Annotated in this window: 54 protein-coding genes and 1 tRNA gene (1 of these 55 cut by a window edge); 35 read left to right on the forward strand and 20 right to left on the reverse strand. The window is 68.8% G+C overall.

All coding sequences use genetic code 11. The annotated features are described in order from the left end of the window. Both ACQGNW_RS13155 and aqpZ read right to left on the reverse strand, forming a co-directional pair. Positions 1-301 (reverse strand): hypothetical protein (locus ACQGNW_RS13155; protein ID WP_426664795.1); only part of this gene is annotated, 301 nt, incomplete at its 3' end. Beyond that, positions 253-984, reverse strand: coding sequence for an aquaporin Z (aqpZ, locus tag ACQGNW_RS13160; protein WP_426663661.1), 732 nt, complete (start codon positions 982-984; stop codon positions 253-255). The genes ACQGNW_RS13155 and aqpZ, both read right to left, overlap by 49 nt. 282 nt (positions 985-1,266) lie before the next feature. Here aqpZ and ACQGNW_RS13165 point away from each other — a divergent pair, with 282 nt between their 5' ends. Continuing rightward, complete coding sequence (locus ACQGNW_RS13165; protein ID WP_426663662.1) at positions 1,267-2,580, forward strand: MFS transporter; 1,314 nt, start codon at positions 1,267-1,269, stop codon at positions 2,578-2,580. On the opposite strand, the gene ACQGNW_RS13170 is transcribed toward ACQGNW_RS13165, so the two are convergent. Together ACQGNW_RS13170 and sbcB are read right to left on the reverse strand one after the other, a co-directional pair. Next, entirely contained in the window at positions 2,577-3,263 is a 687-nt protein-coding gene (locus ACQGNW_RS13170; RefSeq protein ID WP_426663663.1) for a DUF2461 domain-containing protein, read from the reverse strand. The two genes, ACQGNW_RS13165 and ACQGNW_RS13170, sit on opposite strands and share 4 nt — an antisense overlap. 9 nt (positions 3,264-3,272) lie before the next feature. Then, positions 3,273-4,706, reverse strand: coding sequence for an exodeoxyribonuclease I (gene sbcB / locus ACQGNW_RS13175; protein ID WP_426663664.1), 1,434 nt, complete (start codon positions 4,704-4,706; stop codon positions 3,273-3,275). Positions 4,707-5,038: 332 nt separating this feature from the next. On the opposite strand from sbcB, the gene orn reads away from it, so the two are divergent. The 4 genes from orn to ACQGNW_RS13195 all read left to right on the forward strand — a co-directional run bounded on the left by orn (position 5,039) and on the right by ACQGNW_RS13195 (position 8,993). Beyond that, the gene (gene orn / locus ACQGNW_RS13180) at positions 5,039-5,605 is read left to right on the forward strand and encodes an oligoribonuclease (protein WP_426663665.1); all 567 of its coding nucleotides are present in this window, start codon (positions 5,039-5,041) and stop codon (positions 5,603-5,605) included. Beyond that, the gene (folP, locus tag ACQGNW_RS13185; RefSeq protein ID WP_426663666.1) at positions 5,602-6,516 is read left to right on the forward strand and encodes a dihydropteroate synthase; all 915 of its coding nucleotides are present in this window, start codon (positions 5,602-5,604) and stop codon (positions 6,514-6,516) included. Before orn ends, folP begins: the two co-directional genes overlap by 4 nt. Before the next feature lie 70 nt (positions 6,517-6,586). Next, on the forward strand, positions 6,587-7,933 hold the full coding sequence (gene glmM / locus ACQGNW_RS13190; RefSeq protein WP_426663667.1) for a phosphoglucosamine mutase: 1,347 nt from the start codon (positions 6,587-6,589) through the stop codon (positions 7,931-7,933). Between the two features lie 124 nt (positions 7,934-8,057). Continuing rightward, a complete protein-coding gene (locus ACQGNW_RS13195) occupies positions 8,058-8,993 on the forward strand; it encodes an isopenicillin N synthase family dioxygenase (protein ID WP_426663668.1) in 936 nt (311 codons plus the stop codon). 192 nt (positions 8,994-9,185) lie between these two features. Here the strand turns inward: ACQGNW_RS13195 and ACQGNW_RS13200 are convergent, their stop codons facing one another. After that, positions 9,186-9,995 (reverse strand): SDR family NAD(P)-dependent oxidoreductase, encoded by an 810-nt coding sequence (locus ACQGNW_RS13200; RefSeq protein WP_426663669.1) that lies wholly within the window; start codon positions 9,993-9,995, stop codon positions 9,186-9,188. Between the two features lie 110 nt (positions 9,996-10,105). Here ACQGNW_RS13200 and tpiA point away from each other — a divergent pair, with 110 nt between their 5' ends. The 5 genes from tpiA (at position 10,106) to ACQGNW_RS13225 (ending at position 12,741) form a co-directional block, all read left to right on the forward strand. After that, on the forward strand, positions 10,106-10,855 hold the full coding sequence (gene tpiA / locus ACQGNW_RS13205) for a triose-phosphate isomerase (RefSeq protein WP_426663670.1): 750 nt from the start codon (positions 10,106-10,108) through the stop codon (positions 10,853-10,855). An 18-nt stretch (positions 10,856-10,873) separates the two neighbouring features. Next, positions 10,874-11,329, forward strand: a complete 456-nt coding sequence (gene secG / locus ACQGNW_RS13210) for a preprotein translocase subunit SecG (RefSeq protein WP_426663671.1) — start codon at positions 10,874-10,876, stop codon at positions 11,327-11,329. 11 nt (positions 11,330-11,340) lie between these two features. Next, positions 11,341-11,425 (forward strand) — tRNA-Leu (locus ACQGNW_RS13215). 264 nt (positions 11,426-11,689) lie between these two features. Continuing rightward, positions 11,690-11,947: a hypothetical protein gene (locus tag ACQGNW_RS13220; RefSeq protein ID WP_426663672.1), complete on the forward strand. Its 258-nt coding sequence runs from the start codon at positions 11,690-11,692 to the stop codon at positions 11,945-11,947. Positions 11,948-12,087: 140 nt separating this feature from the next. Beyond that, a complete protein-coding gene (locus ACQGNW_RS13225; protein WP_426663673.1) occupies positions 12,088-12,741 on the forward strand; it encodes a response regulator in 654 nt (217 codons plus the stop codon). 75 nt (positions 12,742-12,816) lie between these two features. Here ACQGNW_RS13225 and ACQGNW_RS13230 read toward each other — a convergent pair whose 3' ends face one another. Next, positions 12,817-15,828 carry an Rne/Rng family ribonuclease gene (locus ACQGNW_RS13230; RefSeq protein WP_426663674.1) on the reverse strand — a complete coding sequence of 1,004 codons (3,012 nt, stop codon included), beginning with the start codon at positions 15,826-15,828 and terminating at the stop codon, positions 12,817-12,819. Positions 15,829-16,172: 344 nt separating this feature from the next. Here ACQGNW_RS13230 and ACQGNW_RS13235 point away from each other — a divergent pair, with 344 nt between their 5' ends. Then, on the forward strand, positions 16,173-17,177 hold the full coding sequence (locus tag ACQGNW_RS13235) for an RluA family pseudouridine synthase (protein WP_426663675.1): 1,005 nt from the start codon (positions 16,173-16,175) through the stop codon (positions 17,175-17,177). 40 nt (positions 17,178-17,217) lie between these two features. On the opposite strand, the gene ACQGNW_RS13240 is transcribed toward ACQGNW_RS13235, so the two are convergent. Then, entirely contained in the window at positions 17,218-18,729 is a 1,512-nt protein-coding gene (locus ACQGNW_RS13240; protein WP_426663676.1) for a CPBP family glutamic-type intramembrane protease, read from the reverse strand. Between the two features lie 2 nt (positions 18,730-18,731). Then, complete coding sequence (locus ACQGNW_RS13245; protein WP_426663677.1) at positions 18,732-19,073, reverse strand: 4a-hydroxytetrahydrobiopterin dehydratase; 342 nt, start codon at positions 19,071-19,073, stop codon at positions 18,732-18,734. Between the two features lie 154 nt (positions 19,074-19,227). Between ACQGNW_RS13245 and ACQGNW_RS13250 the strand changes: the two genes are divergently transcribed. Further along, positions 19,228-19,836 (forward strand): NfuA family Fe-S biogenesis protein, encoded by a 609-nt coding sequence (locus tag ACQGNW_RS13250; RefSeq protein WP_426663678.1) that lies wholly within the window; start codon positions 19,228-19,230, stop codon positions 19,834-19,836. 121 nt (positions 19,837-19,957) lie between these two features. Here ACQGNW_RS13250 and ACQGNW_RS13255 read toward each other — a convergent pair whose 3' ends face one another. The 8 genes from ACQGNW_RS13255 to ACQGNW_RS13290 all read right to left on the reverse strand — a co-directional run bounded on the left by ACQGNW_RS13255 (position 19,958) and on the right by ACQGNW_RS13290 (position 26,245). Continuing rightward, complete coding sequence (locus ACQGNW_RS13255) at positions 19,958-20,308, reverse strand: c-type cytochrome (RefSeq protein ID WP_426663679.1); 351 nt, start codon at positions 20,306-20,308, stop codon at positions 19,958-19,960. An 8-nt stretch (positions 20,309-20,316) separates the two neighbouring features. Further along, complete coding sequence (locus ACQGNW_RS13260; protein ID WP_426663680.1) at positions 20,317-20,646, reverse strand: c-type cytochrome; 330 nt, start codon at positions 20,644-20,646, stop codon at positions 20,317-20,319. A 125-nt stretch (positions 20,647-20,771) separates the two neighbouring features. Continuing rightward, complete coding sequence (locus ACQGNW_RS13265) at positions 20,772-22,004, reverse strand: TraB/GumN family protein (RefSeq protein WP_426663681.1); 1,233 nt, start codon at positions 22,002-22,004, stop codon at positions 20,772-20,774. Positions 22,005-22,326: 322 nt separating this feature from the next. Then, positions 22,327-23,217, reverse strand: coding sequence for a carbon-nitrogen hydrolase (locus ACQGNW_RS13270; protein ID WP_426663682.1), 891 nt, complete (start codon positions 23,215-23,217; stop codon positions 22,327-22,329). Between the two features lie 70 nt (positions 23,218-23,287). Next, positions 23,288-23,812, reverse strand: coding sequence for a YbhB/YbcL family Raf kinase inhibitor-like protein (locus ACQGNW_RS13275; protein ID WP_426663683.1), 525 nt, complete (start codon positions 23,810-23,812; stop codon positions 23,288-23,290). A gap of 90 nt (positions 23,813-23,902) precedes the next feature. After that, positions 23,903-24,652: a helix-turn-helix transcriptional regulator gene (locus ACQGNW_RS13280; RefSeq protein WP_426663684.1), complete on the reverse strand. Its 750-nt coding sequence runs from the start codon at positions 24,650-24,652 to the stop codon at positions 23,903-23,905. Between the two features lie 9 nt (positions 24,653-24,661). Next, positions 24,662-25,699: an agmatine deiminase family protein gene (locus ACQGNW_RS13285; RefSeq protein WP_426663685.1), complete on the reverse strand. Its 1,038-nt coding sequence runs from the start codon at positions 25,697-25,699 to the stop codon at positions 24,662-24,664. 192 nt (positions 25,700-25,891) lie between these two features. Beyond that, positions 25,892-26,245, reverse strand: a complete 354-nt coding sequence (locus ACQGNW_RS13290) for a hypothetical protein (protein WP_426663686.1) — start codon at positions 26,243-26,245, stop codon at positions 25,892-25,894. Between the two features lie 135 nt (positions 26,246-26,380). On the opposite strand from ACQGNW_RS13290, the gene abc-f reads away from it, so the two are divergent. The 9 genes from abc-f to ACQGNW_RS13335 all read left to right on the forward strand — a co-directional run bounded on the left by abc-f (position 26,381) and on the right by ACQGNW_RS13335 (position 37,793). Next, the gene (gene abc-f / locus ACQGNW_RS13295) at positions 26,381-28,366 is read left to right on the forward strand and encodes a ribosomal protection-like ABC-F family protein (RefSeq protein WP_426663687.1); all 1,986 of its coding nucleotides are present in this window, start codon (positions 26,381-26,383) and stop codon (positions 28,364-28,366) included. A 12-nt stretch (positions 28,367-28,378) separates the two neighbouring features. Next, positions 28,379-29,293: a phosphoglycerate mutase gene (locus ACQGNW_RS13300; RefSeq protein ID WP_426663688.1), complete on the forward strand. Its 915-nt coding sequence runs from the start codon at positions 28,379-28,381 to the stop codon at positions 29,291-29,293. Continuing rightward, entirely contained in the window at positions 29,290-31,110 is a 1,821-nt protein-coding gene (gene recJ, locus ACQGNW_RS13305) for a single-stranded-DNA-specific exonuclease RecJ (protein ID WP_426663689.1), read from the forward strand. Before ACQGNW_RS13300 ends, recJ begins: the two co-directional genes overlap by 4 nt. A 61-nt stretch (positions 31,111-31,171) precedes the next feature. Beyond that, positions 31,172-31,546 carry a SpoIIAA family protein gene (locus ACQGNW_RS13310; protein WP_426663690.1) on the forward strand — a complete coding sequence of 125 codons (375 nt, stop codon included), beginning with the start codon at positions 31,172-31,174 and terminating at the stop codon, positions 31,544-31,546. A gap of 360 nt (positions 31,547-31,906) precedes the next feature. Beyond that, positions 31,907-33,574, forward strand: coding sequence for an asparagine synthase B (asnB, locus tag ACQGNW_RS13315; protein WP_426663691.1), 1,668 nt, complete (start codon positions 31,907-31,909; stop codon positions 33,572-33,574). Positions 33,575-33,664: 90 nt separating this feature from the next. Next, a protein-coding gene (gene prfB / locus ACQGNW_RS13320; protein ID WP_426663692.1) for a peptide chain release factor 2 occupies positions 33,665-34,790 on the forward strand; the annotation gives its coding sequence in 2 pieces (ribosomal slippage) (positions 33,665-33,739 and positions 33,741-34,790; 1,125 coding nt in all). A gap of 250 nt (positions 34,791-35,040) precedes the next feature. Further along, entirely contained in the window at positions 35,041-35,421 is a 381-nt protein-coding gene (locus ACQGNW_RS13325) for a hypothetical protein (RefSeq protein WP_426663693.1), read from the forward strand. 81 nt (positions 35,422-35,502) lie between these two features. Then, on the forward strand, positions 35,503-37,023 hold the full coding sequence (lysS, locus tag ACQGNW_RS13330; protein WP_426663694.1) for a lysine--tRNA ligase: 1,521 nt from the start codon (positions 35,503-35,505) through the stop codon (positions 37,021-37,023). A gap of 53 nt (positions 37,024-37,076) precedes the next feature. Continuing rightward, positions 37,077-37,793 (forward strand): hypothetical protein, encoded by a 717-nt coding sequence (locus tag ACQGNW_RS13335; RefSeq protein WP_426663695.1) that lies wholly within the window; start codon positions 37,077-37,079, stop codon positions 37,791-37,793. Positions 37,794-37,826: 33 nt separating this feature from the next. On the opposite strand, the gene yidC is transcribed toward ACQGNW_RS13335, so the two are convergent. Continuing rightward, entirely contained in the window at positions 37,827-38,462 is a 636-nt protein-coding gene (yidC, locus tag ACQGNW_RS13340) for a membrane protein insertase YidC (protein ID WP_426663696.1), read from the reverse strand. Positions 38,463-38,579: 117 nt separating this feature from the next. On the opposite strand from yidC, the gene ACQGNW_RS13345 reads away from it, so the two are divergent. From ACQGNW_RS13345 to ACQGNW_RS13370, 6 genes are all read left to right on the forward strand, one after another. Beyond that, positions 38,580-38,879: a YciI family protein gene (locus tag ACQGNW_RS13345; protein WP_426663697.1), complete on the forward strand. Its 300-nt coding sequence runs from the start codon at positions 38,580-38,582 to the stop codon at positions 38,877-38,879. An 8-nt stretch (positions 38,880-38,887) separates the two neighbouring features. Then, positions 38,888-39,127, forward strand: coding sequence for a BolA family protein (locus ACQGNW_RS13350; protein ID WP_426664767.1), 240 nt, complete (start codon positions 38,888-38,890; stop codon positions 39,125-39,127). A gap of 143 nt (positions 39,128-39,270) precedes the next feature. After that, positions 39,271-42,780 carry a chromosome segregation protein SMC gene (smc, locus tag ACQGNW_RS13355; RefSeq protein WP_426663698.1) on the forward strand — a complete coding sequence of 1,170 codons (3,510 nt, stop codon included), beginning with the start codon at positions 39,271-39,273 and terminating at the stop codon, positions 42,778-42,780. A gap of 112 nt (positions 42,781-42,892) precedes the next feature. Then, on the forward strand, positions 42,893-43,861 hold the full coding sequence (zipA, locus tag ACQGNW_RS13360) for a cell division protein ZipA (protein ID WP_426663699.1): 969 nt from the start codon (positions 42,893-42,895) through the stop codon (positions 43,859-43,861). A gap of 51 nt (positions 43,862-43,912) precedes the next feature. Beyond that, a complete protein-coding gene (locus ACQGNW_RS13365) occupies positions 43,913-44,779 on the forward strand; it encodes a PP2C family protein-serine/threonine phosphatase (protein ID WP_426663700.1) in 867 nt (288 codons plus the stop codon). A 5-nt stretch (positions 44,780-44,784) separates the two neighbouring features. After that, on the forward strand, positions 44,785-45,699 hold the full coding sequence (locus ACQGNW_RS13370) for a LysM peptidoglycan-binding domain-containing protein (protein ID WP_426663701.1): 915 nt from the start codon (positions 44,785-44,787) through the stop codon (positions 45,697-45,699). 9 nt (positions 45,700-45,708) lie between these two features. Here ACQGNW_RS13370 and ACQGNW_RS13375 read toward each other — a convergent pair whose 3' ends face one another. Together ACQGNW_RS13375 and ACQGNW_RS13380 are read right to left on the reverse strand one after the other, a co-directional pair. Next, complete coding sequence (locus tag ACQGNW_RS13375) at positions 45,709-47,409, reverse strand: protein kinase domain-containing protein (protein WP_426663702.1); 1,701 nt, start codon at positions 47,407-47,409, stop codon at positions 45,709-45,711. Positions 47,410-47,419: 10 nt separating this feature from the next. Next, a complete protein-coding gene (locus ACQGNW_RS13380) occupies positions 47,420-47,920 on the reverse strand; it encodes an FHA domain-containing protein (RefSeq protein WP_426663704.1) in 501 nt (166 codons plus the stop codon). 242 nt (positions 47,921-48,162) lie between these two features. Here ACQGNW_RS13380 and ACQGNW_RS13385 point away from each other — a divergent pair, with 242 nt between their 5' ends. The 8 genes from ACQGNW_RS13385 to ACQGNW_RS13420 all read left to right on the forward strand — a co-directional run bounded on the left by ACQGNW_RS13385 (position 48,163) and on the right by ACQGNW_RS13420 (position 55,384). Further along, a complete protein-coding gene (locus ACQGNW_RS13385; RefSeq protein WP_426663705.1) occupies positions 48,163-48,297 on the forward strand; it encodes a hypothetical protein in 135 nt (44 codons plus the stop codon). Between the two features lie 9 nt (positions 48,298-48,306). After that, entirely contained in the window at positions 48,307-49,437 is a 1,131-nt protein-coding gene (locus ACQGNW_RS13390; RefSeq protein WP_426663706.1) for a PilT/PilU family type 4a pilus ATPase, read from the forward strand. A 42-nt stretch (positions 49,438-49,479) separates the two neighbouring features. Then, on the forward strand, positions 49,480-49,938 hold the full coding sequence (locus ACQGNW_RS13395) for a c-type cytochrome (RefSeq protein ID WP_426663707.1): 459 nt from the start codon (positions 49,480-49,482) through the stop codon (positions 49,936-49,938). A 215-nt stretch (positions 49,939-50,153) separates the two neighbouring features. Next, entirely contained in the window at positions 50,154-51,986 is a 1,833-nt protein-coding gene (acsA, locus tag ACQGNW_RS13400) for an acetate--CoA ligase (protein WP_426663708.1), read from the forward strand. Continuing rightward, the gene (gene pdhA / locus ACQGNW_RS13405; protein ID WP_426663709.1) at positions 51,983-52,987 is read left to right on the forward strand and encodes a pyruvate dehydrogenase (acetyl-transferring) E1 component subunit alpha; all 1,005 of its coding nucleotides are present in this window, start codon (positions 51,983-51,985) and stop codon (positions 52,985-52,987) included. Before acsA ends, pdhA begins: the two co-directional genes overlap by 4 nt. Then, positions 52,984-53,973 (forward strand): alpha-ketoacid dehydrogenase subunit beta, encoded by a 990-nt coding sequence (locus ACQGNW_RS13410; RefSeq protein ID WP_426663710.1) that lies wholly within the window; start codon positions 52,984-52,986, stop codon positions 53,971-53,973. Before pdhA ends, ACQGNW_RS13410 begins: the two co-directional genes overlap by 4 nt. Beyond that, a complete protein-coding gene (locus ACQGNW_RS13415) occupies positions 53,970-55,130 on the forward strand; it encodes a dihydrolipoamide acetyltransferase family protein (RefSeq protein WP_426663711.1) in 1,161 nt (386 codons plus the stop codon). The genes ACQGNW_RS13410 and ACQGNW_RS13415 overlap by 4 nt, the downstream gene beginning before the upstream one ends. Continuing rightward, positions 55,127-55,384 carry an acyl carrier protein gene (locus ACQGNW_RS13420; RefSeq protein WP_426663712.1) on the forward strand — a complete coding sequence of 86 codons (258 nt, stop codon included), beginning with the start codon at positions 55,127-55,129 and terminating at the stop codon, positions 55,382-55,384. The genes ACQGNW_RS13415 and ACQGNW_RS13420 overlap by 4 nt, the downstream gene beginning before the upstream one ends. A gap of 96 nt (positions 55,385-55,480) precedes the next feature. Here ACQGNW_RS13420 and ACQGNW_RS13425 read toward each other — a convergent pair whose 3' ends face one another. Then, positions 55,481-55,741, reverse strand: partial view of a cytochrome-c peroxidase gene (locus tag ACQGNW_RS13425; protein ID WP_426663713.1) — the end only. Its footprint extends 759 nt past the window's final position; the window shows 261 of its 1,020 coding nt (coding positions 760-1,020); the start codon falls outside the window, past its right edge — the gene reads right to left on this strand; it ends in the stop codon at positions 55,481-55,483.

Raw genomic sequence — 55,741 nt, forward strand, 5'->3', positions numbered from 1 at the left:
CCCCCCCCCCCCCCCCCCCCCCCCCCCCCCCCCCCCCCCCCCCCCCCCCCCCCCCCCCCCCCCCCCCCCCCCCCCCCCCCCCCCCCCCCCCCCCCCCCCCCCCCCCCCCCCCCCCCCCCCCCCCCCCGCCCCCCCCCCCCCCCCCCCCCCCCCCCCCCCCCCCCCCCCCCCCCCCCCCCCCCCCCCCCCCCCCCCCCCCCCCGCCCCGCGGGGGGCGGCCCCCCGCGGCCGGGGCGCGCGGCCCCCCGACGCTCAGGCCCGGTCGCCCCGGATCTCCGGCTGCGCGGGCCGGTCGCTCCACAGGTAGCGGTAGATCAGGCCGCCGGCGATGCCGCCGACGATCGGCATCACCCAGAAGAACCACAGCTGCCCCAACGCCCAGCCGCCCTGGAACAGGGCCACCCCGGTCGAGCGCGCCGGGTTCACCGAGGTGTTGGTGACCGGGATGCTGATCAGGTGGATCAGGGTGAGCGCGAGGCCGATCGCGATGCCGGCGAAACCGACCGGCGCGCTCTTGTGGGTGGCACCCATGATGATGAAGATGAAGAAGCCGGTCATCACGATCTCGCACACCGCGGCCGCGCCCATCGAATAGCCGCCCGGCGAATGCGCGCCGTAGCCGTTCGAGGCGAAGCCGCCGCCGACGGGGTCGAAGCCCGCCTTGCCCGAGGCGATCACGTACAGCACCGCGCCGGCCACCAGGCCGCCGATCACCTGGGCGACGATGTAGGGGATCACTTCCTTCAGCGGAAAGCGTCCGCCGGCGGCGAGGCCGCAGGTCACCGCCGGGTTGATGTGGCAGCCGGAGATGTGGCCGATGGCGTAGCACATCGTCAGCAGGGTCAGGCCGAAGGCCAGCGCCACGCCGGCGAAGCCGATGCCCAGCTCGGGGAATCCCGCGGCCAGCACGGCGCTGCCGCAGCCCCCCAGCACCAGCCAGAACGTGCCGAAGAATTCGGCGGTCATGCGTTTGCCCAGGTTCATCGAAGACTCCTTCCCGATTGCGTGAATGGACACGTGCGCCGCGGCGTGCGGCGGCTGCCGGATCGCTGGCCGGAGGCCAGGGTCGAACGACGTTTCCTCTCCCCCTGAAAACGACGCCGGGCGGGTCGCGTGCTGTCGAGGCGCCTGGGTGGCCCGCCCGTGTGGCCCGGCATCCCGCCGGACGGCGGCAGCATAGGGGATGCGGGCGGCATCGCGAAGTGTCGCGCGGGGAACAGTCTCTGCGTTATGTTGCCGAACCCTTCACTCGCCCGCGGTTCCCTCATGAACGAAGCCACGACATGGTCGACACTGGATGTGACCGGCGCGGCGGCGCGCCGGCTGGATCGCCGCGACGCGCGCACCCTGCTGCTGTCCGCGCTGGGCGGTGCGCTGGAGTTCTACGACTTCGTGGTGTTCGTGTTCCTCGCGCGGCAGCTGGGCGAGCTGTTCTTCCCGCAGGGCACTGCGCCGTGGCTGGCGCAGGTCAAGGTCTACGGCATCTTCGCGGCGGGCTACCTGGCGCGGCCGCTGGGCGGCATCGTGATGGCGCATTTCGGCGACCGTTCGGGACGCAAGCGCATGTTCGCGCTCAGCGTGTTCCTGATGGCGCTGCCCACGCTGGCGATCGGCATGCTGCCTACCCATGCGCAGATCGGCATGCTGGCGCCGCTGCTGCTCTTGCTGCTGCGCATCGTGCAGGGCATCGCGGTGGGCGGCGAGGTGCCGGGCGCCTGGGTGTTCGTGGCCGAACACGTGCCGGCCGGGCGCGTGGGTTTCGCCTGCGGCAGCCTCACCGCGGGACTGACCGCGGGCATCCTGATCGGCTCGCTGCTGGCGGCCTGGCTGAACGCCCGTCTGGACGTGGCGCAACTGCTCGGCTGGGGCTGGCGGCTGCCGTTCCTGCTTGGTGGCGTGTTCGGCTTCGTGGCGGTGTGGCTGCGCCGCTGGCTCAGCGAGACGCCGGTGTTCGCGGAAATGCGCGAGCGCGAGCAGCTCAGCCGCGAGCTGCCGCTGCGCGTGGTGCTGGCGGCGCACCGGCGCGGCGTCGCGGTGTCGATGCTGGTGACCTGGATGCTCACCGCCGCCGTGGTGGTGCTGATCCTGCTGCTGCCGTCGCTGGCGCCGAACAGCTTCGGCGTGCCGACGCGGCTGGCTTTCCTCGGCAACGCGCTGGCCGCGGGCGGACTCACCGCGGGCTGCGTGTTCTACGGCTGGCTGGCCGATCGCTTCGGTGCGCTGCAGACCCTGCTGGCGGGTTCGCTGGCGCTGATTGCAGGCACCTGGGCGCTGTTCGCCGACCTCGCCGCGGGCGGCGCGCATTTCCTGTCGCTGTACGCGCTGGCCGGGGTGCTGGTGGGCGTGGTCGGCGTGGTGCCGGTGCTGATGGTGCAGGCATTCCCGCCGCCGGTGCGCTTCTCCGGCCTGTCGTTCTCGTACAACGTGGCCTATGCCGTGTTCGGCGCCGGCACCGCCGCGATGATCGGCTGGCTCGCCATGCACGCCGGACGCATGGCGCCGGCGTATTACGTGGCGATCACCGCGCTGGTGAGCGCGGGCGTGAGCGCGTGGTTGCTGCTGCGCCGCAGGGCGGGCTAGAACTCCAGATCCTGCGTGGCGCAGAGGTAGTCCACCATCGGCGCCACGCGCCTGAAGCAGGCGACCGTCCACGGCAGCAGGTCCGTGGAACAGGCCAGCGCCTCGTCGAAGCCCTCGCCGCAGGCGAAGTCCTTGCGCTTGAGGTCCTCGATCAGCTCGTGGTTGGGGTCGTAGCCGTGCGGCGGGCGCTTCAGCGATTCGCCCCAGAAGCTCATGTGCTGGCGGAAGGCGGGACTTTGCGTGGCCTTCTTCCAGGCGGCGGGGTTGTCGGCGAGGAAGGCGCGGATCTTCTTCAGCGCATCGGGCTCGGGGTGCCACAGGCCGCCGCCGCCGAAGCAGTCGCCGGGCTGGATGTGCAGATAGAACGAGGGCGCGGGGATCTCGTGGCGACGCTCGTGGAAGAAGCGCGCACCCTGCCACGGCTTGTACGGCAGCTTGTTGTTCGAGTAGCGGGTGTCGCGGTAGATGCGGAACAGCGAGCCGCCGTTCTTGCGCGGGTCGGCGCGGTAGTGCGGGCTGATCTTCGCCAGCGGCGCCTGCAGGTCGGTGATGAGCTGCAGGAACGGTTCGCGCACGTGGCGCTCGTAGTCGTTCTTGTGCGCGGTGAACCACTCGCGGCTGTTGTTGCGGTCGAGCGCGCGCAGGAACTTGAAGGTGGCGGGGCTGAAATAGGCGTGGGGCATGGGGTTCCGTCAGAGACTGGCGGCGAGTTCCTCGCCCCAGGCTTGCAGTTGGTCGATGAGAGCCAGTTTCTCCTGCCGCGCGGGGTCGGCGCGCAGCGTGGCCAGCATGGCGAAGTAATCCTCCAGTGTCAGCGTGGTCAGTGCCGTGACGCGGGTCAGGCGGGCGCGGCGGAAGGCTTCCCAGCGCGCGCGCTCTTCCGCGTCCAGCGTTTCCGGCCAGTTGCGGGCGCGGTAGCGGAACAGCAGCTCGGGGTAGCGCGGGTCGCGGAACGGGAAGGCGCGCGTGGCCAGCTGCTCCGGCGGCGTGGCGCGCACTTCGCGCAGCAGGCGCTTGTCCGCGTCGGGGAGGAAGCCGTCGTACAGCGCCAGCTCGGGGTCTTCCGGCGGCGGCAGTTCGGCGGCGCGGGCGAACACGCGCGAAACCTTGGCGGCGAGGCCGTCGGCGGCGGCCAGCGCGTCGCGATGCGCTAGGCAGCGTTCGGGGTCGAGCTGCAGGCGCGCCAAGTCCACGCCCTTGAGGGCGGAGAGCGGCGCCAGCGCCGGCGCGCGGTTCGCGCGCACGGTGCGCAGCGGAATGCGCTCGACCTCCTCGGGCAGGTCGGCGCGCGCTGTGAACACGCGATCGGCGATCTCGTCCTCGTCCAGCGCCAGCAGTTCGGCGGGATCGGTGGCGAGATCGTAGACAATGATCTCGCCGGGGCGTGAAGGGTGCATCGCCAGCGGCGCGATCAGCGCGAGGCAGTGGCGGCTGGACGGATAGCGCGAGGACACGTGCACCAGCGGGGTCATCGCCGCCACGTCGAGCAGCTCGAACACGCGCTGCTTGCGGCGCAGCGCGTAGTGCCAGTCCCACAGCCGCGGCTGGCGCACGCGGATCAGGCGGGCGAGGTCGATCAGCGCGTACACGTCGGACAGTGCGTCGTGCGCGCGTTCCTGGTGCAGGTGATTGGCGGTGGCGAGGTGTTCGAGCCTGAAGCTGGGCGTGCCGTCCTCGCGGGTGGGCCACACGATACCTTCGGGCCGCAGCGCCTCGCACATGCGCGCGAGGTCGATCAGGTCCCAGCGCGAGTTGCCGTTCTCCCACTCGCGGCCGTAGGGCTCGTAGAAGTTGCGGTAGAGCAGTTGCCGCGTCACCTCGTCGTCGAAGCGCAGCGAGTTGTAGCCCACGCCGCAGGTGCCCGGCGCGGCAAGCTGCTCGTGCACGCGGGCTGCGAACTCCGCTTCGTTCACGCCTTCGCGCTCGGCCTGCTGCGGCGTGATGCCGGTGATCAGGCAGGCCTCGGGCTGGGGCAGGCTGTCGCGCGGCGGCCGGCCGAAGAACATCACCGGCTCCCCGACGATCTCCAGCTCCAGCGTGGTGCGGATGCCGGCGAACTGCACGGGGCGGTCGCGCCGGGTGTCGGCGCCGAAGGTCTCGTAGTCGTGCCAGAAGAAGGTCTGCATGGACCGATGATCGCATGCGGATGCCCCGATCGACCCCAGCGCAAGCCGCATCGGCCTGTCTGTCCGCGGACCGCGGGCGCGTCGTCGCATGCCGGGAAAGCCCATGGATGGTCGCGGCGTTGGGGGGCAGGGAAGCGACGCGCGCAGACGGACCGGCCCCACTTCCTGAATCCAGATGAGGGGGCGATGCCTGGAAGGCGCGCATGTCGTCGCGCGCATCCCTCCCATGCAGGCCGCCACGCACCCAAGCTGCGCGCCTCCGCGCACCATGCCGCCCGTGTGCCGGGGCCAACCGGCTCATCCCTTGATAGACTGCGCGGCCAGGAGGGCCCATGAGCCAAGCCAACGACGACAACCTGATCTGGATCGATCTTGAGATGACCGGCCTCGACACGGACGCCGATTCCATCCTCGAGATCGCCACCATCGTCACCGACAGGGACCTCAACGTGCTGGCCGAAGGGCCGGTGTTCGCGATCCGCCACGAGCTGGACCGGCTGGAAGCGATGGACGCCTGGAATCGCAACCAGCACGGCAGGTCCGGCCTGTGGCAGCAGGTGCTCGATTCCACCGCGGACCATGCCGCCGCGGAGCAGGCCACGCTGGACTTCCTGCGCGACTGGGTACCGGCGGGCAAGTCGCCGATGTGCGGCAACTCGATCTGCCAGGACCGCCGTTTCCTGCACCGGCAGATGCCGCGGCTGGAGCGCTACTTCCATTACCGCAATCTCGACGTGTCCACGCTGAAGGAACTGGTGCGGCGCTGGGCTCCAGCGATCGGCAGGGGTTTCGGCAAGGAGTCCGCGCACACCGCGCTGTCGGACATCCGCGATTCCATCGAGGAGCTGCGCTACTACCGCCGCCACATGGGCGCGCTGGGCGGACAGGACGAGGCATGAACGCGCTCGACGCGATGTTCGCGACGGTACTCGACTGCGCCGGTCGGCGGCTGGTGCTCGATCGCCCGAGGGTGGCCGGCATCATCAACGTCACGCCCGACTCGTTCTCCGACGGCGGCGAGCACGCCACCACGGAAGCGGCCGTGGCGCACGGGCTGGCGCTGGCGGACCAGGGCGCCGACATGCTCGACGTGGGCGGCGAATCCACCCGGCCCGGCGCGGCCGAGGTGCCGGTGGAGGAAGAGCTGCGCCGGGTGGTCCCGGTGATCGGGCAGCTGGCCGCGCGTACCGCGCTGCCGATCGCCGTCGACACCTCGAAGCCCGAGGTGATGCGCGCGGCGGTGGCTGCGGGCGCCGGCATGATCAACGACGTGTATGCGCTGCGCCGCGAAGGCGCGTTGGACACGGCTGCCGCACTCGGCATGCCGGTGTGCCTGATGCACATGCAGGGCGAGCCGCGCGGCATGCAGGACGCGCCGCATTACGGCGACGTGGTGGGTGAAGTGCACCGGTTCCTTGCCGACCGCCTGTTCGCCTGCGAATTGGCGGGCATCGACAAGCGCAAGGTGATGGTCGACCCGGGCTTCGGCTTCGGCAAGAACCTCGAACACAACCTGGCCCTGCTGCGCGCGCTGGAGCGTTTTGCCGACCTGGGCAGCGGCGTCTACGTCGGTTTGTCACGCAAGTCGATGATCGGCACGCTGACCGGCCGCAAGACACCGGCCGAGCGCGCGGCAGGCTCTGTCGCCGCCGCGTTGATCGCGGTGCAGCGCGGCGCGCGCCTGGTGCGTGTGCACGACGTGGCCGCCACGGTGGATGCGCTGGCGGTGTGGCAGGGCGTGCACGCGGGCGACGAGGCGCCGCGCCGCGATCCCGGGCCGCCGGCGCCGCGCTGGCCGGACGACGACTGACAAGAACCGACAGGACGACGGCCCACGAAGCGCCGCCGGCGGAACAGGGAACCCTTTCGGGAAGACACCTATGAGTCAATGCAAGTACTTCGGCACCGACGGCATCCGCGGCCGCGTGGGCGAGTGGCCGATCAACGCCGAATTCATGCTGCGCCTCGGTCGTGCGCTGGGCGCGGTGCTCAGGCAGCAGGGCGGGGCGCGCCGCGGCGTGCTGATCGGCAAGGACACGCGCGTTTCCGGTTACATGTTCGAGGCCGCGCTGGAAGCCGGCCTGGTCTCCGCCGGTGTGGACGTGCGCATGCTGGGGCCGATGCCGACGCCGGCGGTGGCCTTCCTCACCCGGTCGCTGCGCGCCGAGGCCGGCATCGTGATCAGCGCTTCGCACAACCCGCATCACGACAACGGCATCAAGTTCTTCTCCGCGCAGGGCGAGAAGCTCAGCGACGCGATGGAAGCGGCGATCGAGGCGGAGGTCGACGCGCCGTTCGTCACCGTGCCTTCCGAGCAGCTGGGCAAGGCGCGCCGCATCGACGACGCGGTGACCCGCTACGCCGAGTTCTGCAAGAGCACCGTGGCCGAGGACTTCAACCTCAACGGCCTGAAGATCGTGCTGGACTGCGCGAACGGCGCCACCTACCAGGTCGCGCCCAAGGTCTTCGTCGAGCTGGGCGCCGAGGTGACGGCGATCGGCGACAGGCCGGATGGCTTCAACATCAACCGCGAGGTGGGTTCCACCCACCCGCAGGCGCTGCAGCGCGCGGTGCTGGAGCAGGGAGCTGACCTCGGCATCGCCTTCGACGGCGACGGCGACCGCGTGCAGATGGTGGATCGCCGCGGCGAGCTGGCCGACGGCGACGACCTGCTCTACGTGATCGCCCGCGCCTGGCAGGCGCGCGGACTGCTGCGCGGGCCGGTGGTCGGCACGCTGATGAGCAACTACGGCCTGCAGCTGGCGCTGGAAGACCTCGGCATCGACCTGGTGCGCGCCAAGGTGGGTGACCGCTACGTGCTGCAGCAGCTCAAGGACCGCGGCGGCGTGCTGGGCGGCGAAACCTCGGGCCACATCCTGTGCCTGGACCGTGCCACCACCGGCGATGGCATCGTCTCCGCGCTGGCCGTGCTGGAGGCGCTGGCGGGCGAGGATCTCGCCACGGCAAGGCAGGGGCTCGCCAAGCTGCCCCAGGTGATGATCAACGTGCGTGCCGACGGTGCGCGCGAGGCGCTCGACAGCGAGGCGGTGCGGCAGGCGCTGGCCGTCACGGAACGGACCCTGCGCGGCCGTGGCCGCGTCGTGCTGCGCGCCTCCGGTACCGAACCGCTGGTGCGCGTCACGGTGGAGGGTGCCGATGCAGCCGAGGTGCAGCAATTGGCGCAAAGCCTGGCCGACGTCGTAAAATCCTCCGCAGAACGCTCGTGAACCAGCAGGCGCGTCGCGCCTGCCTCAGGTCAGTCCGGATCCGGTCGCCAAGGAATGGCCCGACGTGAACCGTCCCTGCGGTGGCGGTACACCCATCGACCGCATGCCTGAAGGATCCGAGCCCATGAACGACGTTCCCACCCTCGACATCCGCCGCTACGACACCGACCGCGAGGCCTTCGTTGCCGAGCTGGGCGCGGCCTACCGCGAATTCGGCTTCTGCTGCATCAGCGGGCACGGCATTTCGCGCGACCTGATCGACGGTGCCTACGACGTTTTCCGGCGTTTCTTCGCGCTGCCCACCGAAGTCAAGATGAAGTACCACGTGCCGGGCAGCGGCGGCGCGCGCGGCTACACGCCGTTCAAGGTGGAAACCGCAAAGGACAGCCGGTTCGCCGACCTCAAGGAGTTCTGGCACGTCGGCCGCGAGATCCCGCGCGATTCGAAATTCGCCGAGCTGATGCCGCCGAACCTGTGGCCGACCGAGGTGCCTGAGTTCCGCCGGTACGGCTACGGCCTGTACGAGGCGCTGGACCATCTCGGCACGCGCGTGTTGCGCGCGCTGGCCCTGCACATCGGCCTGCCCGAAAACTATTTCGAGGACAAGACCGACCAGGGCAACTCCATCCTGCGGCCGATCCACTATCCGCCGATCGTCGACGACAGCGTGCCCAACGTGCGCGCCGGCGCGCACGAGGACATCAACTTCATCACCCTGCTGGTGGGCGCCAGCGCGGAGGGCCTGGAAGTGCTCACCCGCGAGGGCGAGTGGCTGCCGATCACCACCGAGGGTGACGCCATCGTGGTCAACATTGGCGACATGCTGCAGCGCCTGAGCAACCACGTGTACCCGTCCACCACCCATCGTGTGGTGAACCCGCAGAACGCGAACGCGCGCAAGCCGCGCTACTCGGTGCCGTTCTTCCTGCACCCGAACCCCGACGTGGTGCTCGACCCGCTGCCGCAGTGCGTGACGCCGGACAACCCGAAGCGCTACGACGCGCCGATCACCTCGCACGAGTACCTGCAGCAGCGCCTGCGTGAGATCAAGCTGATCTGAGCCGATGCGCGAGAGGGGGCTTTCCGGCGTCTTTCCCGTCCGTTCGAGTTGCCCGATGCCCCAAGCCAGGTCCGCTCCCGAACATTCCCGGCGCGGCGTGCGCCCGGGGCCGGCTTCAGGACGAATCGTGTGCGGGAAGCCTGACCAGGTGTGCGCCTTTTCGTGGGGCGACGGACTCCAACGGCTGGTCCGCTATTCGTCGAACTGGCGATAGCGCCGCCCCTGCCGTGCCGACAGGCGCAGAGCCAGCCGGTCCGGCATCACCTTGAATGCGCTCTTGATGAAGCGGTTCACGCGACCGGTGACGCGCACCACTTCGCCGCGCTCCACGGCGTCGATGCCTTCGGCCACCACCGCCTCGGCGCCTTGCCACATGAAGCCGGGCAGCTTGTTCATCAGTGCACGGGTGCCGGTAACGTCGTGGAATTCGGACCAGGTGAAGCCAGGGCACAGCGCGCACACATGTACGCCGCGTTCGCGACTTTCCAGCGCCAACCCCTGCGAGAACTTGATAAGGAACGCCTTGGCGGGAGCGTACAGCGTGTGCCCCGCGGTGCCCGGCACGTGGCCGGCCAGGGAGGCCACGTTGACGACGCGGCCGTAGCCGCGTTCGCGCATGCCGGGCAGCAGGCACCACGCCAGCTCGATGGGGGCATTCAGCAGCACCTGCAAAAAGTCCGCATGCGTGCGCCAGTCGTTCGCCACAAAAGAGCCGGGCACGCCGTAGCCGGCGTTGTTGATCAGCCAGTCCACCATGAGGCCGCGCCGTGCCAGCTCCTCGCACAATGTCCTTGGCGCGACAGGGTCGGCGAGATCGGCTGCCTGCACGGTTATCGTGCAACCATGCCGCTCGTGCAGCTCCGCGGCCAGCGATTCGAGTCGGTCGACGCGTCGCGCAGTGAGCACCAGGTCGTGGCCACGCGCCGCTAGCGCGCGGGCGAAAGCGGCGCCGATGCCGGCAGACGCTCCGGTGACGAGGCTGAGGGGGCGGGCTGCTGTCATGCGTTTCTCCTGGAAGGCGCCGCTGCATCTTGGGCGTTGCGCTGCAGCAATACCAGTCCTGCTATCGTCCTGTAAAATCTCGCGTTTGTCCGAACGGAATGATGCCGAAGATGCGCAAGAAGCTCGTCGCCGCCAACTGGAAGATGCACGGCAGCCGCTCGATGACCGCTACCCTGTGCGGCGAGATCGCCTCGGCCGGCCCGGGCGACATCGACGTGGTGGTCTGCCCGCCGTTCCCCTACCTGGATGCCGTGGCTGCGGCCTGCGCAGAGGCTGGCATCGGTGTCGGCGCGCAGGACCTCAGCGAGCACGAAGGGCAGGGGGCGTACACCGGCGAGGTGTCCGCCGCGATGCTGGCCGATTGCGGTGCGCAGTGGGTGCTGGTGGGACACTCCGAACGCCGCCAATACCATGGCGAGAGCGACGCGCTGGTGGCGCGCAAGTTCGCCGCGGCGCGTGCCGGCGGCCTCACCCCCATTCTTTGCGTGGGCGAGACCCTGGCGCAGCGCGAAGCCGACGAAACCGAGGTGGTGATCGCACGCCAGCTGCAGGCCGTCCTCTCCCACAGCGGCATCGCCGCATTCGACACCGCGGTGGTCGCCTACGAGCCGGTGTGGGCGATCGGCACCGGACGTACTGCCACGCCGGAGCAGGCGCAGCAGGTGCATGCGTTCATCCGTAGCCAACTCCAAAAGGAAGATGCTATGATTGCCCGTCTGACCCGGCTGCTTTATGGCGGCAGCGTCAAGGCGGCCAATGCCGCCGAATTGTTCGCGCAGTCGGATGTGGACGGGGGGCTGATCGGTGGAGCCTCGCTGACCGCCTCCGACTTCCTTGGAATCTGCGCAGCGGCGCATTAGTCGCCACGGGCTCGATTGATGTTCGTCATTTTCAGCGTGTTTTACATCCTGATCGCCGCGGCCATGACCGTGTTGATCCTGCTGCAGAACGGCGAGGGCGCCAGCGCTGGCTCCGGCTTCGGCGGTGGTGCTTCGGCCACGGTGTTTGGTGCGCGTGGATCCGCCAACTTCCTTACCCGCGCCACGGCCGTGCTCGCCGCGCTGTTCTTCGCACTGAGTCTCGGCATGGGCGTGTATCTGCACAGCCATGGCGCGCAGCAGAACAGTGGCGCCGACCTCGGCGTGATGGCCGGCATGGGCAAGCAGCCGGCGCCGGCCAAGCAGGCTCCCGCTGCAGCCACGCCGGCGAATCCGGAAGTGCCGATGGCCACTCCGCCGGCCGCTGCGAACTCGGCGGTGCTTGGCGTACCGGCTGCGGGCAAGCAGCAGCAAAGCGAAGTGCCGGCCGCGCCGGTCCCGCAAAAACAGCACTGAGCAACACACCTGCCCAGGTGGCGGAATTGGTAGACGCACTACCTTGAGGTGGTAGCGCCGCAAGGCGTAGGGGTTCGAGTCCCCTCTTGGGCACCAATCGTGAATTTCCGGGGAAGCGGAAATCCAGAAAACCCGCCGCTTGGCGGGTTTTTCTTGTATGACTTGTCAGTAAAACTCACGGCAAATCCGACGAGCCGTCGCCATGGGCGATCGTAGTTCGCCCGCGAATCGGACACGATGCGTAGGCATGCGCCGACAGAGCATGCGGGCCAGGCGTGACACAGTGCGCGGAATCGATGGCGGGATTTGGTCCACCGACCGCCCCGCCGCAGCCGTCGCCCTCGCACCGGGATCGCCCACATGACGCTTGTCTCGCTTACCCCGACCGCAGCAGACCGGTGGAGTATCCGTCGTGGCAACACCACACTGTTCCGCGAGCTGCCACTGGGCCCCGCCATCAAGCTGGCGCGCGAGATTGCACGCGACGAACATCTGCGCCGTGGCCATGACACATGCGTGGAGATGCCTGGCGTCGGCGGCCCCATCAGCCTGGCGCAGTACGTGAAGTCTCCGCTCGATGCGACGAATGTCGCATCCGGCGAATCCGTGGCGATCTGAGCCCGTGCCGGCGTCGGCGTTTCGCTTGCATCCTTTGGCAAAGCCGCCTAGTTTCCAGCGTTGGGGAGGTTGTGGCGGAGGGGCGTTATCGTCTCCGCAGCACCGTGGCATTCAGGAGCATTCATCATGGAGGGCAAGGCATGATCCAGATCGTTCTGATCGACGACCACGAACTCGTGCGCACGGGTTTCAGGATGATCCTGCAGCAGCAGCCGGACATGGCCATCTGTGGCGAGGCGGCGAGCGCGGAAGATGGTCTGCGCCTGATTCGCAGCCTAAAGCCGGAGATCGCTTTGGTGGACGTGCATATGCCGGGCATGAGCGGGATCGAGCTCACCGAGCGGGTGAGCCGGGCCGAGTTGGCCACGCGCGTCGTGGTAGTCACCGTGGTCGACGACGGTCGCTTTCCGAAGCGCCTGCTCGACGCCGGCGCCTCGGGTTACCTGACCAAGGGCTGCAGTGCCGAGGAACTGGTGACGGCCGTGCGGCAGGTGGCCGGTGGCCGACGCTATCTGGCGCCGGCAGTGGCGCAGCAGCTGGCACTGGCCACGCTTGATGGCAGCAGTTCACCGTTCGACGCCCTGTCCAGCCGCGAGCTGGAGGTGGCGATGATGCTGGTGCGTGGCAAGCCGTTGACGATGATAGGCGAGCAGCTCAACCTCAGCCCGAAGACGGTATCGACCTACAAGCAACGGCTGATGGAGAAGTTGCGTGTGGAACACGTGCTCGGGTTGGCACACCTGATGACGGCACATGGCCTGATCGATGTGCCGAACCACCAGGTGGGTGCCTGAATCCGTTGGCTTGAATCCCGCCCACAAAAAAGCCGGACCGAGGTCCGGCTTTTTTGTGGGCGGATGATGCGGCCTTCAGGGGGCCGCGTCTTGCCTGGGTTCCCCAGCCGAGCCGGTCGGCGCATCGGCCGGCTTTTCCGCGGATTCGTTCGCCGCGGAGGCACCAGTGGGATTGGCGTGGGCGAGCAGATCGCCCTGCCGCGGCTGCGGCTCAACCGGCTCGGCGTGGTCGTTGGCGGCGGCATGCGGAGTCTCCGGATGCGGATGAGCCGGAGCAGGGGCTGACTGTGCGGACGCCGGAGCCGCAGTCTCCGTGGCACCCGTGGTCTCGGTGACGGCTGGCGCCGCGGGTTCGCGTACCAAGGGTGCCTCGCCGGCGGAGACGATGGACGTCTCGACCGGATGTGCCGCGTCCGTCGCCGCCGCCGAGTCTGGCGTCGAGGGTTTCTCCGGAATCGGCGGCAGGGGCGGCAGGCTGAAGGCGGTGGCGACGGCGGCAGCCAACGGTGCTTCGGTCAACACCACGCGCGTTGGCTCGGCTCGCTCGGTCGGCGCCAGCGCATTGCGCGGCGAGGGAGCGGCGCGTGGCGGGACGGGAGCGGGTGGCATCACGGAAGGCGCGGCACCGGCTTCGGCCGTGGCCTGACGGGTGACGGCCGGCGAAACCGTGTCGGCGGGTGCGGAGGCGGCCGTGGGCGTGGCAGCAACAGCGCTGGCCTCGGCCTCGTCGCGATCCTCGTCGTCCAGCTCGCCGATCTGTTCGGCGTTTTGCGTCCCGCCGGCGGCGGCCTCGTCGTGGCGACGGCGACGGCGGCCACCGCGGCGGCCGCGACGACGACGCGACGGCCCCTCGGCTTCGCCGGCAGCGGCGTCGGCCGCTTCCTGGACAGCAGCGGCCGGCAAGCCGGCCAGCTTGGCCTCGTCGTCGACCGCTTCGACCGGTGCGGTCGCGGCGGCGGGGCGCTGGGACGGCGCTTCCGGCTTCGGCGCCGCAGCCGCGGACCTGCGCTCGGCGCGCTCGGGCTGGGCGACCTTGGCACCCTCCGTCACAGCGGGCTTGGGCTGCTGCTGGCGTTCCTGCTTCGGCGCCTGGGCATTGGCCTGCGCCGGCTGGCGCTGCGCACCCTCGCTGCCTTGCTGGCGGTTGCTGCGGTTCTGCTGCTGCGTGTTCTGCTGGCTCGGCTTGGCCGACGGCGCGCTGCCGTCGCGGCGCTGGCGGCCGCCACCCTGTGCGCTGCGGTTGCGCTCCTCACGGCGCGGTTGCTGCTGGCGATTGCCTCGCGCATTGGCCTTGTCGCTTTCGCCCGACGGCGTGGCAGCCGGCGCGGTGGCCGCCACCGTCGTGGAGGCGGCGCGGAACCATCCGAACAGGCGGGAGATGATGCCACCGCCAGGCGCGGCGGCGGCCGGTGCGGGCGCTGCCGCCGGGCGGCGCGCCGGCAGCGGCTGTTGCGGCACGGCGGCGGGTGTTTCCTCACGCACCGGGGCCGGGGTGGCCGGCACGACACCGCTGACGGCGGGCTGCTCGCTGCTGCCCAGCGCCTGGCCCATCTTCGGGACCGGGGTGGCTTCCACCGGGGTGAGGCGTTCGTAGCTGGGCTTGCTGTGCTCGCCCATGTCCGCTTCCTTGATCCGCTGGATCTGGATGTGCGGCGTTTCCAGCTTGTCGTCGGCCACGATCACCACATGCGCCTTGTGGCGCAGCTCGATCTCGACCACGCTGGCGCGCTTCTCGTTGAGCAGGAAGTTGGCCACCGTCGGCGGGGCCTGCACCAGCACCTGGCCGGTGTTGTCCTTCATCGCGTGCTCTTCGATCAGGCGCAGGGTGGACAGTGCCAGCGATTCCACGCTGCGGATGTGGCCGTGGCCCTCGCAGCGCGGGCAGACGATCTGGGTGGCTTCGCCAAGGCTCGGACGCAGGCGCTGGCGCGACAGTTCCAGCAGGCCGAAGCGCGAGATGCGGCCTACCTGCACGCGCGCGCGGTCGAGCTTCAGGGCGTCCTTGAGCTTTTCCTCGACCTCGCGCTGGTGGCGCGGGCTGTCCATGTCGATGAAGTCGATCACGATCAGGCCGCCGGCGTCGCGGATGCGGCACTGGCGGGCGATCTCCACCGCGGCCTCGAGGTTGGTGTTGAACGCCGTTTCCTCGATGTCCGAGCCCTTGGTGGCCTTGGCCGAGTTGATGTCGATCGCGGTGAGCGCCTCGGTCTGGTCGATCACGATCGAGCCGCCGGAGGGCAGGCGCACCTGGCGGTCGAACGCGCTCTCGATCTGCGTCTCGATCTGATAGCGGCTGAACAGCGGGGTGTCGTCCTTGTACAGCTTGAGCTTGCGCAGCGAGGTGGGCATCACCTGCTGCATGAACTCGCGGGCGTCCTCGTACAGCGACTCCTCGTCGATCAGGATCTCGCCGATGTCGCTGCGCAGGTAGTCGCGCAGGGCGCGGATGAACAGCTTGGACTCCTGGTAGATCAGGAACGGCGCCTTGCGCTTGCTGGCGGCGTCGGAGATCGAGCGCCACAGGGTCAGCAGGTAGTCCAGGTCCCACTGCAGCTCTTCGGCGTCGCGGCCCAGGCCGGCCGTGCGCACGATCAGGCCCACGTCGTCGGGCACGGTGACGTGCTCCAGGGCTTCCTTCAGCGCCTGCCGGTCCTCGCCCTCGATCCGGCGCGAGACGCCGCCGGCCTTCGGGTTGTTCGGCATCAGCACCATGTAGCGGCCGGCCAGCGAGATGAAGGTGGTCAGCGCGGCGCCCTTGTTGCCGCGCTCTTCCTTCTCGACCTGGACGACGACTTCCTGGCCTTCCTTCAGCAGTTCGCGGATACCCGCCTTGTGCGGGTTCAGGCCGGGGGTGAAGTACTGCTCGGCGATTTCCTTCAGCGGCAGGAAGCCGTGGCGCTCGGCGCCGTAGTCGACGAAGCAGGCTTCCAGGGATTGCTCGACGCGGGTGATGCGGCCCTTGTAGATGTTGGCCTTTTTCTGTTCGCGGGAAGGGATCTCGATGTCGAGGTCGTACAGGGTCTGGCCATCGACGATGGCCACGCGCAACTCTTCACGCTGAGTTGCGTTGATCAACATGCGCTTCATTGTAGTTTTCCTCGGCCCGCCCGCGCGTCGCGTGCCGCGGTGGCGCCGAGGTGGCGGCCTGCCGGGGATCGCGCCGCAACGGGGGAGCGGCTCATGTGACGGCGCCGTTCCCGGCGCCCGGATGTTCGGTCAGCTGCGTCTGCCGCGCCGTGGCCGCAAGGCTTCGGGCAAACGGCAGCCCGAACCGTTACGATGAAAGGGAGTCGCGACCGCTGCCTGGGAATCAACCCTGGGGCATGCGGCGCAATCCTCGCCGGCGTGACGGGCGGGGCCCCGGCCCGGACCGGTCTCGGCGGGCTGGGATTGACGCTCGCCGAGTATCCTATTTCGACAGGTTTTTTTCAATGCAGACGGCAACTTCCCGCGACGTACCTCACGGTGTGCGTCAAGTCGCGATCGGCCCCGAGCGGGACGGCCAGCGGATCGACAACGCGCTGGCGACCCTGCTCAAGGGCGTGCCGAAAAGCATGATCTACCGCTTGCTGCGCACCGGCCAGGTACGGGTGAACGGCAAGCGGGCAAAGCCGGACACCCGCCTAAGTGATGGCGACCTGCTGCGAATTCCGCCGATCCGGGTGGCTGAACGCCCTGAAGGGCGGGAGGCGCCCGGTGCATTGGTCTCGTCGCTGGCTGAGACGGTTATCTTCGAGGACAAGCATTTTCTGGTGATCGACAAGCCTTCCGGCATCGCCAGCCACGGCGGCAGCGGGGTCAGTCACGGTGCCATCGAACTGCTGCGCGCGGCACGCCCGCACGAGTCGCTGGAACTGGTGCACCGGCTGGACCGCGACACCAGCGGCGTGCTGGTGCTGGCGAAGTCGCGGGCAGGGCTGACCGGCCTGCAGGCGGCAATCCGCGCCGGCGAGGTCACCAAGCAGTACCTGTGCCTGATGGTCGGCCACCCGCCCAAGGCGAAGTTCGACGTCAACGCGCCGCTGCGCAAGTCCATCCTGCAGGGCGGCGAGCGCATGGTGCGGGTCAGCGAGGACGGCAAGCCAGCGCTCACCTTCTTCCGCGAGATGGAGCAGTACCCCGGCGCCCGCCTGATGCAGGCCACGCTGGGCACCGGTCGCACCCACCAGATCCGCGTGCACGCTGCCCACATCGGCCACCCGCTGGCGGGCGACCCGAAATACGGCGACCGCGAGATGAACAGGCGCTTCCGCGAGATGGGGCTGCAGCGGCTGTTCCTGCACGCCTCGCACCTCAGCTTCGAGCTGGACGGACGCCTGTACAGCTTTTCCGCGCCGCTGCCGGACGACCTGAAGGCCTTCCTCGACGTGCTGGCGGTGAAGGGCAAGCATCTCCCGTACATCCAGGCACTGAAGCCACGGGGCGATCGTCCCTGATCGCCTGAATCACACGGGCCGCCATCCCTGGCTGCACTTTTCATAGGAAGAAGCGGGCGCTGACCTCCAGCGAACGCAACAGGCCGCCTGCCAGCCCGGCCTCCACCAGCAAGGCGCAGGCGGCATGCGCCGCGGCGACCGGCAGCAGCGCGCGGGAGCGCCGGAAGCACCACGCCCACCACAGCTCGGCCAGCAGGCAGAGCTGCATCAGGGTGCCGTTCGGCGTGTGCATCAAGGCGAACGCGAGGGCGGTGAGCAGCACCGCGAGGGCCGGCTGGAGTCGCGTGCCTTCGAGGCGGCGCAACACCACGGCCAGCATCAGCCATTGCTGCAGGATGGCCCACAGCGGGTAGGTCAGCAGATGACCGGTCGCCGGTGCCCTGAAGTGCCCGCCGCCGTTGGCGACCAGCAGCAGCGCCAGCGGCAGCAAGGCGAACGGCATCGACCAGGCGCGCCAGTCGCCGAGCCAGCGCCAGCCGCCCGGCCGTTGACGCCATTCGGCCTGCGCCGCGAACAGCAGCGCACCGGCGAAGACCAGCAGACCGGGTACGGACAGCCGCAGACCCAGTTGCAGGCCGATGACCAGCCACAGAGGCCCGGCGAGGCAGGCAGCAGGTTCCAGCCAGCGGCGCTGCGGCGGCGGCGGCCACAAGGCCAATCCCGCCAGCACCAGCAGATAGCCGATGGTGCCGACCCAGGCCATTTGGTCATGGCCATCGAGTGTGCCTTTGACTGTCGGCGCCTTGCCATGCGGCAGGATTAGTGCCCCCGGCCGCTGCCGCCAGACCAGTTGGCGCAGCGCCAGTTGCGTCTCGGCCGAAGCGCGGGCCGGCAGGGCGATCCACGGTGCGGCCGGCAAGGCGGGATCGGCGAGTTGTCGCTTGGCGGTCGCCGGGTCGGGCGACAGCTGCAGGGAGGGGTGCACAGGCGTCGGCAAGGGCGCATCGCGGCGCAATGCCACTTCGTCCAGGCCCAGCGACGCGCGGGCGGGCAGCAGCAGTTTCAGCCGCAGCATCTCGATCCGCTGCGGCGGGGGACAGGGGTTGCCGTCGGCAGCCTGCCAGTGCAAGCGGCGCAGATCGACCACGACATGGAGCGGGCCAGCCGCGACCGGCGTGTCCTGCCAGCCGAAGCAGCCTGGCTGCCCCAATCGCGGCTGCCAGGCCAGGCCCAGCCGGAACGACGCATCGGCTTCGCCGTGCAGCGCCAGCAGCGGCCAGTGGCCCGGATCGAGCATGCCGCGCACCGGCAGGCCGATCTCGAACGACGTGCCGTCGAGGCTGGTGACGCGCAGCCCGCCGTCGTCGCGCCTCACCATGGCGGCGCCGAAGGCGCGGCCCGCGACGAGGTCATGCGGCTGGCGCAGGCGCCATTGCCACAGCGGCTGGCCACCTTCGACCAGGGCAAGTTGCCGATCCGCCGCATTTTGCAGATGGCCTGCGACGATGCGTGCGGCGAGCACGCGCAGTCCCGCCAACAGCAGCGCCACCAGCAGCACGAAGCCTGCACCGGCCAGCCACCGCTGCACATTCGAGGGCTGGCGTAGCCGCATGCTCAACGCGCCAGCAGCGCCTCGACCTTGGCCGCGCAGATGATGTCGTTGAGCGAGAGCCCGCCCACGTCATGGGTGGACCACAGCAACCGGCAATGGCCGTAACCCGCCTCGATGTCGGGGTGGTGATCCTCGTGGTTGGCCATGTAGCCCACCGCGTTGATGAAACCCAGCGTGCGATGAAAGTCGGGGAAGCGGAAATCCTTGACGATCGCGCGGCCATCCGCAGTCAGTGTCCAGTCGGGCAGCAGCTGCAACAGCTGGGTGACCTTGTCCGCGCCGAGCGCGTGTTCCTTGCCCTTGCGCGGCTGGCAATGCTGGTTGGCGAAATCGTGGATGTTCATGGCGGCTCCGGGGAAGGCGAAGGCAGGGCTGCGCAGGGTCGAAGCTTGGCGCGCAAAAGTCAAAGCCCGCTGGCGGGCCTAAACCGTACTAAAATGGTGCTGATTCGGCGGGCCGCACTGGCGTGTCCGCCGCGACCTCCGCAACAGGTGAAGCATGATCGAGATTTCCGAACGCGCGCAGCAGCATTTTCGCCGCCTGCTAGCGCAGCAGGGCAGCGAAGGACTGGGCATCCGCCTGCACGTGACCGAGCCCGGTACGCCGGCGGCCAGCTGCGAGCTCGAGTTCTGCGAGCCGGCCGAGCTGGTCGGCAACGAATGGACGATCGAATGCGCCGGTTTCGACTTCCACGTCGAGGGCGACAGCGCTCCGTGGCTGGACGGCGCCAGCATCGACTTCGAGCCGAACGCCACTGGCGGCCTGCTGAACATCCGCGCGCCGAAGATCAAGGGCGACGTGCCGGGGCTGGAAGCCGGCGTGATCGAGCGGGTGCGCTACGTGCTCGATGCCGAGATCAATCCGCGGCTGGCCTCGCACGGCGGCCGCGTCACCCTGCTGGAGGTCGATGCCGAGGGTGTGGTGAAGCTGCAGTTCGGCGGCGGCTGCCACGGTTGCGGCATGGTCGACGTCACCCTGAAGCAGGGGGTGGAGAAGACCCTGCGCGAGCGCGTGCCCGAGGTGACCGCGGTGCGCGACGCCACCGACCACAGCGGCGGCAAGCAGCCGTACTACAGCAAGCACGAGGGCAAGTCGGCGCTGGGTTGACGGGCGTGGTTCGCCACAACGGGAAAACCCGCTTCGCAGCGGGTTCTTGTTTGAAAGTGCGGCCATGGATGGCCGCCCGTTTGATTTTCGCGATCAGGGATGATCGCAAAGCCAAGGCGGATCAATCGCCCTGCACGTGTCCCTTCAGCGTGTCGAGCTTGGTCGGCAGGCTGGAGAAGTAGGCGGCGACATCCTCGATGTCCTGGTCGGACAGCGTGGCCACCATGCCCTTCATGATCGGGTTGTTGCGCTGGCCGTCCTTGTACTCGTGCAGCACCTGCTGCAAGTACTCGTTGTACTGGCCGGCGAGGCGGGGGTACTGCGGATCGACAGCGTTGCCGTCGGCACCGTGGCAGGCAAAGCAGGCGGCGGCCTTGGTCTTGCCGTTCGCGGCATTGCCGCTGGCCAGCAGCGGGGCGGAAGCGAACGCCAGGGCGGCGCCGCACGAAAGCAGGGCGAGTGCGCGTTGCATGCGGAGTCCTATTTGATCGGCGTGAGGCTGGACAGGTAGGCAGCGATGTCCTTGATGTTCTGCTCGGACAGGCTTTGCGCCTGCGCCACCATCGTCGGATACGTGCGCTCGCCGTTCTTGTAGCCGTTCAGCGCGTTGATGAGGTACTGCTCGTTCTGCCCGGCGATCTTCGGCACGGGATAGTCCGGGTAGGCATTGGCGGAACCCGGTACGCCGTGGCAGCCGGCGCAGGTGTAGACCAGCGTGCGTCCCGCCGCCTTGTCGCCCTCGGCGTGCGCGCTGGCGGTGGCCAGCAAGGCGGCAGCGGCTGCCAGACCAAGCAATTGCAGTCGAATCATCGAGATCGTTCCCCAGGTGCGGCCACAGATGCAAATGAATGCAACAACCTTCGCAGTATAGACAGCAGTTCCGGGCACGGACAACCTGTCGCACGGGTTTGATCTGCGACAAGTGTCGCCGTGGCTCAGACCAGGCTGCGGAAGATGTGGATGCCCGCGCTGTACTCGCCCACGATGGTGCCGAGGCTGACCAGGAAGAAGTTCAGCAGCGTGCGCGCCACGCGATTCTTCCACCAGCCGCTCCAGTGCACGATGTCGTCGCGCAGGGCGTCGAAGTCGGCCACGCGCGGACGGCGTACCCAGGCCTCGGCCGCCGCGCTGATGCCACCGGCGGGGATGCCGGGGCGAAACGGCTTGATCGGCGCGGCGACGAAGGCGGCGAGGATGCTGAGCGGATGCGCGGCGGCGGCCAGCGCACCCAGGGCCGCGAAGCAGCCGGTGAACAGCACCCACGCGGTGAGCGCTTGCGTGCCGAGTGCCGTGTTGCGGTGGAAGGCGAAGGCGATCGCGGCGAATACCGCCAGCACCAGGCCTGCAGCCAGCCACTTCGGCCAGCGCGCCTTCGGTGGCGCCTGCGCCAGGTCGGCAGCGATCGCCACCGGATCGCCATGCTGCTCCCGCAGCAGGCGGCACAGGCCTTTCAGGTGCCCCGCGCCGATCACCACCAGCACACGGCGCGGTGCGGCGGTGGCGGAGCGCGCGGCTTCCTCGCGCAGGCGCGCGGCCATGTAGGCGTCGCGCTCGCCGATCAGGCTCTGGTACAGCGGCTTCGATTCGCTGGCGAACTCGCTGAACGCGCTCTCCAGCATGTCGCCCTGCTTGAGCCTCTCGATCTCGCTGGCGTCGATCTCCTCGCGCTCGAACACGCTGGCGAGCAGGCCGCCGAGCAGGCCGAAGCGCTGCCAGAAACCCACGCTGCGCCAGGCGCGCTTGAGCGTGGTGCCGACCTCGCGGTCGACCAGCCACAACGGCAGGCCGCGCGCCTCGGCGCCGTCCATCGCCGCCTTCATCTCCGCACCGGGCTGGATGCCGGACTGCTCGGCGAGGCGCTTCTGGAACGTGGAGAGCACCAGGCTGGCCGCCACCATGCCGGCCTTGCCCTGGCGGATCACCTGGAACAGGTCCATGCGCTTGAATGCATCGGGATCGCGCATGCCCTGCGCGCGGCTCTCGCACAGCTCTACCGCGACGGCGTCGAAGCGCTCGTGCTCCAGCAAGGCCTCCACCGCCTCCATGCTGGTGCGCGAGACGTGGGCGGTGCCCAGCACCACATACTCCACGCCATCGCGCTCGACGCGCTCGATCGGCTGGTCGTGCAGCACGGCCGGCAGGGGCAGGGCGGATTCGGTGTCACTCATGCGCGGGGCGTACTGGTCACGGAGGTGGTTCAAGCATGGGGACGCGTCCCGCGTGAAGCAAGTTCAGAAACGCGGCCAAGGACGGCTGCCCGTTTGATTTTCGCGATCGGGGACGATCGCAAAGTTTTGAGCAGTGCGGCCAAGGACGGCTGCCCGTGTGATCTTCGCGATCGGGGATGATCGCAAAGTTTTGAGCAGTGCGGCCAAGGACGGCTGCCCGTGTGATCCCCGCGATCGGGGATGATCGCAAAGTTTTGAGCAGTGTGGCCAAGGATGGCCGCCCGTGTGATCTTCGCGATCAGGGACGATCGCAAAGGTAACGTCAATCCCGGAAGCGCTTGAGCAGATCGCCGTAGGCGTCGATGCGGCGGTCGCGCAGGAACGGCCAGATGCGGCGTACGTGCTCGCTGCGCTGCATGTCGACCTCGGCGAGCAGCAGTTCGCGCCGGTCGGTGCCAGCCTGAGCGAGGAATTCGCCCTGCGGGCCGGCCACGAAGCTGGTGCCCCAGAACCGGATGCCCGCGCCGACGCCGCTGGGATCGGCTTCGTGGCCGGTGCGGTTGCAGGCCAGCAGCGGCAAGCCGTTGGCCACCGCGTGGCCGCGCTGCACGGTCACCCACGCCTCGCGCTGGCGATCCTTCTCGTCCTGCGCGTCGTTCGGGTCCCAGCCGATCGCGGTGGGGTAGAGCAGCAGTTCCGCGCCGGCCAGTGCCATCAGGCGCGCCGCCTCGGGGTACCACTGGTCCCAGCACACCAGCACGCCCAGCCTGCCCACCGAAGTCTGGATCGGCTCGAAGCCGAGGTCGCCCGGCGTGAAGTAGAACTTCTCGTAGAACGCCGGATCGTCGGGAATGTGCATCTTGCGGTACCTGCCCGCGATCGCCGCCGAGCGGTCGAACACCACCGCGGTGTTGTGGTACAGCCCGGCCGCGCGCTTCTCGAACAACGAGGCCACCACGACCAACTTCAGCTCCTCGGCCAGTTTGCCGAGGCGCTCGGTGCTGGGGCCGGGGATGCTTTCGGCGAGGTCGAACAGGTCCACCGCTTCGTGCTGGCAGAAGTACGGGCCGTTGTGCAGCTCCTGCAACAGCACCAGCTCGGCGCCGGCCCTGGCCGCCTCGCGCAGGCCGGCTTCGATGGCGTCGAGATTGGCGTCGCGGCTGCCGCGGTCGGTTTCCTGCAGCAGGGCGACTTTGAGTGTCTTGCGGGTCATGGATGCGGCCTCGCCGGTGGCGCGAAAACGCATAGTGTAGCGAGCCCGGCGCGCAGCCTCCCGCCGACCTTCAGCGGCCGTAGGTCAGCGTGGCCTGCGCCTTGCCAAGCGTATGGCCGTGGATCATGAAGCCGGCCAGCGCCGGCGAGGCGCCATCCGGGAGTTCCAGCGCGGGCACGTCCAGCGCGTACACGGTGAAGACGTAGCGATGCGGTGCATCACCCTCCGGTGGGCAGGGGCCACCCCAGGCCGCCTGGCCGTAGTCGTTGCGCACCGCCAGCGCGCCGGCCGGCAGGCGGCCCCCCGCCGGCAATGCCGTGCTCGAGACCGGCAGGTTGACCACGACCCAGTGCCACCAGCCGCTGCCGGTGGGCGCATCCGGGTCGTAAACGGTGAGTGCGTAGCTGCGCGTGCCGGCAGGGGCCTGCGACCAGCGCACGGCGGGCGCGCGGTTGGCGCCGGTGCAGCCAAAACCATGGAAGCTGCTGCTCTGGGGAAGACGGCCATGCCCGCCGTCGACCCGCACCCGGAAGTCGGCAGCGTGGACGCCCAACGCGAAGGCGGACGCAAGCAACGTGGCAATCAGGCGGCGCATGGGAACCTCGCGGCGGGGGAGTGCCGCGCATGATGTGCGGCGTCGCATGGCCGCGGTGGCCTCGAACGCGCAGACGCTCGCCCGATTCGCTCAATCGCGAAGCTCGGAGGGCAGGGTGCCGAAGCGCTGGCGGAAACGTGCCGTGAAGCGCGAAGGCGAGGCATAGCCGCACTCGGCGGCCACCTGCTTCAGCGGCTTGTGCGAGCCCTGGACCAGGGCGAGCCCGTGGGTCAGCCGCACTTCTTCGAGGACCGCGCTGAAGCTGGTCGCTTCCCCGGCCAATCGCCGGCGCAGCGTGGCGGTGCTGAGTGCGAGGCGTGCGGCCACTTCCTCCGCGCGCCACTCGCGTGCGGGTTGCGTGTTGAGCAGCAGGCGGATGCGTTCGCGCAGCCCGCGGTTGCGTTCCATCGGCGGTCGGTAGCCGGCCAGTGCCACGGCGGCCACCAGTTCGGCGACGCGATGGCGCAGCAGGCTTTCCGGGAGGTGTTCGGAGACGCCCTGCTCGACGTGGGCAAAGGCTTGTTCCAGGGCGCGCGTGGCGGGCAACGCGGCCCATGCCGGCGCGTCGACGGGCACAGGGTCGGCAGGCGCCAGCATCGTGTGCGGCAAGCACAGGCATACCGCGCGGTACGCGCCATCCTGCGGCGGCAGGTTCTCCACGTTGAGCAGCTGTCCGGGCGCCACGGCGGCGAAGCCGCCGGCGGGGATTTCGTCCCGGCGTTGCCCATCGCCCATGCGCTTGCGGCCGGCACGGACCTGGAAGATCGAGAACTCGGCGAACGGCGCGGCGGCGATGCGTTGCCGTCGCCGCGCGAATATCTCCAGGCGGGCGACAGCCACGGTGGACTCTCAATCGACCAGCCCGGCCGGCAGCTGCATGGTGATGCAGTGCAGGCTGCCGTTCTGCCAGATCAGCGGGCGGCAGGGCACCTGCACCACTTCGCGGCCGGGATGCGCGCTGCCGATGATGCGGGCAGCCGCGTCGTCGGCCGCGTCGCCATAGGCGGGCACCAGCACGGCGCCGTTGACGATAAGGTAATTCGCATACGAGGCGGCGAGGCGGCGGCCTTCGTCGATGATGGGCCGCGCCCACGGCAGCGGATGCAACTGGTACGGGCGGCCATCGGCAGTGTGCAGCGCGGCGAGCTCCTCGCCCATGCGCGCGAGTTCGCCATGGTGCTTGTCGCCGGCGTCGTCGCAGGCCTGGTACACGATGCGGCCGCCGGGCGCGAAGCGGGCGAGGGTGTCGATGTGCGCGTCGGTGTCGTCGCCTTCCAGATAGCCGTGATCCAGCCACAGGATGCGGTTGGCGTGCAGGCTGTCCATCAGGATCGCGTCCATCGCCGCGCGGCTTTGCTCCGGGTGGCGCTGGTGCAGGCACTTCCAGGTGGTGAGTACGGTGCCGGCACCGTCGCTCTCGATGCCACCACCCTCCAGCGCCCAGTCAATGCGGCGGTGGTCGGCGCGGCCGAACACGCCGGCATCGACCAGACCTGCGATCAGCGCGTCGTCCCGTTCGGCGCCGAACTTGCCGCCCCAACCGGTGAAGCGGAAGTCGGCGAGCTGGAAACGGCCGTCGTCGCTCTTCAGCGTGATCGGGCCGGAGTCGCGCAGCCAGGTGTCGTCGTAGGGCAGTTCGACGAAGTGGATGCGCGCGAGATCGACGCCCGCCTCGCGCAGCAGGTTTTCGGCATGCATGCGCACGCCGGCATCGGCCGCCACCACGACCAGGCGCTGGAAACGCGTCACGGCGGCGGCCAGGGCCACATAGGTGGTTTCCACCGCGGCCAGTCGTTCGGCCCAGTCGGTGCCGGCGTGCGGCCAGGCGATCAGCACCGCGGCTTGCGGCTCCCATTCGGCAGGCAGGCGCCAGCGGGGTTCGGTCATGACGGAATCTCGTGGGGGACGGTCGGCCATGCAACATGGCTTTGGGGCGCGAAGTTTAAGCGATACGCGCAGCACAAACCGCAGGACGGCCGTCTTGCACGCCCGAAGGGCGCCCGAAAGGGTGGCGCACAAGGATGTGCGGCATGAAAAACGCGCCCCGCGGCAACGCGGGGCGCGTCATGGCGTGGGCGCTCAGTTCGCGGTGGCGGGGCTGGTGTTGTTGCCGGCCGGCGTGTTGAGCACGGAATGGATCACGTGGTCGTGCTCGAAATAGACGATGAAGTTCGCGTACTCCCAGCGGTTGATCACCGGGTGCTTCTTCGTGTCGCCGCCGCGTGGCGAGAGCTTGCGCTGCGGCGCGCCGTATTTCCGCTCGACCTGGGCCATGGTCATGCCGCGCGCGGGCAGATGCATGCCCTTTTCCTGCTGCACGCGGTGGATCAGCAGGTTGTCGGCATGGACCGGCTGCGGCATGGCGTAGCCGGCGGCGCCGAAAACGATGGCGAGTGCTGCCAGCAAGGGCAGGTTGTGGCGATGCTTGAACATGGTCCCCTCTCCGCGCAAGGCGTTGCCGCGCCGTTGTAGCAGAACTGTTTGCGACTATCCACGGGCAGTCGCGGCGGGTGTGACCGGCATAGCCGTTATCATGTGCGGCCGAGTCGCCCGATTGAAGTGCCCCGAATGATCGCGTTCCGCCATTTTGCCCTGCGCCGCGGCAGCCGCCTGCTGCTGTCCGACATCGACCTGGTGATCCAGGGCGGCTGGCGGCTGGGCGTGATCGGCCGCAACGGTTGCGGCAAGTCCAGCCTGTTCGCCGCGCTGCAGGGCCAGGTCGAGGCCGACGCCGGCGACATCGACCTGCCGGCGAAGCTGCGCCTGGCCTCGGTGGCGCAGGAGACGCCCGCGCTGCCCGACCCGGCGATCGAGTACGTGTTGGGCGGCGACGTGGAACTGCACGCCGCGCTGCGCGACGAGGCCGACGCGCAGGCGCGCGGCGACAGCGATGCGATGGCGCGTGCCCACCACCGCATCGAGGAACTGCACGGCTACGACGCCCGCGCCCGCGCCGGCCGCCTGCTGCATGGCCTGGGCTTCGCGCCGGAGACGCACGAGCGTGCGGTGAAGGAGTTCTCCGGCGGCTGGCGCGTGCGCCTGAACCTGGCGCGCGCGCTGATGGCGCCGTCCGAACTGCTGCTGCTGGACGAACCCACCAACCACCTCGACCTCGATGCCGTGCTGTGGCTGGAGGAATGGTTGCGCCGTTACCAGGGCACCCTGCTCATCATTTCGCACGACCGCGAATTCCTCGACGGCGTGATTGACCACACCCTGCACCTGGTTGACGGCGGCGCCCGGCTGTACACCGGCAACTACAGCGCGTTCGAGCGCCTGCGCGCCGAGCAGCTGCGCCAGCAGCAGATCGCGCACGAGCGCGAGCAGGCCGAGCGCGCGCACCTGCAGAGCTTCATCGACCGCTTCAAGGCCAAGGCCAGCAAGGCCAAGCAGGCACAGTCGCGCATGAAGCGACTGGAGAAGATGGCCGGCACCGAGGCGGTGCGTGCCGAGCGTGCGTTCCACTTCCAGTTCGCCAAGCCCGAGCGCGTGCCCGATTCCATGCTGCAGCTGGAAGAGGTGATCGCCGGCTATCCGGCCGGTTCGCGCGAGGAAGGCGACGACCACTTGCCCGGCCACGACGTGGCCAGCCGCGAGGCCACGATCATCCTGCGCGACGTGCGTTTCCGTCTCGAAGCGGGCGAGCGCATCGGCCTGCTCGGCCCGAACGGAGCGGGCAAGTCCACCCTGGTGAAGACGCTGGTGGGCGAACTGGCGCCGATGGGCGGCGAGCGCAAGGCACACAAGGATCTCAGGATCGGCTACTTCGCCCAGCACACAGTCGAGAGCCTGCGCGAGGGCGCCAGTCCGTTCGACCACCTGCAGGACAAGGCGCCCGGCGTCGCCGCGCAGGCGCTGCGCGATTTCCTCGGCACCTGGAACTTCGCCGGCGACCGCGCGTTTGAGTCGGTGGACGGCTTCTCCGGCGGCGAACGGGCGCGCCTCGCGCTGGCGCTGATCGCCTGGGACAAGCCGAACCTGCTGCTGCTGGACGAGCCCACCAACCACCTCGACCTCGACATGCGCGAGGCGCTGGCCGATGCGCTGGCCGATTTCGACGGCGCGCTGGTGCTGGTGTCGCACGATCGCCATCTGCTCGGCATGGTCTGCGACAGCTTCTGGCGCGTGGCCGACGGCGCGGTGGAACCGTTCGACGGCGACCTCGACGACTACGCGCGTTGGCTGCGCGCACGCGGCAGCGCAGCGAAGAAAGGCGCGAAAACCGAAGAGCGCGCACCGGGCAGCCCGCTTCCTGATCGCGGCGCGCAGGACGGGCGCACGGGCAACGCATCCGCCGCAGACCGCCGCCGCGCCGCTGCGCAGCAGCGCGACAGCGAAAGAGCCTCGCGCCAGCGCGTGAAGAAGATCGAGACGCGCGTGGCCGCCATCGACGCCGAACTGACGGCGCTGGAGGCGAAGCTGGCCGATCCGGACACCTACAACGGTCCCACTGCCGCGCTGATGAAACTCGGCCAGCAGCAGGCCGAACTGCGCCGCGAGAAGGAAACGCTCGAAACGGAATGGATGACCCTGTATGAAGCGCTGGAAGCCTGAGGACCCGCGTCGATGAGTGCACATCCGGCACAGCTGTGGTTGCCCGCGTTGGACCGTTTCGGCCAGGCGCACCCGCTGCGCCGCCTGCTGGCGCAGGCCGATCGTCTCGACGACGACCCGCGCGACCGGTTGGCCCGCCTCGCGGACGGTTTCGACGGTGCCGGTTCGCCGCTGCCGGCGGCCGCGCTGCTCCGCGAACACCTGGCCGGCGACGCGGGCGACGCGACGTGGCTCAATGCCGATCCCGCGTGGGTGCAGCCGGACATGACCGGCGTGCGCCTGCTCGCCTGCGGTTCGATGCCGCTGGACATGCGGGAGGCGCAGGCCTACACGCTGGCGCTGCAACCGGCCTTCGCCGAGGCCGGCCTGCAACTGGAAATCACCGCCCCCAGCCACTGGCAGCTGCGCCTGCCGCCGGAGACGCGCGTGCCGGCCTTCGCCGCACCGGAGCTGGCGCTGGGCGAAGACCTGTACCTGCATCTGCCGCAGGGGGCGGACGGTCGCCCGTGGCGCGTGCTGCTCAATGAGGTGCAGGTGCTGCTGCACCAGCATTCCTTGAACGCCGCGCGTCAGGCGCGTGGCTTGCCGCCGGTCAACAGCGTGTGGCTGTGGGGCGCGGGACGTTTACCCGCATCGCTGCGATGCAGGTTTGCCGGCGTGGTCGGCAGCGACACGTTGCTGCTCGCGCTGGCGGCGCGCGCCGGCGTTCCCGGCCAGTCGCGCACGCCAACGACCCTGGCAGCGGTACAGGTCGGCTGGCTGGTCGACCTGCAGGATGTGGCGGTGGACGAACTGATGAGTGACTGGTGGCCGCCGGTGCAGGCGCTGGCGCAGCGGCAGGCCCTGCAGTTCACGTTCGCCGGCGGCGAACGCTGGTCGTGGCGGCCGCGGCATCGCTGGCGGTTCTGGCGCGGGGCGCCGCGTTGAGCACGCTCGAACTGCGCCGGCGCGTGGCGCAGGGCGAACCGTCGGGCTGGGAGGCCACGGTGCATCCGGTGCTGCAGCGGATCTATGCGGCGCGCGGCGTGTTGCAGCCCGCGGATGTCGACCATCGGCTGCAGCGCATGCTGCCGCCGCAGGCGCTGGGCGGCCTGGATGCCGCGACCGGGCTGCTGGCCGAGGCGATCCGTGACGACTGGAGCATCCTGATCGCCGGCGACTACGACTGCGACGGTGCCACGGGCACCGCGGTCGCCGTGCGCGGCCTGCGCATGCTTGGCGCGAAACGGGTGGGCTACGCGGTGCCGAACCGCTTCGTGCACGGCTACGGACTCACGCCGGCACTGGTCGACTCGCTGCAGCCGCGTCCCCGGCTGATCGTCACCGTGGACAACGGCGTGGCCAGCGTGGCGGGCGTGGCGCGGGCGCGCGAACTCGGCATGCGGGTGATCGTCACCGACCACCACCTGCCCGGCGAGCAGCTGCCGGCCTGCGACGCGATCGTGAACCCGAACCTCGTCGGCGACGGTTTTCCGAGCAAGGCCTTGGCGGGTGTCGGCGTGATGTTCTACCTGTTGCTGGCGCTACGCGCGAAGTTGCGCGGGCAGGGTGCTTTCTCGTGCGATCTTCCTGATCGCGAAGATCAAAAGGCGGCCGTCCATGGCCGCACGTCCCCAAAAGGCGAACCAGATCTCTCCGCCTTGCTTGACCTGGTGGCGCTGGGCACCGTGGCCGACCTGGTGCCGCTGGATTTCAACAACCGCGTGCTGGTGGAGGCGGGCCTGCGGCGCATCCGCGGCGGCAAGGCCTGCGCCGGCATCGCCGCGCTGGTCGAATGCGGCAGGCGCAGTGCCGCCGTGCTCTGCGCCAGCGATCTCGGCTTTGCGGTGGGGCCGCGCCTCAACGCGGCGGGGCGGCTGGAAGACATGCAGCTCGGCGTGGAATGCCTGCTCACCGACGACGTGGCGCAGGCGCGCCGCTACGCGGGGCAACTCGACCAGATCAACCGCGAGCGCCGCGACCTGCAGGCCTCGATGGTGGCCGAGGCCGAGGCGATGACCGCCGGCCTGCGCGACATCGACGCGGTGGGCGTGGCGTTGTACGAGCCGTCCTGGCACGCGGGCGTGGTGGGCCTGGTGGCCTCCAAGCTGAAGGAGCGTCTGCACCGCCCGGTTATCGCGTTCGCGCCAGCTTCCATTGAAGAGTGCAGCGATGGATCGCCGCTTCTTGATCTTCGTGCGCAGGAAGCGCACACGAGTCGTGTCAACTTGCGCGGGTCGGGCCGCTCGATTCCCGGCTTCCACCTGCGCGATGCGTTGGCCATGATCGACGCGCGCCAGCCCGGCCTGATCGAGCGCTTCGGCGGTCATGCGATGGCGGCGGGCCTCAGCCTGCGCGCCGCCGATTTCCCGCGTTTCGCCGCTGCCTTCGATGCCGCCGCGCGCGAGCTGATCGCGCCTGAACGCCTGCAGGCCGCGCTCTACACCGACGGCGAGCTTCCCGCGGGCAGCCTGTCGCTGGAACTGGCACGGCAGCTCCGTCATGCCGGCCCTTGGGGCCAGGCCTTCCCCGAGCCGCTGTTCGACAACGTGTTCGAATGCGCGGGCTGGAAGCCGATGGGCGAGGGCCACTGGCGGCTCGACCTGCGCGACCCGCGAGACGGCAGCGTGCACGACGCGGTGATGTTCAATGTCGGCACCGCCGCGCCGCCGCCGCGCCTGCGTGCCGCCTACGAACTGGTCATCAACGACTGGCAGGGGCGCGAATCGCCGCGCCTGCTGCTGCGCCACATCGAACCGGCCTGATCTCGCGCGGCGTTCACGGCATGCGCGCCAGACTGGCCATTCGTCCGCCACGGAGGCCGTCATGCTCGAACAGATCGATGGGTTACCGCCCGGCACGCTGGGTTTCCGCGCACATGGCCAGGTGACGGCCGCCGATTACGAGCAGGTGCTGGTGCCGGACGTGGAGGCGGTGTTTGCGCTCAACCGCAAGCTGCGCATGCTGTTCGTGGTGGCGCCGGACTTCACCGGTTTCGACGCCGGCGCGATGTGGGACGATTTCATGCTCGGCATCCGCCACATCAGCGGCTGGGATCGCGTGGCGCTGGTGACCGACGTGCCGTGGTTGCGCACCGCAACCAAGGTCTCGCGGTTCCTGGTGCCGGCCGATTTCCGCCTGTTCGCGCTGGCCGAACTGGAGCAGGCGACGCGCTGGATCACCGAGCCGATGGGCGAGTGAGCGGATGGACGGCCGGATGGCCTCATGCCGAATCGTCACTTGCGCCGGCGCCCGCCTTCTGTTCTAGTCGGTACATGACCTTCACGACCGCCATGTTGCCGATTGCCGCCGCGCTTGCCGCGCGGCGCCTCGTGGCGGCCGCCAACAACAATCGCGCGAACAATAACGCCAACCGTTGGCGGGCCCGCGCGTAGCTGAAGGCAACACCACCAGACACGCGACCAAGGCCCGCCCCGCGCGGGCCTTGGTGTTTTCGTGTGCTGGATTTGTGCGCGGCTCCATCCGCGCAAAGCAAGACCGGCCATCCATGGCCGACTTTCAAACAAAGCTTTCATCACCAGCAAACGAGGAACGCCCACCATGTGCTCGATTTTCGGAATGTTCGACCTGCAGCCGGGCGACGACCTTGCTGCGTTGCGCCGGCAGGCGCTGGAACTGTCGCAGCGCCAGCGCCATCGCGGCCCGGACTGGAGCGGCGTGTACGTCGACGCCGGGGTGATCCTGGTGCACGAGCGGCTGGCCATTGTCGATCCGGCGTCGGGCGCGCAGCCGCTGCGCTCGCGCGACGGCGCGCTGGCCCTGGCGGTGAACGGCGAGATCTACAACCATCGCGAACTGCGCGAGGCCAGCGGCTACGACTTCACCACCGGTTCGGATTGCGAGGTCATCAACGCCTTGTACCGCGAGCACGGCGCAGACTTCCTCGGCCGACTCAACGGCATCTTCGCCTTCGCGCTGTGGGACGGCGCGGCGCAGCGCTACCTGATCGCCCGTGACCCGATCGGCGTGTGCCCGCTCTACTGGGGGCACGACGCGGAAGGGCGGTTGTGCGTGGCCTCGGAGATGAAGGCGCTGGTCGGCGTGTGCGCGGACGTGGCGGCATTCCCGCCCGGCCACGTGTACGACAGTGCCACGGGCGAGCTGCGCCGCTACTACCGCAAGGATTGGCGCGACTACGCCGCCACGCGCGGCCACGACGTGCCGCTGGCCGAGCTGCGCGGGGCTTTCGAGCAGGCCGTGCACCGCCAGCTGATGACCGACGTGCCCTATGGCGTGCTGCTCTCCGGTGGCCTCGATTCCTCGCTGGTCGCCGCCTGCGCCGCGAAGTTCGCCCGCGAGCGCATCGAGGACGGCGACCGCAGCGAGGCCTGGTGGCCGCGCCTGCATTCCTTCGCGATCGGCCTGGAGGGATCGCCCGACCTGGCCGCCGCGCAGATCGCCGCCGACGCGTTGGGCACCGTGCACCACGGCTTCGTCTACACCTTCTGGGAAGGCCTGGACGCGGTGCCCGAGGTGATCCGCCACCTGGAGACCTACGACGTCACCACCATCCGTGCCGCCACGCCGATGTACTTGCTGGCCCGCCGGATCAAGGCCATGGGCGTGAAGATGGTGCTGTCGGGCGAAGGCTCCGACGAGATCTTCGGCGGGTATCTCTACTTCCACAAGGCGCCCTCGGCCGAGGCGTTCCACGAGGAGACCGTGCGCAAGCTCGATGCGCTGCACAGCTACGACTGCCTGCGCGCGAACAAGGCGATGATGGCCTGGGGCGTGGAGGCGCGCGTGCCGTTCCTGGACCTTGAATTCATCGACGTGGCGATGGGCATGGATGCCGCGCACAAGATGGCGGGCCGCGGCAGGATCGAGAAGCACGTGCTGCGCGCGGCCTTCGACGGCGCCCTGCCGAAGGAAATCCTGTGGCGGCAGAAGGAGCAGTTCAGCGACGGGGTCGGCTACGGCTGGATCGACGGCCTGAAGGCGCACGCCGAACAGATGGTGAGCGACCGCGAATTCGCCGCGGCGGCCGCACGCTTCCCGTTCAACACGCCCGCCACCAAGGAAGCGTATTTCTACCGGCGCATCTTCGAGCAGTTCTATCCCGGCGAGGCCTGCGCCGCCACGGTGCCGGGCGGCAAGTCGATTGCCTGCTCGTCGCCCGCCGCGCTGGCCTGGGACCCGGCGTTCGCCGGCATGGCGGATCCGTCCGGGCGCGCGGTGCGCGGCGTCCACGAGCAGGCGCTGGCCTGAATGGTGCAGCGCCGTATCGGAGCCGGATTTGCTACGATACGGCGTTTCCCATCCGGCATCGTTCGCGACGCCCCAACGACTGGTTCAACCATGATCGAGACCAATCCGATCCTCGCGCAGATCGCGGACCTCACGGCCCGCGTCGAGTCGCTTAGGGGGTATCTTTGACTACGCCACCAAGCGTGAGCGCCTCGAGGAAGTAAGCCGCGAGCTGGAAAGTCCCAACGTCTGGGACGACCCGCCGCGTGCGCAGGAACTGGGCCGCGAACGTGCGCGCCTGGACACCGTGGTCACCGGCATCGACGAACTAACCGCAGGCCTGTCCGACGCGAAGGAGCTGCTGGAGATGGCCGCCGCGGACAGCGACGAGGAGACCGTCGCTTCGGTTGCCGATGATGTGGCCAAGCTCGAGGCCCGCGTCGGCAAGCTGGAATTCCAGCGCATGTTCTCCGGCAAGATGGATTCGGCGAACGCCTTCGTGGATATCCAGGCTGGCGCCGGCGGCACCGAGGCGCAGGACTGGGCCGAGATGCTGCTGCGCATGTACCTGCGCTGGGCCGAATCGCGCGGCTGGAAGACCGAGCTGCTGGAAGTCTCCGGCGGCGAAGTCGCGGGCATCAAGTCGGCCACGTTCCGCGTCGAGGGCGACTATGCCTACGGCTGGCTGAAGACCGAGATCGGCGTGCACCGCCTGGTGCGCAAGAGCCCGTTCGACTCGGACAACCGCCGCCACACCAGCTTCACCAGCGTGTTCGTCTCGCCGGAAGTCGACGACGACATCGACATCGAGATCAACCCGGCGGACCTCAAGACCGACGTGTACCGCTCGTCCGGCGCCGGCGGCCAGCACGTGAACAAGACCGAGTCCGCGGTGCGCATCACCCACGTTCCCAGTGGCGTGGTGGTGGCCTGCCAGACCGAACGCTCGCAGCACGCCAACCGCGACCGCGCGATGAAGATGCTGGCGGCCAAGCTGTATGAGCTGGAAGTGCAGAAGCGCAATGCCGAAAAGGATGCGCTGGAAGCATCCAAGTCCGACATCGGCTGGGGCAGCCAGATCCGCAACTACGTGCTGGACCAGAGCCGCATCAAGGACCTGCGCACCGGCGTGGAGCGTTCCGACACGCAGAAGGTGCTGGACGGCGACCTCGACGAATTCATCGAGGCCAGCCTGAAGTCCGGCCTGGACGCGGGTGCCAAGCGCGTCGATGCCTAGGAGCCTGCCGGACTCTGATTGGCCGGTCTGCGAATCCGGCTGAGTGGTCCATATTTCTGCCGGTTCCTGCCCCATGGATTCACTATGGGGCGGCGAATTGTCGAAAAATCTGTCCTTACACAGCCGAATTCTCGACTCGACCATCAAAGTCCGACAGACTTCAGGAAATCCGTGTCGCGGTTTCAGCCGCGGTACGGAAACCCGCTTGTATAGACCTTTCCGGGTTTCCCACATTGACGAGGTAGCCAGCATGAATGCCAGGAAGACTTGCAGCATCCTGTTTGCCTGTGCCGCCCTGGTGGCGTTCGGCGCCAGCGCGCAGAGCGCGGGCCAGGACATCAAGCAGGGCGCGAAGGACGTCGGCCACGGTGTCGCCACCGGTGCCCGCGACGTGGGCCATGCGACCAAGCACGTCACCAGGAAGGTCGGCCACGGCGCCAAGGAAGCCGGAACCGGCATCGGCCACGGCGCCAAGAAGGCAGGCCTCGCCGTCGGCCATGGCGCGAAGAAGGCCGGCATCGCCGTCGGCCACGATGCGAAGAAGGCCGGCATCGCGATCGGCCACGGCGCGCGTGAAGGCTGGGATGCCACCAAGCACGCGGTGAAGCACGTGTTCGGCAAGGACGATTGAGTACCTGCGGACGCGCATCTTTCCCTACCATCCCACGAACCATTCTCCGCCGGTGCGGACGCCGGCAGCCACGGAAAACCCATGAGCGAAGCCACCGATACCCAGCCCGTCGACGAGAACAAGCTGATCGCCGAGCGCCGCGAGAAACTCACGGCGCTGCGCGGGCAGGGCATCGCCTTCCCCAACGACTTCAAGGTGGACAGCTTCGTAGGCGATCTGCAGGACGAGTACGCCGACAAGGACAGGTACACCGCCGAGGCCGTCGAGGCGGCGCAGCGCCGGGTGAAGGTGGCCGGCCGCATCGTGCTGAAGCGCGTGCAGGGCAAGGTCAGCTTCGTGCAGATGCAGGACATGACCGGCCGCATCCAGTTGTTCATCCACCAGGGCACGGTGGGTGAGGCTGTGTACGAGGCGTTCAAGGGCTGGGACATGGGCGACATCGTCGGCGCCGAAGGCCTGCTGATGCGCACCAAGACCGGCGAGCTGTCGGTGAAGGTGGACATCCTGCGCCTGCTCACCAAGAGCCTGCGCCCGCTGCCCGACAAGCACCACGGCATGGCCGACGTGGAGCAGCGCTACCGCCAGCGCTACGTCGACCTGATCGTGACCCAGGAAGCGCGCGACACCTTCCAGAAGCGCTCGCGCATCATCGGCTTCATCCGCCAGTGGCTGGAGGCGGCACCGCGCCGCTTCATGGAAGTGGAAACGCCGATGATGCACGTCATCCCCGGCGGCGCCACGGCCAAGCCGTTCATCACCCACCACAACGCGCTGGACATGGACCTCTACCTGCGCGTGGCGCCGGAGCTGTACCTGAAGCGCCTGGTGGTCGGCGGTTTCGACCGCGTCTACGAGATCAACCGCAACTTCCGCAACGAGGGCGTGTCGACCCGGCACAACCCCGAGTTCACCATGCTGGAGCTGTACCAGGCCTACGCCACCTACAACGAGATCATGGACCTCACCGAGAACCTGATCCGCGAGACGGCGAAGGCGGTGATCGGCACTACGGCGCTGACCTGGGAAGGCGCCGAGATCGACGTCGGCCCGGCCTTCCGCCGCTGGACGATGGAAGACGCGGTGCTGGAGCACAACCCCGGGATCAGGCGCGAGGAACTGCGCGACCGCGCGGCGATGGCTGCGCATGCCAAGCGCCTCGGCGTGCAGGTCAAGGACGGCTACGGCTGGGGCAAGCTGCTGCTGGAGATCTTCGAGAAGACGGTGGAGCACACCCTGATCCAGCCCACCTTCATCACCCAGCACCCGGTCGAGGTCTCGCCGTTGGCGCGCGAGAGCGACGCCGACAAGGGCATCACCGACCGCTTCGAACTGTTCGTCAACGGCAAGGAGATCGCGAACGGCTTCTCCGAGTTGAACGACCCGGAAGACCAGGCTGCGCGCTTCCAGGCCCAGGTCGACGCAAAGGACGCCGGCGACGACGAGGCGATGCACTTCGATGCCGACTACATCCGCGCGTTGGAAGTGGGCCTGCCGCCCACCGGTGGCCTCGGCATCGGCATCGACCGTCTGGTGATGCTGCTCACCGATTCCGCCTCGATCCGCGACGTGCTGCTGTTCCCGTACATGCGGCCGGAGGCGTGATTTTTTAAACTTTTCTCGGGCGTGTGTGTCTTATTTTTCCGAAGGAGTGGATAGTGGAAAAGAAAGAAAATCGCGATGGGCTGCGTCTATTCTTATTGGTTATTGCTTTCGTAACAATCTCCGGCTGTGGCAGCGCGACTCTGAAGCCAGAGATTCCTATCAATCGGCCGTTGATACCTGCCGTTATTTATGTTCCGAAATGCGTCAGTAACGAATCTGGCTTGTGGGGGGTGATGGGTGCTGCAGACAGAGCGTGGGGAGAAGGGGTTTGTGCTGCTCTTGAGTCAGCTTTGGCGGCGCGAGTATCTGGAGCTAATGATCAGTTCAAGCTGGCTCAAGCGGAGCCGAATGTAAGCAAGGGCTTTTCTGATGAGGGCGGCCTTTCTAGATTTTTTCACGCAGTAGACAAAAAAGTGGAGCGGTCGTTCAACATCGTTCCAAATGCTGGTGTAGAAAAATCTATGGGCGCGAAGTACAGGGTGGTTCTTGCACAGCCTACGTCGTACAGAGTTGTCAATGGCAATATGTCTCACGTCGTCGCAGATATGTGGTTTGAGATCGTGGATATATATTCCAACAAAGTAATTTTGCAGACTTCACTTCATCCCGATGGTGCTGGAATTAAAGGAGCTGCGGATCTTGCTGACAGGCTTGTTCGTGGGCTGGAAGGGCCTCGATGCGAAACATTGAATGGATGGTCGATCAATGGGGTGCTGAACGACCCGATGCGGAATAAGTGCGATACTTTCGCCCTTCCCTCGAAGGAATAGAGAGAAATACCGGGAAAATGGCAGGGCGCTTTTTCAGACGGGCAGGCGGCGGACGCGCTGCCGCAGCAGCAGGTTCTGCGCCACGGTCACGCTGCCCGAGCCCAGCCAGTACAGCCCCAGCCCGGCGGCCACATGCCACACCATCAGGAATGAAATCACCACCGGCAGCCAGTGCAGCAGGGTGCGTACCTGCTCGGGCAGCATGGGGTTGAACAACATAACGACCATGCTCACGGCCGCCACCAGCAGCGCAAGCCACAGATCGGGCCGCGCCAGTTTCGGTATCCACAGGAAGGAACCCGTGCTGGTCACGCCCTGACGGATCGCTGCACAGATGCCGGCGCTCATCGGCGCCTGCACCAGTGCTGTGAGCAGGCCGCTGCCGAGTCCGCTGGCGATGCCGTGCTCGCGATACAGGGACTGCATGGCGGCGGCATGCGCCGCGGGGTCCTTCGCGTGGTGTTCTCGCAGGCGTTCCAATAGAGGGTTCAACGCCGCCAGCTTGCGCTGGCGCAGCCAGCCTTGTTCGGCGGCATGCAGCGTCATCGGCAGCAGCGTCAGACGCACGGTCATTGCGAGTGCGATCACGGCGAGCCCGTAGCTGCCGTCGAGCCACGCCGCCAGTTGGTTGAGCAGCGCGGCGATCCCGTCTACGAAAATCGTCCACATGAGGCACTCTCCCCATTGCATCGGTGATGACGTCTGCAAGGTGGGCATCGCCCCAGCCGCTTCAAGTGGGCGCAGTCGGGTAAAATTGCGGTTTCGACCTGCAACGGAGCCATGCCCATGTGGTTTGCGATCATCGCCCAGGATCATCCCGGTTCGCTGGACAAGCGCCTTGCCGTGCGCGCCGAGCATCTGGAGCGGTTGAGCAAGCTGCAGGACGAAGGGCGCATGCTGCTGGCCGGTCCGTTCCCGGCGATCGAGTCGGAGAGCCCCGGCCCGGCCGGCTTCACCGGCAGCCTGATCGTGGCCGAGTTCGCCTCGCTGGCCGACGCCGAGGCCTGGGCCAGGGTCGATCCATACGTGGCCGCCGGCGTCTACGCCGAGGTGAGCGTCAAGCCGTTCCGCAAGGTCCTGCCGTGAGCGAGGCGATGGTCGAGCAGATCCGTTCGCGCCTTGCCGCCGCGTTCTCGCCCAGCGAGCTGGACGTGGCGGACGAGGGGCACAAGCACATCGGCCATGCGGGGGAGGGCAAGGGGCACTACCACGTGCACATCGTCAGCCCCGCGTTCGCCGGGGTGCCGCCGATCAGGCGCCACCGGATGGTCTATGCCGCGCTGGACGACCTGATGAATCACGGCATCCATGCGCTGTCGATAGATGCCAAGTAAAAATACCTTTATAAACAATAAATAGTAATGCATTTCTACGGTGAAACATCACGTAGAAATGCATTGCGGCACCGCCCCACCTTTGGCACAGTGCCTTGTCGCCCGAGCCCTCGGGCGCCCTCCGATTTCCCTGCGATGACCGCATGCGCCTGACCACCATCAAACTTGCCGGCTTCAAGTCCTTCGTCGACCCGACCACGCTGCATCTGCCGGCCAACATGACCGGTGTGGTGGGGCCGAACGGCTGCGGCAAGTCCAACATCATCGACGCGATCCGCTGGGTGATGGGCGAGAGCGCGGCCAGCCGCCTGCGCGGCGACTCGCTCACCGACGTGATCTTCTCCGGTTCCACGTCGCGCAAGCCGGTGGGGCAGGCCACGGTGGAGCTGATCTTCGACAACGCCGACGGCACCGTGCAGGGCGAATACGGCCAGTACGCCGAGATCTCGGTGAAGCGCCAGGTGACGCGCGACGGGCAATCCTTCTACTTCCTCAACGGCGCGCGCTGCCGCCGCCGCGACATCACCGACCTGTTCCTCGGCACCGGCCTGGGCCCGCGCAGCTACTCGATCATCGAGCAGGGCATGATCTCGCAGATCATCGAGGCGCACCCCGAGGAGCTGCGCACGCACCTGGAAGAGGCCGCCGGCATCTCCAAGTACAAGGAGCGCCGCAAGGAAACCGAGAGCCGCATCAAGTCCACCCGCGAGAACCTCGACCGCGTGAAGGACGTGCGCGACGAGGTGGACAAGCAGCTCGAACACCTGAATCGCCAGGCCCGCGCCGCCGAGCGCTGGAAGGCCTACAAGGAAGAGGAAACCCGCAAGCAGGCCGAGCTGCGCGCGCTGGAATACCGCGCGCTGAAGGGCCAGCACGACGGCGAGGGCGCGGGCCTGTCCGCCGCCGAGATCGAGATCGAGAAGCAGCTGGCCGGCCAGCGCGAGATCGAGGCGCAGATCGAAGCGATGCGCGAGCGGCACACCGAGGCCGGCGAGCACCTGAATTCGGTGCAGGCCGAGGTCTACAAGGTCGGCGCCGAGATCGCCCGCGTCGAGCAGCAGGTGCGCCACAACCGCGAAACCGCCGAGCGCCTGCAGCGCGCCCAGGGCGAGGCCGAGCGCGAACATGCCGAGCTGGCCGAACACATCGCCGGCGACCGTGCGCAGGTGGAAACGCTGCGCATGGCGCTGGCCGAGGGCGAACCGAAACTCGAAGCGCTGCAGCAGCTGCAGGATGACACCGCCGAGGCGCAGCGCAGCGCCGAGACGAAACTCGCCGACTGGCAGCAGCGCTGGGACGCGCACACCCGCACCGCGGGCGAATCCAGCCGCGCCGCCGAGGTGGAGCGCACCAAGCTCAACTATCTCGACCGCCAGGCGATCGACCTGGCCAAGCGCCGCGAGGCGCTGGAGGCCGAGCAGAAGGCCACCGACCTGGCCGCGCTGGACGCTGCCGCCGAGCAGATGCACCTGGAGCACGACACCCAGCGTGAGAAGGTGGAAGCGCTGGGCAGCCTGCTCGACCAGCACAAGACCACCCACGAGAAGGTGCTGGACGAGGAGCGCCAGCTGCAGTCCACGCTCAACGAGGCACGCTCGCAGCTGCAGACCGCGCGCGGCCGGCAGTCCTCGCTGGAGGCCCTGCAGCACGCCGCGCTGGGCCAGGAGGAGAACGCCGCCAGCCAGTGGCTCGCCCGCCTGGGCCTGGACAAGTCGCCCCGCCTCGGCGAAGCGCTGCAGGTGGAAGCCGGCTGGGAAACTGCAGTCGAGACCGTGCTGTCCGGCTTCATCGACAGCGTGCTGGTCGATGGCGCGCACGCGCTCGCCGCCGACTTCGCCGCGCTGGAGAACGCCGACGTCGCGCTGCTCGATGCCGCCGAGGGCGGTGCCAGCACCGCCGGAACGCTGGCCGCCCACGTGCGTGGTCCGGCGGCGGCCGTCGCCATCCTCGGCCACGTGCTCGTCGCCGAGACGCTGGACGAGGCGCATCAGCGCGTGGCTGGCCTGTCCGCGCTGGCGCCGTACCAGTCGGTGATCACCCGCGGCGGCGAATGGCTGGGCCCGGGCTGGGCGCGCGTGCGCCGCGCGCAGGGCAACCAGGTCGGCGTGCTGGCGCGCGAGCGCGAGATCCGCACGCTGGCCGAGCAGGTCGCCGCGCTGGAAGCGCGCATCGAGGAATGCACGGCGCAGCTCGACGAGCTGCGCACGCGCAAGTTCGAGGCCGAGCGCGCCCGCGACGACACCCAGCGCGAGCTGTACAACGCGCACCGCCGCCAGAGCGAGCTCGCCGGCCAGCTGCAGAGCCATCGCGGCAAGCTGGAAACCGCGCGCGCCCGCGGCGAGAAGGTGGCCGGCGAACTCGCCGTGCTGGTCGAACAGCTGGACGAGCTGCAGACACAGACCCGCGAGGCGCGGGCGCGGCTGGACGAATCGGTCGGCCACATGGGCGACCTCGAAGACCAGCGCCGCGAGCTGGAGAACGAGCGCCGCGCCTTGCTGGAAGCGCGCGAGGAAGCGCGCATGAACGCGCGCGAGGCGGCCGACCAGGCGCACGCGCTGGCCTTGTCGCTGGAGTCCAAGCGCTCCTCGCTGGCCTCGCTGGAACAGTCGCTGGCGCGCATGGAGAACCAGCTGCGCCAGATCGAGGCGCGCCGCGGCGAGATCGCCGAACAGCTCGCCGCCGGCTCCGATCCCATCGCCGAACTGGAGGCCGAGCGGCAGACCTATCTGGACCAGCGCCTGCTGGTGGACAAGCAGATGGTCGAGGCGCGCCGTGCACTGGAGGAATGCGACATCGCGTTCCGCCAGCTGGAACAGCGCCGCCATCTCGCCGAACAGAGCCTTTCCGCGCTGCGCGAGAGCCTCTCCGAGAAGCGCCTTGCCGCACAGGCGCTGCAGCTGCGCGCCGAGCAACTGGCGGAAGCGATCGCCGCGTCCGGACTGGAGCTGGAGGCCTTGCTGGCCGAATTGCCCGAAGAGGTGGACGCCAGCCAGTGGCGCTCCCAGCTCGCCGACCTCGCCGGCAAGATCGCGCGACTGGAGCCGGTGAACCTCGCGGCGATCCAGGAGCATGCCGAGCAGAGCGAGCGCAAGACCTATCTCGACAACCAGCTGGCCGACCTCACCAGCGCGATGGAGACGCTGGAAGGCGCGATCAAGAAGATCGACCGCGAGACGCGCCAGCGCTTCAAGGAAACCTTCGACAAGGTCAACGCCGGCGTGCAGGAGCTGTTCCCGCGCCTGTTCGGCGGCGGCCATGCCTACCTCGAACTCACCGGCGACGACCTGCTCGACACCGGCGTGGCGATCATGGCACGCCCGCCCGGCAAGCGCCCGTCCAACATCTCGCTGCTCTCCGGCGGCGAGAAGGCGCTCACCGCGGTGGCGCTGGTGTTCGCCATCTTCAACCTAAACCCCGCGCCGTTCTGCCTGCTCGACGAGGTGGACGCGCCGCTGGACGAGGCCAACGTGGGCCGCTTCTCCAGCATGGTGCGCGAGATGAGCGAGCGGGTGCAGTTCATCTTCATCAGCCACAACAAGGCCACCATGGAGGCGGCCAGCCAGCTGTGCGGCGTGACCATGCGCGAGCCCGGCGTGTCGCGCCTGGTGCAGGTGGACCTGGCTGAAGCGGCTAAACTGGCAGGCACCGCCTGAGCCGCGCCGCCGGCGCGCCGGCACGCATTGAGGAGCGTCCCCGGACAGTCGCCGGGGGCGCGGATTCGACAACCGCCTGCAGGCGGTGCTCGAACTACACGAGGAACCGATGATGACGCTGCAACCCGTGCTTGCCCTAGCCTGGAATCCGGCGGTCGGCATACCGCTGCTGATCGTCGGGGTGGTCGCGCTCGCCCTGATCTGGCTGTTCGGCCAGCCGAAGAAGGAGCAGCAGGGCAGGCGGCGCATGCCGACCGGGCAGGGTGCGCACGGCGGCGAACGCCGCGAACCCACGCTGGGCGAAGCCGGCGAGGGGGACGAGCTCTCGTTCAGTGCCACCGACCACGCGCCGGACGACGAAGCGCCGCCGCAGCAGGGCGAGCTGGACGTCGGCCTGCGCCAGGAACTCGAGCGTCTTGGCGCCACGCTCGCCGGCGAGCGCAACGCGCCGCTGTCGCGCGGCAAGCTGGCCGGGCAGGCCGCCTCGATCGTCGATGCGCTGCGTGCACCGTCGTCGGCGTCGCCGGCGGCAGCCGCGCCGGCTGCCCCGGCGCCAGGCCAGGCGTCCGCGCCGGCAGCGCAGGCGTCCCGCCTGCCGCCGCGCTCCGACCTCGGCCGCCGTCCGCCGCAGGTGGCGGTGGAGCGCATCGTCACCCTGTTCGTGATGGCGCGCGAAGGCAGCCACTTCAACGGCTCCGACCTCATCGTGGCGGCCGAGAAGGCCGGCCTGGAGTTCGGCGACATGGGCATCTACCACCGTCTCGTCGACGGCAAGCGCGAACTCGGCCCGATCTTCAGCGTCGCCAACATGCTGAAGCCCGGCAGCTTCGACTTGGCCCGGCTCGACGCCTTGCGCACGCCCGGCCTCAGCTTCTTCATGACGCTGCCCGCGCCGCTGCCCGCGCTCGACGCCTGGGACACCATGCTGCCCACCGCGCAGCGCATGGCGGAACTGCTCGACGGCCAGGTGCTTGACGAGGAACGCAACGCGCTCGGCCGCCAGCGCATCGCCCATATCCGCGACGAACTGCGCGGCTGGGACCGCGACCACGAAGGCGAGGAAATCCATTTCGGGCGCTGAGCGTCCGGACACGCGCTGCTGGCTGGGTCGTGTTTCGAAAGGGGGCGGACGATGGACCAGGCGATCGACTTCCAGGCCTTGCCGCAGGTCGCGGCGGGACGTGCCCGCGGCGGCCGCGATGTGCAGCAGGATGCACTGCTCTGCCTGCACGATCCTGCCACTGACAGCCTGCTGCTGGTGCTGGCCGACGGCATGGGGGGCGACGGCGCGGGCGAGCTGGCCGCCGAAGGCGTGGTCGCCGCCGCGCGCCGCCTGTGGGAACGGGGCCTGTGGCGGGAGCAGCCCGGTGCGCTGTTCCTGGAGGCCTTGTGCCAGGAAGCGCATGCCGAACTGGTCCGCCGCCGCGAGGGGCTGACCGCGGGCGAACCCCATTCCACCGTGGTCGCACTGCTGGTGCGCGGCAAGCAGGCGTACTGGGTCCACGTGGGCGACAGCCGGCTGTACCGCTTCCAGGGCCGCCGTTGCCTGAGTCGCACCGAGGACCACAGCGTCGCCCAGCTCAAGCTGCGCCGTGGCGAGATCGCGCCGGAGCAGCTGGCCAGCGACCCCGACCAGCACAAGCTGCTGCGCGGACTCGGCGGCAGCTCCGCCCCCGAGGTCGAGCACGGCGGCGCGATCCTGCACGCGGGGCAGACCTTCGCGCTGTGCAGCGACGGCGTCTGGGAGCAGCTGTCCACCCAGGAATTGCGTCGGCTGTCGCGTCGCCGCAACCAGGGTGCTGCGCTGCACGAAGCCTTGCGGCTGGCCACCGCACGCGGCGGCGAGCAGGGCGACAACGCGGCGCTGATCTTCGTGCGGATAGGCGGCGCGGGCTGGCTGCGCCGCTGCGGCGAGAAGCTCTGGTCCGCCGTGCATCCCATCGGCGCCACGGCGCACGGTTCCGGCGAGCGGAACCTGGCTGGCGACGGCGAGGCATGAAGGCGATGACGTTCGCATACCGGTCGTTGCGCATCGTTCTGCCGCTGGCCCTGGCCGGCGTGGCCGGGTGCGCGCAGATGACCACGCTGAAGAACAAGGTCGACGACCGGCTGAGCGGATCGCCGCGAGTCACCGTGGAGCGGGCAGCGCCCGAAACGGAGGCGCCGGCAACCGCGCCGCCGTCGCTGCGCGCGATCGTCAGCGACGACCTGCAGCGGGGCCGCTACACCGAAGGCGAGCGTGCCCTGCGCCAATACCTTGCCGTGCATCCCGGCGACCGCACCGCGCAGGCGCTGCTGCACCAGCTCACCGTCGACCCGGCGCGCGAGCTCGGCACACGTTCGCGCAGCTATACCGTCCGTCCCGGCGATTCCTACAGCATCCTGGCCGCGCGCTATCTGGGTGACGCGCAGCGCTTCCTGATCCTGGCGCGCTACAACGACTCGTCCGATCCATCGATGCTGCGCGCAGGCCAGACGCTGCGCCTGCCGCTGGCCGCCGGGTCGCCGGGCGCAGAGACGTCGCCCGTTGCCACGGAAGCGGACAGGGCGGCGCCCGCGGCATCCGCCGCCCCCGGCGCGGGCGCGTCCGGCGAATCGACGGTGGCGAAAGCGCGCCGCCTGCAACGCGAGAGCCTGTCCCTGCTGGCGCAGGGGCACAAGGACCGGGCGCTGGTCCAGCTCGACGAGGCGCTGTCGCTCGATCCGCGACTGAAACCCAGCAATCCGCAGGCGGCCGCCATGCGCCAGCAACTGCTGAGCGCCTATCACCAGCGTGCGATCGTGCTGTACCGCGACCAGAAGCTGGATCCGGCCATCGCCCTGTGGGATCACGTGCTGGCGATCGATCCGTCCTACGAGCCCGCGGTGGTCTATCGCGCCCGTGCGCTCGAGCTCAAGCAGCGCCTGAAGCAGTTCTGATCCGGCGCATCAGGGTGCGTCCGGTTCGGAGTCCGGCGGCTGGATGATGCGCGTGGGCTGCACGGCCGGCTCCGCGTCGACGCGCGGCGAGGTGGACAGCGCGGCCAGATTCTGCTGGCGTGCCTGCAGCGCGCTGTTCATCAGGTTGAAGGCGGCGAACAGCTGGCCCAGCTCGTCCCGCCGCACCAGCCGGATGCGGTGGTGGAAATCACCGCGGCCGACGCGGAGCAGGGCGTCGCTCAGCATCTTCAGCAGGGCGAACGGACGGCGGAACAGCCAGTAGGCGGCGCCGACCACCGCCGTGAGCGTCACCATCAGCACGGCGAGGATCACCCACAGCGTGGTGCGCTGGGCGGTGCGCAGGGGCGCGCTGCTGATGCCCAGGCGCAACTCGCCCACCGTCTTCGCCTGGTAGCGGATCGGCACGTCGAACAGCAGCATGGCGCCGTCGCCGCTGCTGGCGATCTGTCCACGGTAGCTGTTGACGCCGTCGTCCCGGGACAGCGGCTTCTGCCCCGCCGGCGCGGGCAGCGGCCGGCCGATATCCGCGGCCTGTGTGCTGGCCACCACGTTGCCCAGGCGGTCGGCGACGGCGAGGTAGTGGATTTGCCGGTTCTGCGCGATGTCCTGCACCAGCGCGCGCGTGGCGGCCTGGTCGTTCAGCAGCAGGTTTTCCGCCGCCTCGCCGGCGATCATGCGGCCCAGCGAACCGCCGAAATCCAGGGCGAGACCGGTGACGGCAGTGTTCTGCTTGGCGTAGATCGTGGCCAGCCCGAGCAGCAATACCAGGCACAGCGTGGCGCCGAGCGAGCTCGCCCAGCGCAGGCGCAGCGAGATGATGCGGTTGGCGATCGGCTTTTCGTGCAGGCGTTCGTATTCGCGGCGCGCCTGGCGCAGGTCGTCGACGACCTCGGCGCCGCTCTGGTAGCGTTCGGCCGCAGCCGGCGAGAGCAGAGTGCGCACGATGCCCACCAGCATCGAAGGCGTGGCCGGGTCCAGCGGCTCGATCGGCGGCCGCGGCAGGCGCTGCCGTTCGCGGATCAGCCGCGGCACGTCGGAAATCTCGCGCCACGGCAGCTTGCCGGTGATCAGCCAGTGCATCACCACACCCAGCGAGAACAGGTCGCTGCGGGCGTCGTCCGGTTCCCCGCGCAGGCGCTCCAGGGCCATGTACGCCGGGGTTCCGCCGATCTCGCCGCTGGCGGCACGCGCGCCGCGCCGCTCGGCGATGCCGAAATCGCTGAGCTTGGCGTAATGCCAGCCCTCGGCCAGCATGATGTTCTCGGGCTTGATGTCGTGATGGACGATGCCCTGCTCGTGCGCGTAGTTCAGCGCGGCGGCCATCTGGCTGGCCAGCTCGATGACCATGGGCAGCGGCGGCAGACCTTCGCTGGCGACCCTGCTCGCCAGCGTCTCGCCGCCCAGGCGCTCCATCGCGATGTAGGGACGGCCGTCGTCGGTTTCGCCCGCATCGAAGACGGTGACGATGTTCGGGTGGACCAGGTGCCCGGCCGCGCGTGCCTCGGCGACGAAGCGCCGCCGGTAGGCCGCGTCGGCGGCCACGTGGTGGTGCAGGCACTTGATGGCGACCTGACGCTGGATGCCGGGATCGAAACCTGCATAGACTACCGCCATCGCACCTTCACCGAGCACGCCGTCGATGCGGTAGCGTCCGATCGTGCGTGGTACGGCGGCGGCACGGGCGTTCACGCCGGAATCCTCAGTACAGCCGCCAGGCCAGGTCGGCAAGGGCAGCCAGCGCCACCAGCGCCAGCAACCCGGCGGCCAGCAGTTTCAGCTTGCCGAAGCGGGCAGCGTGCTGGTCGCGGGTCAGGAAAACGAATTCGGCCACGCCCAGCCGGATGCGGTCGCCGTGGCGCAGCACCGCCTCGTGGACGCGCTGCCCGTTCACGAAGGTGCCGTTGGTGGACAGCGTGTTCATGATCACGTAGTGGCCCTGCTGATTCATGATCCAGGCGTGCGAGGCCGACACGCTGGTATCCGCGATCACGATGTCGTTGTCGCCGCGCCGGCCGATCGTCTGCCGGCCCGGACGCACCGTGTAGCGCCGGCGGTCAAGCTCGCCGCCCACGCCTTCCAGCACCGGCTCGTGGACGCTGGCGCGCCCGGTCGGAGCGGGCGCGGGCTCGCCGGCCTGCAGGCGCAGCTCCTCCGCGGAAAACAGCCGTGTCCCCTGGGGGCCCGCGGAACGTCGTGGCATCGGTTTGTCGTGGCTCATGGCGGGCGCTTGGGATTCTGGCTCGACACTATAGCCAATCGCCTTGCCGATTCTGTGGATGTCGCCTCGGTCCAACGCTGCGGTCAGGACCGGGCACGTTGATCCCGATCAATCCGGCCGGTGCCGCGAAGGCTAGGGTAGGTCGGTGGCACGTCCTCGCCGACTCCGCGGGGCTGTGCTGCGCCTGGATGGATCGCGGTTCCCGATCGACGCAGGAGGGTGAGATGACGTCCGACGCCCCGCTGGTGGTCTGGTTCGACGAGCTGGGACAGCATGACGTGCCGCGTGTCGGCGGCAAGAACGCCTCGCTCGGCGAGATGGTGAGCCATCTCGCCGCATGCATGCTGCCGCGTAGATGAGGTGAGGGCATGGACATCTCCAATCTGCTTGCGAGCATGGCGACCCAGCATGCCTCCGACCTCTACCTGAGCCACGGGGCATCGCCGCTGATGGTGGTTGCCGGCGTGCCGTGCTACGTCGGTGACACGCCGCTCACCCCGGCCGACACGCATGCGATTGCCTATTCGGTGATGAGCGATCGCCAGCAGAAGGAATTCGAATCCACGCTGGAGATGAATCTCGCCATCGCGCTGGCGGGCATCGGCCGGTTTCGCGTCAACGTGTATCGGCAGCGCGGCGAGGTGGCGGTGGCGATCCGCTACATCACCACCGACATCCCGGACATCGACAGCCTGCGCCTGCCGTCCAGGTTGCGCGACCTGGTGATGCTGCCGCGCGGACTGGTGCTGGTGGTCGGCGCGACGGGCTCGGGAAAGTCGACGACGCTGGCGTCGATGCTCGACTACCGCAATCGCAACCGCAGCGGGCACATTCTTGCCATCGAGGATCCCGTCGAATACCTGCATCAGCACCGCAGGTCGGTCATCGACCAGCGTGAGGTGGGTATCGACACGCTGAGCTACGCGAATGCGTTGCGCAACGCCATGCGCGAAGCGCCACACGTGATCATGATCGGCGAGATTCGCGACCGCGAGACCATGCAGCAGGCGATCTCCTACGCCGAAACAGGGCACCTGTGCCTGTCGACCCTGCATGCCAGCAACGCCAACCAGACGCTCGACCGCATTCTCAACTTCTTCCCCGACACCGCGCGGCATCAGCTGCTGATCGACCTTTCGCTCAACCTCAAGGCCGTCGTTTCGCAGCGGCTGCTGCATGCGCTCGACGGCAGCCGCGTTCCCGCCGTGGAATTGCTGCTGGTCACCGCCTACGTTTCCGACCTGATCGAGAAAGGCGAGATCGCGACCATCCGCGAGACCATGAAGCAGGGCACGGAGGTCGGCATGCAGACCTTCGACCAGGCGCTGTACGCGCTTTACGCGGCCGGCACGATCGGCTACGCGGAAGCGCTGGAGCACGCCGACTCGCGTACCGACCTCGCGTTGCGGATACGCCTGCAGGGCCCGGCTCCCAAGGAGAGTGCCACCGGCGTGGTCGCAGGCGTGGACTTGCCGCTGTCCCTGAAACTGGGGCGGTGAGCGGCCCTGGCGAATCACGATGGAGGAGGACGCATCATGTCGATGATCAAACCGTTCCTCGGGACGGCATCCCTGCTGGCACTGGCAGCCGGGGTGCTTGGCAGCCAGATGATGATGGGGCCCGGCATGATGCGGAATCCGGCGCGGCACCGCTACGCGATGATGCACGGCATTCCTGCCCCATACGGCAACTTGCGCAACCCGCTGCCGCAGGACCGGGCAACGGTCGACCGCGGCGCCATCGTGTACGGGCAGAACTGCGCTGCCTGCCATGGTGCGGACGGCACCGGCGACGGCCCGGCCGGCCGCAGCCTGTCGCCGCCACCGGCCGACCTCGCGCAACTCGCCCTCATGCCCATGGCATCCGATGCCTACCTGTACTGGACGATCGCGGAAGGCGGGACACCCGTGGGCAGCGCCATGCCGGCGTACAAGGAGGTGCTGTCCAGGCATGACATCTGGTCGGTGATTGTCTACATGCGAGCCGGGCTGGCGCGCTGAATCCTGGCGTGTCGCCGGGCCATCGGAAGCGTTCGTGGCGGCAGCAAGGTTCCGTCAATCCGCACGCGGAACCCACGTGGACCGCACGCTCCAGCGGGCGATCCTCATTCAGGCCCGCACGGGGTGTCCGGTGTCGGGGCGCGTTGACAGAGATCAAACCCCGCCGGTTTCTTCGACGCTACGTTGCAGATCCCGGTACCGGGCAGGAGCTTTTCGTGGACTGGCCGATCATCCAGAAGACCGCGGGGCGTGGCGGGCGGGCGCCCAATCTGGGCGATTACGGCAGAGCGCGGCAAGTGTTTTCTTGGGACGCCGCGCGGGCCCAGCTGGCAGGCCTGCCGGGCGGGCGCGGCATCAACATCGCCTACGAAGCGGCGGACCGGCATGTGCAGGCAGGGCGCGGCGAACACGTGGCGCTGCGCTGGATAGCGCTAGACGGCCATACCGTCGATTTCCGCTATGCCGACCTGGCCGCGTCGAGCAACCGTTTCGCCCACGCGCTGGAAACCCTGGGCGTGCAGCGCGGCGAGCGCGTGTTCACGTTGCTTGGTCGCGTGCCGGCGCTCTACATCGCCGCACTCGGCATCTGGAAACGTGGCGCGGTGCTGTGTCCGCTGTTTGCCGCGTTCGGGCCGGAGCCGGTCGCATCGCGCATGGCGATCGCCAAGCCCGCGGCGCTGGTTACCACGGCTTCGATGTTCGAGCGCAAGGTTGCTCCCATCCTCGACCGCCTGCCGTATCTGCGGCATGTGATCCTGGTGGATACGCCGCCCGCTCCAGGCCCTCGCGATGCCCGGGCGACGTCGTCCACACAGATGGCAGTCGATTCCGGGCCGCTGAACCCGGAAGGCAGCGGGCTGCACAGGCACGATTTCCAGGCGCTGCTGGGTGCGGAGTCACCCGACTACGCCATTGCGCCGACCGATCCCGAAGACCTGGCGACACTGCATTTCACCAGTGGCACCACCGGCCGCCCGAAGGGCGCGATGCACGTCCACGCTGCGGTCATCGCGCATCATGCGACGGCGGTCGAGGCGCTGGATCTGCGCGCTGACGACGTGTTCTGGTGCACAGCCGATCCGGGCTGGGTCACCGGCACGTCCTACGGCATCATCGGTCCGCTCGCCGTCGGCTGCACCCTGATCGTCGACGAAGAGGAGTTCGATGCCGAGCGCTGGTACCGCACGCTGTCCGGGCAACGCGTGGGCGTGTGGTACACGGCGCCGACCGCGATCCGCATGCTGATGAAGAACGGTGCCGGGCTTGCGCGCGGCTACGATCTTTCCGCGTTGCGCTTCATCGCCAGCGTCGGCGAGCCGCTGAATCCGGAGGCCGTGGTCTGGGGCGAACAGGCACTCGGCCTGCCGATCCACGACAACTGGTGGCAAACCGAAACGGGCGGCATCATGGTTGCCAACTACGCGAGCATGGCGATCAAGCCGGGCTCGATGGGGCGGCCGCTGCCGGGCATCGATGCGGCGGTCGTGAACGTCGCGGACGGCAAGCTGCGTTTCGTCGACGATCCTGCCGAACAGGGCGAACTGGCGCTGAGGGCGGGCTGGCCTTCGATGTTCCGCGGCTACCTCGGCGAGGACGAGCGCTACCGGCGCTGCTTCGTCGACGGCTGGTACCTGAGCGGCGACATCGTCAGGCGCGACGCGGACGGCTATTACTGGTTCGTCGGCCGCAGCGACGACGTCATCAAGTCGGCGGGTCACCTGATCGGCCCGTTCGAGGTGGAAAGCGTTCTGATGGAACATCCGGCGGTCGCGGAAGCGGCCGCGATCGGCGTACCCGATCCGGTGGCGCTGGAAGTGGTCATGGCGTTCGTCGCGCTCAAGCCGGGCTTCGAGCCCGGCCCGGCGCTGCAGCGGGAGCTGCTGGCGCATGCGCGCAGGCATCTGGGGCCTGCGGTGGCGCCGCGCGACATCGCCTTTCGCGACAGCCTCCCCAGGACCCGCTCGGGCAAGATCATGCGCAGGCTGCTGAAGGCGCGCGAGCTGGGCCTCCCGGAAGGTGATCTGTCGACGCTGGAGGGCAGCGCATGAGCGGGGCGGCCAAGGTCCATCTCACGCGCGAGCATGCGCGCGAGCTGATGCGCCAGATGATCCTGATCCGCCGCTTCGAGGAGAAGTGCGCCGAGTTGTACACGCAGGAAAAGATCCGCGGCTTCCTGCACCTGTACAACGGCGAGGAAGCCAACGCCGTCGGCGTGATGCAGGCATTGACGCCGGACGACGCGGTGGTGGCGACCTACCGCGAACACGGTCACGCGCTGGTGCGCGGCCTGCCGATCAACGCGGTGATGGCCGAGATGTACGGCAAGGCGAGCGGTTGCAGCCGCGGCCACGGTGGCTCCATGCACCTGTTCGGGGCGGCGCAGCGCTTTTACGGCGGCAACGCGATCGTGGGCGGCGGCCTGCCGCTGGCGGTGGGCCTGGCGCTGGCCGACAGGATGCTCGAAAGGCCGCATGTCACCTGCTGCTTTTTCGGGGACGGCGCGACGGCCGAAGGCGAATTCCACGAGTCGCTGAACCTGGCGGCATTGTGGCGGCTGCCGGTCCTGTTCGTCTGCGAGAACAACCTCTACGCGATGGGCACGGCGCTGGAGCGCTACGAGTCGGTCACCGACATCCGGCGGCACGCCGAGTCCTACGGCATCCACGCGGAGACGGTCGACGGCATGAACGTGGTGGACGTCGAAGTCGCCGCGCGTCGTGCCGCCGAAGCGATCCGGGCGGGCGAGGGACCGCGGTTCCTGGAGAACCGCACCTACCGCTTCCGCGCGCATTCCATGTTCGACCCGGAGCTGTACCGCAGCAAGGCCGAAGTGGAAGAGTGGAAAAAGCGCGGGCCGATCGTGCGCTTCACCGAATGGACGCTCGGCAACGACCTCCTGCACCCCGATGACCTCGCGGCCATCGAGGCCGGCGTCGCGAAGCTGATCGACGACGCGGTCGCGTTCGCCGAACAGGCGCCGTGGGAGCCGGCTGCGGATCTGCTGCGGGACGTCTATGCGCCGCGCGAAGCCACGGGGGGCGCGCCATGAACGCCACGCGCCGCATCAGCTACCGCGACGCCGTGCGCGAAGCGCTGCACGAAGCGCTGTTGCGCGACCCGCGCGTGTTCCTGATGGGCGAGGACGTCGGCCGTTACGGTGGCTCCTACGCCTGCTCCAAGGGCCTGCTGGAGGAGTTCGGCGAGCAGCGCATCCGCGACACTCCGTTGAGTGAATCGGGCTTCGTCGGCGCGGGCATCGGCGCGGCGATGAACGGCATGCGCCCGATCGTCGAAGTGATGACGGTCAATTTCAGCATGCTGGCGCTCGACCAGATCGTCAACAACGCCGCCACCGTGCGCCACATGTCCGGCGGGCAGTTCTCGGTGCCGCTGGTGATCCGCATGGCGACCGGCGCCGGCCGCCAGCTTGCGGCCCAGCACTCGCACAGCCTGGAGTGCTGGTATGCGCACGTGCCCGGCATCCGCGTGCTGGCGCCGGCGACGGTGGCGGATGCGCGCGGCATGCTGTGGACGGCCTTGCTCGACCAGAACCCGGTGGTGATCTTCGAGCACGCAACGCTCTACAACGACGAGGGCGAACTGCCGACCGAAGGCGACCTGGCCGTGGACATCGAGCGCGCCGTGGTGCGCCGGCCCGGCGGCGATGCCACGCTGGTCACCTATGGCGGCAGCCTGAAGAAGACGCTCGCGGCGGCGGACACGCTGGCCGCCGCAGGCATCGACTGCGAAGTGATCGACCTGCGCGTGCTGCGTCCGCTGGACACGCCGGCGCTGCTCGAATCGGTGCGGCGCACGCATCGCGCGGTGATCGTCGACGAGGGCTGGCGCAGCGGCAGCCTGGCCGGCGAGATCGCCGCGCAGATCGCCGAGGAGGCGTTCTACGACCTCGACGCGCCGATAGCCCGCGTGTGCAGCGCCGAGGTGCCGATTCCCTATGCGCGCCATCTTGAAATCGCAGCCACGCCGCAACCCGAGGGCATCGTGGCCGCCGTCCATGGCGTCCTTCGCCGATGAGCGAGTTCCGCATGCCATCGCTGGGAGCCGACATGGACGCGGGCACGCTGGTCGAATGGATGAAGCATCCGGGCGACCATGTCGGCCGTGGCGATGCGATCGCGGCGGTCGAGACCCAGAAGGGCACCATCGACATCGAGGTGTACGAGACCGGCATCCTGGACGACATCCGGGTGCAGGTCGGGCAGCGCGTGCCCGTCGGCACGGTGCTCGCCGTCATCCGCACCGGGGATGAAGCTGCCGCCGCAACGGCGGCGAAGCCTTCCGTCGCCACTCGACCGTTGCCGCAGGTACCGCCGCCCACGGCGCCGGCCTTGGCACCGGCGCCGGCCGGCAGCAGGGTCACTCCGGCCGCCAGGCGCCGCGCACAGGAACTCCACCTGGACATGCTGGCGGTGCGCGCGGGACCCGATGGCGTCGTCGGGTTGCGTGAAATCGAAGCGGCCCGGGGAGAGCCGCCGCCCCGCGGAGCGGGTGCCAGGCCCGGGCTCGACATGACCGAGATGCGCAAGGCCATCGCCGCGGCCATGGCCAGATCCTGGCGCGACATCCCGCATTACTTCGTCAGCACGACGATCGACGTGGAGCCCATGCTGGCCTGGCTGGAACGCGAGAACACGCAGCGCCCCGTATCCGGCCGCCTGCATTACGCCGCCGTGCTGACCAAGGCCATCGCGCTCGCGCTCAAGGCGGCTCCGGCGCTCAACGGCCATCGCGTGGGCGACGTCTTTGCGCCCTCCGCACAGGTGCATCTGGGCATCGCGGTCGCCCTGCGCGGCGGCGGCCTGATCGCACCGGCAATCCTGGATGCCGACACGCTGGATCTGGCTGCGGTCATGGCGCGTCTGGACGACCTGGTGGTGCGGGTACGCGGCGGGCGTCTGCGCAGTTCGGAGATGACGGCCGCCACCGCCACCTTTTCCAATCTGGGGGAAGGTACCGCCGATACGCTGCAGCCGGTGATCTATCCGCCGCAGGTCGCGATCATCGGCTGCGGGCGCATCGTCGAGCGTGCCTGGGCGGAGCATGCCGCGCTCAGCGTACGTCGCACCATGGTGGTCACCGTCGGCGGGGACCACCGGGTGAGCGACGGGCGCGCCGCCGCCAGGTTCCTGGCGCATCTCGATGAGCTTTTGCACCATCCGGAGCGCTTATGAACGTCGCGGATATCGAACAGCAGGTGCGCGCAGCGCTGTACCGCGTGGCGCCGGACCTGGAATACGAACCACTCGACCCGGATCGCCGCTATCGCGACCAGTTCGAGTTCGATTCCATGGACTTTCTGCACTTCGCGGCCGAACTGCACCGGCTCACCGGCGTCGATGTTCCCGAGGGCGACTACCGCCGCATCGAGACGCTGAAAGGTGCAGTCGCCTATCTGCAGGAGAAGATCCCGGCGAATCCGCACTGACGAATCCGCACTGACTGTCGTCCACCGGCCAGCGTCGTCCGCGCAGCCGGCAGCGGTGCAGCGCGCGCAGGATGGGCGCGCTGCACGCCGTGCGGCTCATGGACGCGGACGGGGTGTTTCTGCTCCGCTCGGCGGAAGAATCGGCAAGGTGACGGCAGGCTGCTTCCCGCTAAGCGCGCCCAGGAAGCGGACGATCTTTTCCACCTCGTCACCCGTCAACTGGGCACCCAGCTGGCTGCTCCCCATGACTCCGACGGCCTGCTGCAGGCTCCATACTTTTCCGGAGTGGAAATACGGCGGCGTGAGTGCCACGTTGCGCAGGGAAGGAACGCGAAACACGTACTCGTCGCTGGCAGT

Origin of the sequence: Rhodanobacter aciditrophus, from assembly GCF_050026795.1 — a bacterium.
Classification (GTDB): Bacteria; Pseudomonadota; Gammaproteobacteria; order Xanthomonadales; family Rhodanobacteraceae; genus Rhodanobacter_A.

Excerpts from the sequence above, each read along its gene's own strand:
- ACQGNW_RS13225 (WP_426663673.1), top strand. The coding sequence starts at position 12,088 with ATGATCCAGATCGTTCTGATCGACGACCACGAACTCGTGCGCACGGGT.
- ACQGNW_RS13235 (WP_426663675.1), top strand. The coding sequence starts at position 16,173 with ATGCAGACGGCAACTTCCCGCGACGTACCTCACGGTGTGCGTCAAGTC.
- ACQGNW_RS13395 (WP_426663707.1), top strand. The coding sequence starts at position 49,480 with ATGATCAAACCGTTCCTCGGGACGGCATCCCTGCTGGCACTGGCAGCC.
- ACQGNW_RS13365 (WP_426663700.1), top strand. The coding sequence starts at position 43,913 with ATGGACCAGGCGATCGACTTCCAGGCCTTGCCGCAGGTCGCGGCGGGA.
- ACQGNW_RS13220 (WP_426663672.1), top strand. The coding sequence starts at position 11,690 with ATGACGCTTGTCTCGCTTACCCCGACCGCAGCAGACCGGTGGAGTATC.
- ACQGNW_RS13300 (WP_426663688.1), top strand. The coding sequence starts at position 28,379 with ATGAGTGCACATCCGGCACAGCTGTGGTTGCCCGCGTTGGACCGTTTC.
- ACQGNW_RS13290 (WP_426663686.1), bottom strand. The coding sequence starts at position 26,245 with ATGTTCAAGCATCGCCACAACCTGCCCTTGCTGGCAGCACTCGCCATC.
- ACQGNW_RS13170 (WP_426663663.1), bottom strand. The coding sequence starts at position 3,263 with ATGCCCCACGCCTATTTCAGCCCCGCCACCTTCAAGTTCCTGCGCGCG.
- ACQGNW_RS13265 (WP_426663681.1), bottom strand. The coding sequence starts at position 22,004 with ATGAGTGACACCGAATCCGCCCTGCCCCTGCCGGCCGTGCTGCACGAC.
- ACQGNW_RS13385 (WP_426663705.1), top strand. The coding sequence starts at position 48,163 with ATGACGTCCGACGCCCCGCTGGTGGTCTGGTTCGACGAGCTGGGACAG.
- ACQGNW_RS13270 (WP_426663682.1), bottom strand. The coding sequence starts at position 23,217 with ATGACCCGCAAGACACTCAAAGTCGCCCTGCTGCAGGAAACCGACCGC.
- ACQGNW_RS13350 (WP_426664767.1), top strand. The coding sequence starts at position 38,888 with ATGGTCGAGCAGATCCGTTCGCGCCTTGCCGCCGCGTTCTCGCCCAGC.
- ACQGNW_RS13165 (WP_426663662.1), top strand. The coding sequence starts at position 1,267 with ATGAACGAAGCCACGACATGGTCGACACTGGATGTGACCGGCGCGGCG.
- ACQGNW_RS13420 (WP_426663712.1), top strand. The coding sequence starts at position 55,127 with ATGAACGTCGCGGATATCGAACAGCAGGTGCGCGCAGCGCTGTACCGC.
- zipA (WP_426663699.1), top strand. The coding sequence starts at position 42,893 with ATGACGCTGCAACCCGTGCTTGCCCTAGCCTGGAATCCGGCGGTCGGC.
- ACQGNW_RS13390 (WP_426663706.1), top strand. The coding sequence starts at position 48,307 with ATGGACATCTCCAATCTGCTTGCGAGCATGGCGACCCAGCATGCCTCC.
- ACQGNW_RS13255 (WP_426663679.1), bottom strand. The coding sequence starts at position 20,308 with ATGCAACGCGCACTCGCCCTGCTTTCGTGCGGCGCCGCCCTGGCGTTC.
- ACQGNW_RS13250 (WP_426663678.1), top strand. The coding sequence starts at position 19,228 with ATGATCGAGATTTCCGAACGCGCGCAGCAGCATTTTCGCCGCCTGCTA.
- ACQGNW_RS13260 (WP_426663680.1), bottom strand. The coding sequence starts at position 20,646 with ATGATTCGACTGCAATTGCTTGGTCTGGCAGCCGCTGCCGCCTTGCTG.
- orn (WP_426663665.1), top strand. The coding sequence starts at position 5,039 with ATGAGCCAAGCCAACGACGACAACCTGATCTGGATCGATCTTGAGATG.
- pdhA (WP_426663709.1), top strand. The coding sequence starts at position 51,983 with ATGAGCGGGGCGGCCAAGGTCCATCTCACGCGCGAGCATGCGCGCGAG.
- ACQGNW_RS13370 (WP_426663701.1), top strand. The coding sequence starts at position 44,785 with ATGACGTTCGCATACCGGTCGTTGCGCATCGTTCTGCCGCTGGCCCTG.
- sbcB (WP_426663664.1), bottom strand. The coding sequence starts at position 4,706 with ATGCAGACCTTCTTCTGGCACGACTACGAGACCTTCGGCGCCGACACC.
- abc-f (WP_426663687.1), top strand. The coding sequence starts at position 26,381 with ATGATCGCGTTCCGCCATTTTGCCCTGCGCCGCGGCAGCCGCCTGCTG.
- ACQGNW_RS13310 (WP_426663690.1), top strand. The coding sequence starts at position 31,172 with ATGCTCGAACAGATCGATGGGTTACCGCCCGGCACGCTGGGTTTCCGC.
- ACQGNW_RS13345 (WP_426663697.1), top strand. The coding sequence starts at position 38,580 with ATGTGGTTTGCGATCATCGCCCAGGATCATCCCGGTTCGCTGGACAAG.
- smc (WP_426663698.1), top strand. The coding sequence starts at position 39,271 with ATGCGCCTGACCACCATCAAACTTGCCGGCTTCAAGTCCTTCGTCGAC.
- aqpZ (WP_426663661.1), bottom strand. The coding sequence starts at position 984 with ATGAACCTGGGCAAACGCATGACCGCCGAATTCTTCGGCACGTTCTGG.
- ACQGNW_RS13200 (WP_426663669.1), bottom strand. The coding sequence starts at position 9,995 with ATGACAGCAGCCCGCCCCCTCAGCCTCGTCACCGGAGCGTCTGCCGGC.
- asnB (WP_426663691.1), top strand. The coding sequence starts at position 31,907 with ATGTGCTCGATTTTCGGAATGTTCGACCTGCAGCCGGGCGACGACCTT.
- yidC (WP_426663696.1), bottom strand. The coding sequence starts at position 38,462 with ATGTGGACGATTTTCGTAGACGGGATCGCCGCGCTGCTCAACCAACTG.
- ACQGNW_RS13240 (WP_426663676.1), bottom strand. The coding sequence starts at position 18,729 with ATGCGGCTACGCCAGCCCTCGAATGTGCAGCGGTGGCTGGCCGGTGCA.
- lysS (WP_426663694.1), top strand. The coding sequence starts at position 35,503 with ATGAGCGAAGCCACCGATACCCAGCCCGTCGACGAGAACAAGCTGATC.
- ACQGNW_RS13285 (WP_426663685.1), bottom strand. The coding sequence starts at position 25,699 with ATGACCGAACCCCGCTGGCGCCTGCCTGCCGAATGGGAGCCGCAAGCC.
- ACQGNW_RS13245 (WP_426663677.1), bottom strand. The coding sequence starts at position 19,073 with ATGAACATCCACGATTTCGCCAACCAGCATTGCCAGCCGCGCAAGGGC.
- secG (WP_426663671.1), top strand. The coding sequence starts at position 10,874 with ATGTTCGTCATTTTCAGCGTGTTTTACATCCTGATCGCCGCGGCCATG.
- folP (WP_426663666.1), top strand. The coding sequence starts at position 5,602 with ATGAACGCGCTCGACGCGATGTTCGCGACGGTACTCGACTGCGCCGGT.
- ACQGNW_RS13380 (WP_426663704.1), bottom strand. The coding sequence starts at position 47,920 with ATGCCACGACGTTCCGCGGGCCCCCAGGGGACACGGCTGTTTTCCGCG.
- ACQGNW_RS13230 (WP_426663674.1), bottom strand. The coding sequence starts at position 15,828 with ATGAAGCGCATGTTGATCAACGCAACTCAGCGTGAAGAGTTGCGCGTG.
- tpiA (WP_426663670.1), top strand. The coding sequence starts at position 10,106 with ATGCGCAAGAAGCTCGTCGCCGCCAACTGGAAGATGCACGGCAGCCGC.
- ACQGNW_RS13195 (WP_426663668.1), top strand. The coding sequence starts at position 8,058 with ATGAACGACGTTCCCACCCTCGACATCCGCCGCTACGACACCGACCGC.
- ACQGNW_RS13325 (WP_426663693.1), top strand. The coding sequence starts at position 35,041 with ATGAATGCCAGGAAGACTTGCAGCATCCTGTTTGCCTGTGCCGCCCTG.
- ACQGNW_RS13275 (WP_426663683.1), bottom strand. The coding sequence starts at position 23,812 with ATGCGCCGCCTGATTGCCACGTTGCTTGCGTCCGCCTTCGCGTTGGGC.
- ACQGNW_RS13410 (WP_426663710.1), top strand. The coding sequence starts at position 52,984 with ATGAACGCCACGCGCCGCATCAGCTACCGCGACGCCGTGCGCGAAGCG.
- glmM (WP_426663667.1), top strand. The coding sequence starts at position 6,587 with ATGAGTCAATGCAAGTACTTCGGCACCGACGGCATCCGCGGCCGCGTG.
- ACQGNW_RS13415 (WP_426663711.1), top strand. The coding sequence starts at position 53,970 with ATGAGCGAGTTCCGCATGCCATCGCTGGGAGCCGACATGGACGCGGGC.